The following is a 57,671-nucleotide window of genomic DNA, read 5'->3' as shown; positions in this document are numbered from 1 at the left end:
TATGCTGTCCCCACTGAGCTGCAGCAAGAATAACGCATTGGGTTTCAATCGCTCTGGCCTGTAGCAATACTTGCCAATGGGATTCCCCCGTCACCTTGGTGAAGGCAGAAGGGACTGTAATAATCTCGGCACCCGCAAGACGCATCGCCCTAAACAAGTCGGGAAAGCGTAAATCATAACAGATGGTTAAGCCAATTTTGCCAAAAGGTGTATCGATAACGCTAATGTGATCACCGGGGCAGAAGGTTTCGCTCTCGCGATATTGTTTTGTACCATCGGCAACATCCACATCAAAAAGGTGCAGTTTATCGTAATGCCCTAAAGTATCACCTTTATCATCAAACAGATAACTGCGACTATAGACACGACCATCCTCAGCCAACGCCGGAATAGTCCCCGCGACCATAAACACCCGATACTTGGCGGCCAGTGCACTTAACGCCGATTTGAGCGGACTCTGATGGACATCACCCGCATAAGCAAGTTGCTGACTTTCATGGCCACCAAACAGTAAACTGCATTCGGGTAACACGACTAAATGGGGCGCATCGACATCCCGTTTGAGTTCGTTAAGCTGCGATTCGATAAACTGCAGATTGGCGCTGACGTCGCGACTGCTCTGACATTGCAACAGGCTGATGTGCATTCTGCTCTCCCTGAATTTGCTTAATCGGTTCTACTGCTGGCTGATTCTCTGGTGTGGCAGGCGTGTTCGGCGCTTCAGGCGAAGGCGTCGCTTGAGGTTGCTCCCGCTTTAAATCGAGCACTTTAATTTGATCTGTTGCTGGCTTTAGCTCTTCTGACTTTGATTCTTCAGATCTGGCCTCTTCAGGCTTAACGTCTTGTGGCTCGAGCGCTTCTGGTTGTGTTGCTTGAAGCTGTTGCTCAGATTTAGCGTTGCTTGGTTTGACTTCAGTTGACTGAACTTCAGTTAACTTAGTTTCAGTTGGCTTAGCTTCTGTTAATTGAGCCTCGGTCGATTTAGTCTCTACCGGCTGAGTGATATCGGCGTTATGACTCGCGGCTTCGGTCGGCACCGCTGGGCGCTCAACGCCAACCACAGGTAAAATAGATTCTGGAATTTCAATCTCTTTACTCTTACGCTCTAACTCTTCGACCACAGGCTCTGCCATAGTCCCAGTCACCCGAAAACGAATTTCTGAAATCACTTCAATCACAGGCTCAAGCACTTTTGTCAGGGCAAAGGCCCCCAGACCCAGTGTCCAAGCGCTGGTACTGAGCAATACGACAGTCGGCACACTTGAGGCCAATTGCGGCACAAAGCGGATATCGTAATTCAAACTTTCAGTGGTGAGATCCGTATAGCCACGCACCTTCATGTTACCCGCGATGGCATCCATTTCAGTGTCTGTGGTTTTCACCACGCCATTATCAATCTGCAGATTGCCATTGAAAGAGTTGAAATACATGCCCTGACCGAAGACATCGGTGAAATCCAGCGACAGTTTACGCACCAAAGAATCTAAACTGAACAGGGAGAAAATCCGTGCGCCCTTGTCACTCACCTGAGATAAGTGGCCTTTGCCTAAGTTGAATTTCACCTTGCCATTTAAGGTTTCGAGGGAGAAGGCATAGGGAGCACCTTGCCAAGATAAGTCCGCATTCACCTTCAAGGGGGCTTCATTAACGCCAGGCTCTATACCCAATTGAGCAGATAGATAACTAAACTGAGTGGCATTTAACTCAACACTGAGGTCAGTTTTATTCTGTCCAGCCTGTTGCTGCCAAATGCCACTGCCCTGCAAATTGACATTGGGCGTAGTCAAAGACAATGTTTGAATCTTATATCCTGCCGCTTGTGGGCTCGCCTGCAAAACAAGCTTTCCAAAGGATTTATCGAAAAAACGAAAATCTTCCACATTCACTGCCACGGGCGGTAAGTTAGTGAGCACTTGATCACTGGCAAAATCGGCATCCGTGTTCGACTTTACCTTAGGTGAAAAATAAAATTTATTCGCCACAACTTTGAGACCTTGAGTTTTCCAATTTGGATAGAAATCGATCCAACCGTCAAATTCGTTGGCAACGGTATTAAAACGCCATCCCGTCTCGTTAGGCTTAGCATTAAGCCTAAGCTCCGTCAGTTCTTGCCCTAAAAGATCGAGCCGACCGATATGAGAATCGATACTCGCCACCGCGGGAAATAAACTTTTATGTGGAATATCATCAACTAAAATGCCCGTTTTCGGTATTTTCTCTTGACCAACAAAGGCATTAATCACAGGTAACCATTCGGCTAATTTGGCCTTACCGAGATCGATTTGAATATGACCTTGTTCCGTATTTCTGGCTTCATCCTCATCAAATAAACGCCCCAATAACAAGTCAAAATAACTAAAATTTGCACCTTTATCGGCATCAAAACCACCGATAAACTCGGCATGACTGGCAAGTTTGACATCGAGCGTCGCATTATCTTGATCACCAACAAACTCAGCGACTAAAGGTCGTGGTTCATTTTCGGGTTTAGCAAAGTATCCTGGGAGCAACAGTTGCGTCCCCTGCATATCCGAAGTCACTTTGGCTTGGATTTGATAACCTTGCTCAGTAAATAGCATAGTCATAGCACCGTCCCAACTGATTTTCCCCTGATAAAAATCGCTCAAGGGATTGTGTAATTCATCGGGGAGACGGCTGAGATCCCAACGACTTTTCAGCGAAAGATTAAGGCCAAAATCTTTACCTTTAGGCTGAGTGTCGAAAGTTAAACTGAGCGGTTGTTCGAACAAGCGCGCTTTGATGCCTTTTCCTGTCACAACTTCATTCGCAAAGTCGACTACACCAGTCACGCCATGAAGTTGAAGCCCTGGCTGAGCAATATATACAGGCGTATTATCAAAACGGATTTGACCACGAATATCTTCAGCTTCACCTTCATACAGTGGAATGCTGATGTCTAAAGTGCCAGTGACAGCACCTTGCACTTGCACGACATCTAAGGTTTTACCTACTGAGTTCGCCAAAGGTGAGGCTTGTAACACCTTAGTCGCCGCACTGCCTTGAGTAGCAAGTTCGGCTTCAATCCTTAGCAGCGTCTGTTCACCAATAGCGGGAATAAATACATGGGCACCTGTGGCATCCACATTCATCAGTTTGCCTTGGTTTAACCAAAGATCCATACGGGTATTTTCAAACAAAGCGTTAAGGGACAGATCTGTGACCGCTGGCCAGTCGGGTTGAAACTGAAATTGGGCATCTGTTAAGGTAAATGCTGCCTGAAACACGCCGCTATTATCGTCGAAGGGAAAACCACTTAACGAACCACGCCAAACAACTTGCGCATCTTGGGTCTGACCCGCTTTAAGCCCAGTATCCAAATACTCTGCCAGTGATTCACCCATCGCCTTATTAGGGAAATACTTGTCGGCATTGGCCACATTGTTGATACGAACATTGGCCGCCAGCGCCATGTGTGCAGCACCGCTAAAGTCCAAATTCAATGCTGCATCAACGCCGATATCTTCGTTTTCAAACTGCAACTGAGGCACATTTAAACTCAGATGTTCAGTATCGAATTGACCATTAATTGGCGCCCCATTGAACACTAATGGCGCCGAAAATTCATCACCAAAATCGAGGGTGTACACTTGTTCAGGTAGAGAGAAATACAGCGTCTTATCTTGCCAGCGCAGGCTTGCATCTATTGGATGAGTATTGGGAATACCCTCGACCTTCTGCCAATGCAACTGCTTCACTTCGGTACTGGCGAGCAAAGGCTGGTCGGCTTTTTGATACAGGCGGATTGGTCCAATACTAGCCTCGGGAGCTAACGCATGCCATTGACGTAATACGGCTCTATCGACTCCAGGAAATAGCGGCAGCAGCGGCAATAGACTCTGAGTATTAACTTGATTCACATAGGCAAATAATTCATCGTTTTGACGCTTCGCGGCCAGCGTTAACGCCGGCCAATGCTCACCATTGGTGACAAAATCCAGTCCTGAACTTTGCACTTCCCAACCTGTCGCCTTTGGCTGCCAAACAATATCGCCCGCTTGAATTTCAAATCTCTGCGGCTCTTGCTTTAATGTCCATTGCAGCCAGCTCGGCTCAAAATGAACCATAGCAGAACTGATGCTGCGGTCGGCAAACGTAAGCCAAGCCTTAAGATTGACAACCCCTTCTAAGGGTAACTTTTGAGTAGAATCATAGGGGTTAGGCTGACGTGAAGCCCATTCACCTAAATCCAAAGAGTTAGCCGCCAAATAAATCTGCCCAGTCAAACTGTCGGGATTTGCACCATCGCCCTTGATATCTAACTGTAATCCGAGAGATTCATGCTCAGAGGCATGACTATCAAGATACAACTCTCCCGCACCGCGGTGACGTTCACCATGATTGCGCCAGTTCAAATGACGAATATGGATCGGGCGAAACTCTTGGTGCATGCTCAGCAATTGCACTGTGGCATTGGTTAAGGAGAATCTATCGAGTTGTTTGAGCAACAGGGCATAGAGCCAATCGAGTTGCGGGGCTTTATTGATTGTGGCGGGATCGTTCTCGGTAAGCTTATCCATGTCTAAAGCGACATGGACACCCTCAAAATTGACATCTTCGATTCGCGGGGTGAGTGTGAGCAGCGATTGCCAAAAATCTAACTTAACTTGTACGTTCTTGATCATCAAGGTCACAGGCAGTTGTTCCTGTGGCGGGATCACTAAGTCATCGATGTTAATTGCAGGGCCAAATGCCTGCCAATGGGCGGATAACTCCCCCACTTGCACATCGACTTTATATTCGCTTTTTACGTAATTAACCAGTTGCTGGCGAACTTCATCAACCTGCGGTAATAAGCCACGGATCAAACTGACGGCAAGCGCAAACAAGACCAAAATAAGCGCCAGAAATTGCCAACAAAAACGGCTAAATTTTTTTGCAGTAAAAAGCGTAGCCACTACATCATCACCACATCGTATTTGTGCTGTGAGTACATAGGCTCATTTTGCAAACGGATGCGCTTACCTATGTAAACCTCAAGTTCAGCAATAAGATGATTATCATCGGTATGCAGACTTTGATACACGGCAGGCGAACAGTACAACAGGAACTCATCAGCATCGTAGGCACGGTTTAAACGGATTATTTCGCGAAAGACCTCATAGGAAACCGTCTCGACTGTCTTCATGCTCCCCGTGCCATGGCAGGCCGGACATTCGCCGCAGACGACATGCTCTAAACTTTCGCGGGTACGCTTACGGGTCATTTCGACTAGACCTAACCCCGAAAAACCACTCACATTGGTTTTCACCCTATCCTTAGACAAAGCGCTGGTTAAGCTACTAAGAACACGAGCCTTATGATCCGCCGTCATCATGTCGATAAAATCGATAATAATGATACCGCCGAGATTACGCAGACGTAACTGCCTCGCTATCGCTTGGGTCGCTTCGAGGTTGGTATTAAAAATGGTTTCTTCAAGATTCCTGTGCCCCACAAAGGCGCCGGTATTGATATCCACAGTCGTCATGGCTTCGGTTTGATCTATGATCAAATAGCCACCAGACTTGAGCTCGACTTTACGGCCGAGTGCACGTTGAATTTCGTTCTCCACATCGTAGAGATCAAAAATAGGCGCAGGTCCTGAATAGTGCTCAATCTTATCGGCAATCTCTGGCATAAACTCCTGCGCAAAAGACTGCAACTCGGCAAAAGTGCGGCGAGAATCCACTTGAATACGGTCCAGCTCAGTACCGACAAAATCACGCACAATGCGCACAGGTAAGGCTAAATCTTGATACAGGAGCGACACACCACCGCGTTTACGTCGCTCACTCACCTTTGACCAAACTCGGCGTAAAAATGCCGCATCTTGGGATAACTCATCTTCCCCTACGCCTTCGGCGGCGGTGCGGATAATAAAACCACCGTCATCATCAACATAGGGCAAAGTAATTTGTTTGAGGCGACTGCGTTCTTCTTCTAGTTCAATACGCTGGGAAACACCAACATGGCTAGAACCTGGCATAAAGACCAAATAACGGGAAGGCAGCGTGATATCGGTCGTTAGGCGTGCGCCCTTAGTGCCCAGCGGATCTTTAACCACTTGCACCATAATGTCTTGCCCTTGACGGACTAACTCGGCGATATCACGAACAACGAAATGACCTTTCTCAACATCGGCGACACACTCAGTGTGCGGTACTATGTCGGACGCATGTAAAAAAGCCGCTTTATCTAAGCCAATATCGACAAAGGCGGCTTGCATACCGGGTAACACACGGCTGATTTTACCTTTGTAAATATTACCCACTAAACCCCGTTTCATCCGGCGTTCAATATGGACTTCTTGCAGCACACCATGCTCAACTAAAGCAACGCGCGCCTCAGATGGAGTTACGTTGATCAGTAATTCTGAACCCATCTTGCGCTGTATTTTATTTGGATTTAAGCGACTGGTATTCACGACTCACCCCATTCGGGAAACTAGATTAATTAATCGAAGTTACAAACTCTCTAAGCATGAAAACCGAATAAAGGAACAAGGTCAACGTCATTGGAGTACTCGATTCAGAGCCCTAAACGCCAATAAGGTTCATTCTAACCTCAAGCCAAAATCGCAATATAAGCAACCAGCAGCAGTTAAATAAAGCCAACTTCGGCTAACAACTCACGCGTTTCAACCAGAGGTAAACCTACAACGCCAGAATAACTGCCTTCAATTGCAGCCACAAAGCAACCGCCGAGCCCTTGAATGCCATAACTGCCCGCCTTATCCATGGGCTCTTTTGAAGCCACATAAGCCTCAATGTCAGCTGTCGATAAAGCGCAAAAACGCACTTGTGTTTCAACTAAGCGCACTGAGATTTTTAAGGTTGAGTCAGACTCGCCTGCTTTGTAGGTCAGTGCCACAGCCGTCATCACAGTATGCGTTCGGCCAGACAGTTCACTGAGCGTTTGCTTAGCATCGGCCACATCCAGCGGTTTGCCTAATATTTGATTTTCAAGCACTACGATAGTATCAGAACCTAATACAGCAGGCTGTGACATATCTGCGCATAATGCCAGTCCAGCTTGGGCTTTTTCAGCGGCTAAACGTCGTACATAATCCCTTGGCGCTTCGCCCTGTTGCACAGTTTCATCAATATCAGGTGCCACTTGCGTGAAACTAAACTCAGGACGACCGAATCCAATCTGTGCCAATAATTCTTTGCGACGTGGCGAAGTTGAAGCTAAAACTAAATCCACAGTTAACGAACCTTATAATGACGTCGAACCCGACGTAAAATCCAAAATATCCAAGGCCAGATCACTAATCCTGAAATCGCAGGTAAAAATAGATCCGTTTTGAAAACAGCCTCTTGCATCACAAATTCAACCCAGTAAATCACTAAGTGATAAATACAAATCAGTAGCATGATCACTAACGACTGCTGCCATTGAGGGAAGTTTCGCAAACGCTGGCAATGCAAGATAGCAATATAAATAACCAAAGACATGGCTAAAGAGCGCACACCTAAGGTGGCTCCCAATAAAATATCTAATACTAGGCCTAAAACCCATGCGGTTAAGATGTTGTATCTGTGGGGTAATGCGATAGACCAATAGAGAACAATCATTAATAGCCAGTCTGGACGCCAAGCATCAACAGCACTTGGCAAAGGCATGATCTGGCTGATCACGCCGATAAATAATGTCACCCAAACAATAAAGCGCCCATTGGCGGCCTGAAAACTCATTAATGCACCTCAGCCACAGGAGGAGTGGTTTCCGTTGACGGTTTGGTCGCAGGCGCGGTCACAGGTTTAGAAGCCTCTGCTGGCGTGACACTTCCGCCAGCAGGAACAGCGCTATCTGCTTTTGATACATTATCGCTCGATGAATGATCCGCAGCAGGCACGGTAGGCTGACTCGGTAAAGTCACACCAGAATCGGGGGATGGCCAAATCAACAATAAATAACGAATACGATCTAACGCCGCTAAAGGCTGGGCGGTGACTCGAGCGTAACTTTGACCATCTTCAGTCAACACTTCCATTACCCGCGCGACCGGATAACCTTCTGGGAAACGATTCCCTAAACCTGAGGTGACCAGCAAATCGCCGACACGAATGTCAGTACTCTTGGCCACATGGCGCAGTTCTATTTCATCTAGCTCACCCGTACCATTGGCAACAAGGCGCACATCATTACGGGTGATACGCACAGGTAATCCGTGTGATACATCGGAGAGCAATAGCACCCTACTGGTCATTTCACTGACTTGTACCACTTGGCCAACAACCCCTTGGGCGTCGACCACAGGCTGCCCAACAAATACACCACTGCGTGAACCATGGTTTAGCACCGCATAGTGATGGAAAGGATCGCTAGCAACCTCCAATACTTCAGCCACCATTTTGCGCGAATCAAGGTAGGCTGGTGAGCCCAACAGTGCGCGTAAACGTTCATTTTCTTGGCGTAAGTGTTCGAAACGCTGTAAGCGTTCACTCATCAGCAGTTGCTGCCTGAGCAGCTCTTTATTCTGCAACGCTAACATATTGCGGGTGGCAAAACTTTCAGACGACCAGTCAAGCGCAACACCGGGCACGCTCGCTAAATACTGCAATGGACTAAAAAAAGAGGATAACGATTGCCGTACAGGATCGAGGCGATGATTAGCAACGAGCAAAGCCACCGACAAAATAATTGCCAGTGTCAGACGGAATTGGTTTGAAATACCACGAACAAAAATTGGCTTCATAGGAAAGCTAAGGCGGTGATTAACCGCCCCATACCGAAGTTAAATTAGGTTTCTTCGGAGAACAGATCGCCGCCGTGCATATCAATCATTTCGAGGGCTTTACCACCGCCACGTGCTACGCAGGTCAATGGATCGTCCGCCACCATTACAGGAATTCCGGTTTCTTGCATTAATAAACGGTCTAAATCACGCAATAAAGCGCCGCCGCCAGTTAACACCATACCGCGCTCAGAAATATCTGAAGCTAATTCTGGTGGAGATTGTTCTAACGCCACCATCACAGCACTTACGATGCCAGATAATGGCTCTTGTAAGGCTTCTAAAATTTCATTGCTGTTCAGTGTAAAGCTACGAGGTACACCTTCTGCCAAATTACGGCCGCGGACTTCGATCTCGAGCACTTCATCGCCAGGATAAGCAGTGCCGATAGTGTGCTTGATACGCTCAGCCGTAGCTTCACCAATCAAGCTCCCGTAATTACGGCGGACATAGTTGATGATCGCATCATCAAACTTATCACCGCCGATACGTACAGAAGACGAATACACTACACCATTAAGTGAAATAATCGCGACTTCAGTGGTACCACCACCGATATCCACCACCATAGAGCCGGTCGCTTCAGATACGGGTAAACCCGCACCAATCGCAGCTGCCATTGGCTCTTCAATTAAATACACTTCGCGAGCACCAGCGCCCATGGCTGATTCACGAATAGCACGGCGTTCTACTTGAGTGGCACCAACGGGCACACACACAAGCACGCGTGGACTTGGACGAAAAAAGCTATTGTTGTGCACTTGTTTAATAAAGTGCTGCAACATTTTCTCCGTCACATAAAAATCTGCAATAACACCGTCCTTCATTGGGCGGATAGCTTGGATATTGCCAGGCGTTCTGCCTAGCATTTGTTTAGCTTCTGTGCCGACCGCGGCAACAGATTTCTGACCGGAGCCACTACGCTCACCACGTATAGCAACAACAGAAGGCTCATTGAGGACTATGCCTTCGCCACGAACATAAATTAATGTGTTAGCTGTACCCAAATCGATCGATAGATCATTAGAAAAAATGCCGCGTAGCTTCTTAAACATGTAACTAGCCTGTATTCTGTGGAGTCAGAAGAAAAGAAAAATCAGCTAACTTTATCAATGCCACCCTGATTCCACAAGACCGAGGAGGTTAACAATCGCTAATGAAGTGATTTTTTTTCAAATCGCCACGTAAAAAACAGTATTTAAGCGGAAAATACTGTTTATTGACGAAAATATCAGCAACAAAAAACGAGTAAACATACAATTCAGCAACAAATATCAAACTAAGGCATTGCATTTAGAATCTGTTACAAGCGTTTTCGTCGACTTCCAATAAGTGAAATGGCAGCCCATTTCAATGGAAAGCCTGAGTTCAATTTAATGAGAGAAATAACTCAGATTAGTTTACCTCACGCCAATAGATTATTTTGTCATGCCCTCGATAACGACCAAAATACGCACTTGCCCGCGGTTCAGTGACCGCTGTTGGCGATACGCCATTCCAATTCCAGTACCATTCTAGCCATGTCGGCACATCCAAGGGCGCCGTCACTTGGCCGCGGTATGGCAACCCACTTGTTGTAACGGCTTGCCAGAGTAACTCAAATTGGCCAGCTCGGAATGTTGCAGTCCCGCCAGAACGCACAACACTTTGTCCCGCCACTAAGTCGGGATCAAAATTGTAACCAAGAGTGGAATGATCAACCTGCGAACCCAAAGCATACACTGCCGTTGTGCAGCTATCGGCAGTATTTAAGGCCCAGCTGCTGCCATTCCAATATTCGGCTCGAGTCGGCATACGCAGTATTTCTGTCTCAGGACCATAGGTGTTATCCATCACCACACGGCCATGACGAAGGGTTTGAGTGCTGATTTTCTTAGCATTACAGTTAGTGCAAGTGCCTGTAGATGCCGCATCCATATCTGGTGAGGCCACATAGCTGTAAAGCCCATTCGGCCGAGGATCGTTATCCATCAATTGCACGCCAATATCGAGCAGCTCGAAGGGACCATCCTGATACAGATTCGTCGCCACATTTGGGGTCACCCGACTAAAGTTAGCTTGGTAAGAAGCATCAACCGTCGCCACACCTTGATTCCAACTATCAGCCTTTATAGGTAAGGCACTTAAGCGACTCTGTAAATCAACACCATTATTGTTGTTTTCTCCCACCAGTTTTGCCGTGGCAAGGGAAAATGGCGGGAAATAGTTTTTCGTTATATCCCCCGCGATATTTAAAGCACTGAGCTCCATCGACATAGGGAACAACTGATCCATATAGCTAAAGCCGCCACAGGCAGGTATGACCGATACGTTACTGACTAAAAATCTATCGGGCACAAAACGGCCAATATTAGCTGAATATCCAATTGGAATATTTAAGCTGCTTGCCGTCCCTAAATAATTTGGGCTAGCCTGCGCTGCAATTTGGAATACTCCAACTTCGCTGATGGTCTGATTGCTGATGGTATTGAGATTATTGGCCTGCGCCGAGTGGCTGTAGGATGCCACGCCTAACGCCCCATCAAGTCCGCCGTTGGCAATGCTTGGCGCAACGACTTTACTGGCAAGCTTCATCTGCGCATCACTAAAGTTAGGCGTGGGTAAGTTGCCCGAACAAAAGTCCGGATCGCCATCTTTTTCCCATGCCATCGCTTGTACTGTCATACCAAAGGTTTGACCCGCTTTACGATAAACATTACACGTCATATTCGCGCTTGAGCAGCTAGCATTGGCATCTACAGGCTTAACACACAATCCCGCTGGTACGCTGACAAATTGGTCTGAACCTGCCATGACTAAGCCCTGTTCATCACCAGTACCTGTATATTTTGCATCTAATTGTAATTTACCTGCATCAGGGTAATTGACTGAAATGCTTGCTTGTCCGTTGGTATCAAACAGCAGGTTCACCGCCGTAGGCAAGGCACTCGAGGTGCCAATTGCCGTATTGTTGATGGTGACGGCTTTAGGCGAGATAGGCGCGCTTGGCGTTTGGTAACTGCTCCAGAAATTCAGCGTTTTGGTCTGGCTTTGGAAGCTTGGGACACACTGCTTCGTCACATCGGATTTTTTCACCGCTTTGACTAACACTTGCTCGGGGCGATTCGCACGCTTATCGGGTACATCGAATACAAAACCACTGTCGGCAAAGGTGAGTGAACAATTGTTCTCACTCAAGCCACCATTACCAATACGGCAAAGGGTTTTGCTTAAGGGTTTGGTGGTGGGATTAGAGCCCTTCACCCCTAAAGTCACTACACCGGGAGTATTTCGCCTCAGTTGCAGTTGTGCTGTGCCACCGCTAAAACTCACTTGATTACCGCCAACCCATACGCCATCTGCCGCAGAATCAGGTAATAAGGTTGCGCTAAGAGGTGCAGTAAAGGGTTGACTACAACTCGCATTTGCACAGGCTCTAATCGTTACCGTCTCAGCATTACAGGTCAGACCTTGACCCGTATGATCAAACTCAAAATGATCGATCTGAGCACCAATAGGATTCGATTTTAACGCACAAATTTGCACGTTATCGATTTCGTGGTTGTTATTTGAGCCCCCCGTTGAGCCCGTTAAAGACAATAAAAAATCACTTGGAATGGCAGCCTGACCAATTTGTGCAGCGGCGTTAAATGCGGGAACTAAAGTCACAAAACCAGAACCTGTATTACGCTCAATTTTCACAATAGATTGATTCGCGGCTTGCGAATCAATTGTGATTTTATACCTGTGCGCAGGCGACACATTATTGCCGTCTACCGCAGGCGATAAGCAACTACCGTTCGTATTAGTAGTGCCATTACTACAAGCGCCGCGTAAATAATTATACCCTGACGTGCCGACACCCGAACCGCGAACCGCAACGGACTGGCGTCGCTGGCCGACATTAGAACTACCGCCTTCACCGGAGAAGTTACCGAACTCATCAATACCAAACCCAAGCCAACCACCCGCGAACCCATTAATACCAGGTTTATAACCGTAACCCAATGGACCGCCAAATGCGCCAGGCTGCGGCGTTATAGAAGCATCCGATAACACTACCGCAATGCCGTCAGCACCATTGCCACCATAGGCATAGTGATCAAACTGGATCTCCACTAAGTTAGCTTTTCCAGGAAAGAGTCTTTGATAGGTAGATGCCGTAGATTGGTCAGATTTAGCTTCGGTTAAGCGTAATCGACCGCCTTGGATAGAAGGGGTAAATCCTCCACTACTTTTAGAAACAACCCAGTCATTACTCAAAGTGCTTTGGGAGAAATTATCGTTAAAGCATTGTAAAACAGGTGCAGGATTACAATTTGGAACAACATCAATCTTTGCTGCATTATCGTCAAATTTAATACTACTATTGCCACCTAAACTAATATTTCTAGCAGTAATAGCTCCTTCCAAAGAGGAACTCCCCTCTAGCACCGCATTCCCTTCAGCAACAACATAGGATTTAAGATATGCCCCTCCATTGAGAGTGAAATTTGAGTAGCTATAAATGAGAAATTTTTCTGGTTGCCCAACGGTGTTTAAGTTGTAATGCCTATAGTTATTTTTAATAAAAAATGACACGGTACCAGTTGATGGGAATACCAGAGTTACACCGTCATTAATAGATAAATTCTCAATCCAATATTGTCCAGCTGCAAGCTCAATACGGCCCGAAGTAGCTGTAAGGGACTTCATTTTATATATGCCACCATCACTCACAAAACGAATTGTCTTATCAGAACCGCCCTCCAGTAAAATACGATTATATTCACCTTCAACGATATCAATTTTTGTATTATTCCATGTTGGAGGGCCGACATCTACAGCACTTGAAGATGAACATTGAGAGAAATCAATACGATTAGAAGGTAAAGTTGCAATATAATCTCCAGCACGGCACCAACGATAGGAGTTATTAGATGTTACACACAAATCGTCAAAGCTGTTTCCTCCTTGAAAATAGTTATAAGTTGGCAAGTCACTATACCAACGACCAGCATTATTAGGGGCATTGTATAAATAAGAACTGTTGAAGGTAATTGAACCGTTTCTATCGTAATTGTTTACACCTTCTATAAATGTTTTAGTCCAATCGGCTTTCACTAAATGGGATGTGAATGCCATGATTAGGGGCAAAAGGATTAATGGGAATTTGGCTATTATTTTGTTAAATATCATTTTTGATAGCTTAGTTGCCACGGGCTTCTACCTCAACTTGTCGACTTACACGGGTATCACCACTCTCGCATACCGCTTGGCTCTTAATGTGGTACTGGGAGAAAGACCCCACAAAATACCGCGTACATTGCAAAGTCACGCTACAGGCATGAAAACCTACCACATCGGGTGGCGCCCAAGCGCTATTTGCCGAACAAACGCCCACGGCACCATTTAGCGGAAATAATTGCGCCAGCGCCGCATCGGCGCCGCTGTTTGCCGCAGCTAAGGCACGCGTCCCCCACACCTCTTGGGTGAGCCCGGTATCACCGTCTTCCACAATATTGATCAGTGCCGATGCCAACAGAAACATCACGGTAATCACGAACACGCCAATAATCAATGCACTGCCGCGTTGACGCGCAGGTAAAGCAGTTCGTTGCAACCTTGCTAGTGATGTTCTGGGTAAGATTCGCATTACCGAGTGATGACCTGTCGATTGACGATATAAATTAAGGGACATTGATCACCTGCACTTGATGTCGATATTGGAACGTCTCACCATTTACATTAAACCGCGGTTGTAAATGCACCATGGCATTATTCACTAGACTAGATGGCGTTAAGATCAACGGTAAATCTGCGCTATTACTGAGTACATTAGCGACACTCTGCGCCATTAAAACGCCAGAGCTCATATGCGCCGGTGTTGGCTGGCTGACATTAAACCCATAGACAGTATAACGTTTTAGAGTTAACTCATTGCCTGATGGCGCTTTTTCAAAACAATAACTCACGGGGGCCGAAGCAAAATAAATCCGCTGCCGCGGCGACGCCTCGGCAAAGCGAGTTGACCCCATAAAGGTAAGAGTGACTTGATTAGCCTGATTAGGTGGCTCACCTAGGGGGGTAAAAGTCTTAATCTGTGCCCGTTTTTGTCTGGCGCTGTTATAGACATCGCTATCGGTCAAAGGATAAATCCAAATATATTGGTTTTCCTTAATTTTATCGGTCGCATTGAGAATTACAGTTCCCATTAAGGCAGTTGCATTCGGTGCTATCGGCATAGATAAATAAGTGGTACTCGCCTCGATCGGCACAAACTCAACACATTGATAGGTTAACGAATCGGTATTAAGACGTACACTATTAGGCAAAGCACTACGCAGCTCACGGGTCATTCGCTCAACGGCAAAACGGCTCTGACTCAGCACTTGATCGACTGAACTCGACTCAACAAAAATCCGCGCACCAAAAATAATAAAACTACTCACCCCGACCACAAGAATCCCCAGAATCAAGATCACTGTGACCATCTCGACTAAGGTAAACCCCCGTGTGGATGCTTGCATACGCTGTGCAGTTAAAGAGCCCATTAGTAATTGCTCCTCACCAGATTGTAAGTGATCACTTCGTTGTCCGGCGAAGTCACATTAATGGTCACTAGCTTAGTATTAGGCACTGGCCCATAGGCGACAGTGACGCTTAAGCGATAGTTAGGATAAGCATTTGCATAGGTTTGGGTCGAATTGAGCATAGTGGCGTTTTGACTTAAACCGTGATAATCGTCCACATCGTTAAAATCGTTACGGCCTTCGCCTTCATTAGGCCATTTCCACTCTGATGGCCCTAAACTGGTCACATTTGAGCAAGGTAATCCTAACGGACTACCACAGGCAGGCACACCGCCATTGGCATTGGTGTTTTGATCGTAACGCTTTCCCCAGATCTCATTCATCACCGAATGAGCAAGCTCGGCACTCTTCACTCTATGCAAAGTCTTAGCCGCACGATCCGCCTGTGGAAATAACATACTGGTTAGCATCACTATCGCAATGGCAATCACCAGCATGCCAATCACTAATTCGATAAGGGTAAAACCCTTCTGTGGTTTGGCTTTTTTGGATGTTTTTACTGATGCTTTGCCCAATAGCAACCGAGGATTAATTCGCATAAATATAACCCTCGCTGGAGACATTAATCACCACAGTGTCATTAGCAATCACATTTATGCATGGTCCATTACAGGCCAACGAAGGCCTACCATTGATATCGAAATCGAGGCTGAAGTTACTGCTGTTAGTACTCACTAGCACTAATTGAGCACCTCCTTGAAAAGCCTGGCTATAAAGCGGGTTTGGCGATAACGCGGTACCAGAACAAACCGCCTCATTTCGGGTAGAGAATTGACTCACTTGATAGCCAGTCTCGGAGACAGTCACACGGAAACATCTGTCGGTATTATTGAGCGTTTTCTGCTGCACTTGGCGCAGTTCAGCGATAAATTCATTGCGTAGGCTATAGGCACTGTAGGACGACGGGGTAAACAGGCGTGGCAGTACAACCACAGCAAGAATTGAAATCAAGATGATGGTGATCACTAATTCTACTAAGGTAAATCCGGCCTGTTTTGACATAGAAAAGTTAAGCATCGCTCGGGTTAATTACTGATTTGAAGTACTAGGTTCAGTTTCTGCCAACGGTATGATTAAGGCAAATAAATGTCGGCAAATTTTGGCGGACTCATTTATTTAAAATCATGTCAGAACCGCATTTTACCTAAAAAAAAGGCCTGCTAGGCAGGCCTTTTTATGAAAACTTAAAATTTAGCAAGCACTAGCAGCTGGTAACGAAGTAAAAGATGGTAATGTTGTTAAGTCTTTAGCTTCAAAATAAGTCAACTTACACGCCGCAGGTGCTCCCTTCTGCCAGATTTCAACTGACTTAGCTTGTGTTCCTGACGCTGCCGTTGCCTTAATAACCCATTCTGCGGTGCCAGTTGTTGAAGTTGCCTTACCATCAGCACCTACGTCAAATTTAACATCAACACCTTTTTCAAGTTCATCTTTAGTTGCTTGCAAATAGCCAAAACTTGTAATTACGGTGGAGGTACCAATATTGATTGATGGTGGAGTGCTTGCGTCAAATGCCAACTTCTCAACACCTGAAAGTGCAGCTTTTGAATATACTAAGCTGTTAGCGCCTTGAATTGCCCCTTTCAATCCTTGTAAAGCTGACACTCTTGCATCGGATTGCAAATTAATAAACTTAGGTGCCGCTGTGACAGCAAGAATACCTAAGATGATGATCACTACTACTAATTCAATTAAGGTAAAACCTTGTTGTCTTTTCATTTAATACTACCTTTCTATGACTTGATGGTTAATTAAGTGAGGCAATTTATGACATAAATTACCTCACTATAAAATATGACCTACTCGCAAATGATCTCGCGGTTAAGGGGTAAATGGAGTCTGAGTAAAACTTAATACTTTGCCTGTTCCAGGGTTATACACTATCCCCTTGGCACCTGCGGTTGATAAATCGGGAGCGGGAGCGGGCACTCCTGTGGTTGGGTTTAATACCAAGGACACCACTTGGTGATAAACACATAAATCTAAACCCGCGACGACTGCGCCGGTAATGGCATTCGCGCTGCCACCGGCGGCATTAATCACCCGCGCTGTATATCTTTGATTGCGTGCATCTTGGTTAAACAACACATTGCGCGGCGCACTCTGCAACACAGTGTTAAACACTTCTTGGCAACTGGCATTTGTCATAGCTGTCGCACTGGTTACTGAAGTTCCCGTTGGATAGCCAAAACGTGTATCGACATTTACTGTGTTACCATCGAGGATAGCACTGCTATTTTGACGACCATCGACTTCCCACTGTGAGCGCACAAAACTCACCGCCGTCGATAAGCCCCCTGCCACAGCATCAACACTGGCATCTTCGGCATCTTCGGTAATATTTAAGAATCGAGGGATCGCCGTTGCGGCGAGTAAACCCAAAATCACAATCACAATCACAAGTTCGATTAATGAGAACCCTGTTTGCTTAGTTTTCATATATATGTCCCCAGACCTCAGAAATTTTATTCTAACAGTTAAATCAATTTTAAAAAGCCATTGAGTTAACAATATTTTACGGAGCAGTCAAAAAAATGACCCTGCCAGAGTTCAGTTGATAGCCTAAACTATCGCCATTTTTAGACCGATAGTGGCAGCTATTATCCTTAGCCAAATAATCCGCCTCTAGACCTAAATTATCAGTTTCGGCGCCCATTAACTGTTGCCACAAATCTTGGCAGCCTTGATCATTTAAGTGCTTAGGTTGTGGCCATCCTAAATCATTGATATCGACAACACTCGACTCAGTTTCTGGGGAGAGATTATCAAATACCTCCCAGTTCAACTGCAATTGCGCCGGCTTACCCAAAGACAACCACTGGGAACGCACCATCACCAGCACATTTAAAAAACGGGCGTGTTCCACTTCCAATCCACGAGCCGCTATTTGCGGTAGCGTAAAAAAATACTTAGCTCCGATCACCGCCATGATAGCCAATACAATTCCAATGGCGATCATACGTCCATAGATACGTAATAGATCGCTTTCAGCCTTTTGCTGAGTCTGCATTTAACCTCAGTCCCACGTATAAGATAGGAAATAAATATTATCCATATCGCTTACTTACCGCCTTTGACCACATTGAGCATATCCCACATTGGCAGGTATATCCCCAAGGCTAACACTAAGACAATCACGGCCACAAAACCGATCAAAATTGGCTCCAATTTCGCGGTGAGGTTCTTTAAATCATAGTCTACTTCGCCCTCATAGAAATCTGCCGCATCATTGAGTAATTGATCGATTTGCCCCGTTTCTTCGCCCACAGCCACCATTTGCAGCACTAGTGGCGTAAATAACTTGCTCTGATTCGATACCCTCAGCATAGAGTCGCCAGACTCTATGCCACGGCGCATACCGACTATCTTGTCGTGCATGTAGGCATTGTCCACCGCATCGGCGACCAGACTCAGGGCTTGTGTCATAGGCAAGCCTGCGCTCAACATCATGGAAAAACTACGGCAATAACGCGCTAGGGTCGAACGCTCGATAATCGACCCTACGGCGGGAATGTGTAACTTCCACTTATCCCACTGCTTCTCACCTTTTTCGGTATGATGCCAGTAACGTATGCCGATAATAGTGCCAATCAGCAGCAGCAGCATCAGCCCCCAGTAATTCACAAACAGGTTAGAAGTGCCAATCAGCACTTTGGTCGCCCAAGGTAAGTCGGCACCAAAGCGAGAAAACATCTCGGCAAACTTAGGGATCACCATGATATTGAGGATCACCATAGCCAAGGCAATGGCGATCAACACAAACATGGGATAACGCATGGCCGATTTAATTCGTCGCCGCGTCTCTTGCTCACGCTCTATGTAACCCGAAAGTTGAATAAAAGCATCCTCCAACTTACCCGTGTTCTCCCCCACGTGCACCATAGAAACAAATAATGAATCAAATACATCGGGATGCTGGTTCATGGCCGATGACAGAGGTCGGCCCGAGGTCAGCTGCTCGGAAATATCATTGAGAGCGGCTTTCATTCGCTGGGAATGGGCGGTTTCAGACAAGCCCGCTATCGCCCGTAGAATAGGGATGCCAGAACGGGTCAGGGAATACATTTGCCGGGTAAAAATCTGCAATTCCTCTAGGGCGACTTTACTGCCAAATAGCTGGCCGATGGAAAACGACTTCACCACCTTAGCGACTTTAACGTCGAGGGGAATGATACCCCGTGCCAATAGCATGTCAGCAGCGGCACTTTCCGACGCGGCATCCAATTGTCCCGTAACGGATTGACCTTGACCACTGCGTCCACGGTATTGATAAATTGGCATAATTACGCCTCAACGCCTTGTTGGCTGATAATATCCTTCGACAAAGGTATCTGAGATTCACTCACGTCTTCCACCAACTTAGCCACCTCTTCAATGGTCGTCATGCCTTCGCTCAAATATTGCAACGCTGACTCGGCGAGCGGGGTAAAGTTAGGGCTCTGCAACGCGGCTCTGGCAAAATCCTGCGGATTACCAGTACGCATAGCATCGATCATCTTTTCATCTAGCTCGAGAATTTCAAAAATACCAATACGGCCACGATAACCACTGCCATTACAACTCTGGCAACCCGTGCCAATTCTAAAATTCGCATGGCTAAAATCTTTACGACTCACACTACTCAGCCAGGCTTTTTCCTGCGGTGTCGGTTGATACTCTACCCCACAGTTATGGCAGACACGGCGCACTAAACGCTGGGCAATAATCACCCTTAAGGCACTAGCAACTAAATAACTCGCAGCGCCCATATCGAGTAAACGCAGCGCACTGGTGACCGCATCGTTGGTGTGCAAGGTCGATAGCACAAAGTGACCCGTCAATGCGCCCCTAAGACCAATCTCCACGGTTTCTTGGTCACGCATTTCCCCCACCATGATGATATCGGGGTCTTGACGTAAGGTGGTGCGTAATACATTTGAAAAGTTTAAGCCAATCTTATGGTTAACTTGTACTTGGTTGATCCGCGGCAATTGATATTCAACTGGATCTTCGACCGTGATGATCTTACGGTCGGCGGTATTGAGCTCGCTCAAAATACCGTACAAGGTGGTCGTTTTGCCACTACCCGTTGGGCCTGTGACCAGTAGCATGCCGTGGGGACGTTTAATCTGTTTACGAATACGCGCCAAAATAGCAGGCGGCATACCGGTTTCGTTTAAGGTCAATAAACCCGCCGATTGATCGAGCAAACGCATCACCACAGATTCGCCGTGGTAAATCGGCATAGTCGACATACGCACATCGATATGATGACCTTTGATTTCCATATGGAAACGACCATCCTGCGGCAAACGTTTCTCGGAAATATCGAGACCCGCCATCAACTTAAGTCGTAATACTAAAGCCGCGGCAATATTAACTTCATTCAGAATCGTTTCATGTAGCTGACCATCGATACGCTGGCGAATACGTAAGGCTTTATCACCGGGTTCGATATGAATATCCGAGGCGCGCATTTGCACCGCATCTTCAAAAATCGACTGCAGCAACTTAACCACTGTGGTTTCATTGTCACTGTCACCCGACGTGAGGCTGGCTAAATCGAACATCTCATCGGCGGCGTATTCTTCTTCGAGCTTACCGGCGATCTGTGCAATTTGGTCTGTACGGCGATATAAGTTATCAAACGCTTGCAGCAGTTGCTGCTCGGGCGCTACCGCTAACTTCAAACGCTTAGGTGCGATAAGCATTTCGAGGTGATCGAGCGCCTGCAAATCCGCGGGGTCGCTCATTGCAACTAATACGCTATCGCCCCGGTCTTCAACCGCTAAAGCGCGGAAACGTCGTGCTTGCACCTCAGGAATAAGATGCACCACTTCCGCAGGGATTGGCATTTTACTGATATCCAGCAAAGGCACATTCAATTGTTGCGACAAGAACTGCAGTAACTGATGTTCGGTAATCGATTGCAAATCAATCAGAGTACGACCCAGTTTTTTGCCCGTATTGCGCTGCTCGGCCAACGCCTGTTGCAACTGCGCTTCAGTAATAATGGCTTCTTGAACTAACAGATCGCCCAAACGCATTTTTAATCTGGGTTTCATTGGCTATCTCCTAGCTGAGTCAAACGTTGTTCAATAAAGGCACTCGCCTGCGCCGATAAGCCTCTATGGCCTAAAGCAGTCCGATAGGCTTGGCGTGCTTGGGGAAATTGCTGCTGCGAATCGAGCGCATAGGCCAGCCCCATCCACCATTTAGCCTGTTGAGGTTCTTGTTGCAATAATTGTCTATAGGCTTGTTCTGACAACGAAAACTGTCCTAACTTTTGCGCTAAATCCGATTGTGCCATCCACTTTTGTCTCGCCAGTGGATGCGTGTCAGGTATGTTGGCTAACGTCACTAATGCGAGATCAGCCTGACCAGAGGCTTGCTGAACCCGAGCAAGCAATAAGGCAAAGTCTAACTGCTGTGGGAATAACAGCATGCCTTGCAGTAACACTTCACTGGCTTTGGCTAATTGACCTTGCCCATAATGCAGCGCAGCTAACTGCTTGCGCGCTTCATGCATACTGGGATCAAAGCCTAATGTTTGCTCATAATAACTAATAGCATCTTTGAGTTTGCCATCCCTTTCAGCCTCACTCGCCAATGTGAACCGCTTCTGCGCCAGCTGCTTTGGGGTCAACTTCACCTCAGTAATCGCCATTTGCCCTTGCTGTTGGGGCGTGAGTCGATTAGTGCCTGCATCAGCTTTAACTTCTTGTACTTTAAGCTCATTGCTCGCGTTAAGTTCATTATCGGCGGCAACACTGGCACGTTCTGACATCATTAATGCCGATGGTGCGGCAGCAGTGACCTCGGCGCTTCGCACACTCGATGTCACACGATTTGACTGTGAATGGCTTGGCTCGCTTGACGTATCGACGAGGTCATCTGCGAGTGCTGAGCTGTCATCTTGTTGCCGTTGTGACTCTTGTTCAACCTCGTTTTCTGATTCAAATTCTTGCGGCTGATTAAGTACAACGTCGTCGACACTGGGTTCAAGCTCTTCACTCTTAGTCGTAAACTCCTGCGTAGCCGCAACGTTAAGCGGTTCTTCGACGACGTCGACGCTTGCTGAAGGCTGCCTCGAGGTAATATTGTCTATCTGAACAGGCTCAATTTGAGTCTGAGTAGATTCATTTTGCCCATTTGTTTGAGCCGAAATAGTCGCTTCAGCAGGCTTTACCATGAAAAGTTGCCAGCCATAAACCAGAGCGCCACCGAATAGCAGTGATAAACCACAGAGCAGCAGCCCGTTAAACGGAGCCCGCTTGCGAGCTAAATATTGCACCTGTGGCTGAGCCACGTTGCTGAGCTCATGCCCCTGCTGACGCTTGTCGAGATCCTGCAGCATCTTGTTGATCACGCTCATACAACACTCCTCAAAACGTGTTGTAATCCCAAACCGAAAGCCACTGTCATCAAAGTGAAAAAAGGCAACCATTTCCACGATAATAATCGGCGAACACTTGCATCTTCGGTGTCTTGAATTGCGGCTTTAACGTGGGAGGTTTGCACACGAGTAGCGCCTTCGCCGAAACTCAATAACAAGGCTTTATGGGCAAGAATATTGATCAATCTGGGGATCCCTCGGGACGCATAGGCTATCTGACGTGTTTCCCGTGATGTAAAGAGTGGTTCGCCCGCACGCCCTGCTATGGCTAATCGGTGGCGAAGATAAGCGTCGGTTTCATCCCATGTCAGTGGGCGAAGGTTGTAGCTAAAAGTAATACGCTGTCTTAATTGCCTAAATTCTTGGCGTTTAAGCCTGTCATCGAGCTCGGGTTGCCCAAATAACACTACCTGTAATAATTTGCGTGTCTCGGTTTCCAGATTAGTGAATAACCGCAGCGCCTCAAGACTGTCGTCAGGCAATGCCTGCGCTTCATCGAGCACGAGTACGATGGTATGACCGTGGGCGCTCAAGGCTAAAAGCTGCTGTTGAATAAGTCCAGTGAGTTGCTGCTGGTCGATATTGCTGGTGTATTTAAGGCCCAGCTCACTCGCTACCGCCCAGCGTAATTCAGTAGGAGTGAGATAAGGATTAGGCAAATATGCGCAATGAAACTGACTCGGCAATTCGTTGATAAGCTTGCGGCAAATCAACGTTTTGCCAGTCCCCACTTCCCCTGTCACCTTGATAAAGCCTTCGCCCGTTTGTAGCGCAGTTTGCAACACTTGCAAGGCTTCCACGTGTGGCGACAGGCCGAAAAAAAATCCGGTATTGGGTGTCAGTGAAAATGGAGGTTGGCTTAGGCCAAAATGCTTCTGATACATAGAAGCTTACTTTGTCTCCGGATACCAACGATCTAATAAGGTCTTAGAACGTTGCAGCTCAGTTTTCCAGGTATCAACACCAACTACCGTAGGTTTTAACAGAATAATAAGCTCGGTTTTCTTCTTCTGCTTACTACGGTTTTTAAACAATTCACCGAGGAAAGGAATATCACCCAACAAAGGCACTTGCGATACCACTTCAATGTTTTCACTCTTCATCAAGCCACCGATGATGACTACGTCACCGGAGGCGGCGCGGATGACAGTATCAGACTCACGAATTTCACTCTGCGCTAAAGGTAGCTCCAACGAAGCGTCACTCACTTTGATGTCTTTAGTCTGCTCTTTCACATCGATAACGGATGGATGCACGTGCAATAACACATTGCCGTCACTATCAATTTGCGGCGTAACGTCTAAGGCAATGCCCGAGAAAAACGGCGTGAGCTCGACTTGTGGAGTGGTCACAGGCGTTGTGCCCGCTACTGTGGTCGATGAAACGTCGGTGACAAAGTACTCATCAGTACCGACTTTGATCACCGCTTTTTGGTTATTCGATGCAGTCACCCTTGGGCTAGACAATACATCCACATCACCTTGGGTATCTAATAGGTTGATCATGGTCGTAAAGTCAGAACCTTTAATACTCAGCGAGGTCACACCACCAATCGCCGAGGTGATTTTATCGTTTAAACTAGGGCCCGCTGATGTTCCAAAATTCACATTAGTATTGCCAACATGTCCCAGAACATTATCCCATTGGATACCTTGCTGATAACCATCGGATAAGGTGACTTCGAGGATCTTCGCTTCTAAAATCACTTGGCGTTGCAAATGACTTTCTGCGGAATTTAAGAAAGTACGCACTTGGCGTAATTCACTAGGAAAAGCACGAATAGTGACTAAACCCGCCTGCGGTGTAACAACAACCTGACGACCGCCACCCGTTTCGCCGATTATCGAGGATAATGTCTCTTTCAACTCTCCCCAAAAATCTGTCTTAGTACGCGAACGGATAAAAGTACCGTTGCTACTATCGCTACCGCCATTACTGCTCGAGTTATTGCCATTACTGCTGTTCGAGTTATTGTTATTATTCGAGCCGCTATTGTTTGAATTGTTATTGTTCGAATTACTATTGGAATTATTGCTATCCGAAATCCGTCCTGAACTCACTGACGTCACAGATAAGCCATCGCGTTCCATATAGAGATAATTCAACGGAAACGTCTCGGTACGCATCCCAGCAGGAAACACTCTTAGGATGCGCCCTTCACGACTGACTTCGTAGCCGTAGATATCTTCAACCACTTGAATTGCTTCAGTTAACGTCACACCTTTAAGGGATAATGAGATCGTACCTTGCACGTCAGGATGTACGGCGACACTCAGTGGTGTACCTTGGACTAAGCTTGGAAAAAATACTTTAGCATCAACATCGTGGGCTGATACATCGAAACGACGCTCAGTTTCCAATGTGGGGGTCAAACCTGATAGCAATGCGCCTGAATTCAATTCCCGCTGAACCGCGTCCGGCATAGTCGCAGGCGGTGGCGTCGTTGATGCCGTTGCCGTCGCCATTGAGGCCGCTAATTCCGCCTTACTCGCCTCCGGCTGTGGCCTATTTGTGGTCTGACACGCCACAAGGCAAAGTGAGAGCAGAGGTGTAAAGTATTTAATCGCTTTCATCTGAGGTGTATTCCCTATCTCTCTGTTATTGCTTGAAACAATGTCAATTTCCGTCCATCGGACAGCGATACATAAGTGGGGGTAATTTTAACGATACTCAGCCCCTGAACGCTGTCGCCAACAGACAATATCTTGTTATTTATCACAGCATAAGCCGTGTTTCCTGAGCTTACTATGCTGTTAAGTACAAGCGCCTGATCCTGCGTTTGACTCGCATGACCCTGCACAGCAAAGCCTTTACCGGGCAAAGTCGGGTCGCGCAGCGATTCAGCAGATACCATAGGGCTACTAACCAATAACAACACACTGATAATATAAGACTTATTTAGAAACACTGATAAAGTCCTTATTAATACTCAAGGTATAAAGTTCAATCTCAACGGTCGCTTTTGGATATTCTGCGACTTTATAGTCGAGACGCTTCCAATAAAGTTTATCTGGCATGGCCTCAACGGCTTCAACAAAGCGCAACACAGAAAAATAATCGCCCTCTAGACTCAAGCGAATACCATGGCTATATAGATTGAGTTTTTTCTCTTTACCCACGGGTAACAAAGGGATGGGCGCTATCGACATAAACTTAATTAATTTAATCCCTTGCACTTGTCCTAGTAAATTACCCAGCAACTGCGGCATATAGTCTGCCGGTACCATATCCACCATCTGCTCATCGAGCTGGGCATCTAGGGCTTGATTTTGTTGCTGCAACAACACTAAACGCTGTTGGTAATCTTGATTGGGATCTAACGCTAAACGTTGCTGATACAAGTCAACCTGCTGAGCCGAAATCGCGTTTTCCTGCTCTAAGGCTTTTAGCTGTTGTGAAACAGCCACATGGGTTTTCCACAGGGACTCTAAAGGTAAATAACTCAGCATGCCGACCACGGCCAGAATGGCGACTGAGATCAACACTCGCTCACGGCGACTTAGCGCATCAAACTGTTGTCCTAATTGGGCTAACTTTTGCTTCATTGCGCGGCTTCCTCCTTGTTATCGCTTTTCAAGGTAAAGGCCAAAGGTTTATCTTCACCGCGATCCATGCTCATCGACGAGAAAGCTTGCCCCTTTAAAGTCTGCGTAGTTTTAAGTTTGCCAATCCACTGCGGAATGCTTTGAGGATGGTCGGCAAAACCTTCGAACATAAAATCTTGCTCATTAATGACGATATAACTAAGCCAAACACTCGCATCCGACACGACGGCTAAATCTTTAAGAACTGGCGCAAAACCACGGCTAGTTAAAGAAGTCCTAAGACTCAATTCTCCCATGAGTAATTGCTTCAGCTCTAACTGTTGTGCCGCTAAATCGACTCGCGCAACAAGATCGGCATCGGGTTTACGCGCAGCAATTTTTGCTTCTAATGCCTGTTTTTGGGTATCGAATTGCTGCTTTTGTTGGGCAGCCAACTGCTGGGCCTGTTGTAACTCACTGACTTGCCAATAGCTATAACCACCTAAAACAGCAAATAAGATCGCAAAAACCAAGGCGTAAGCACTTAAACGCGCAAAGGTTAATCTTTGCTTCGGGGGCAATAATGAAGGAGTGTAAAGATTGACTCGGTATTTAATCACTCTGTACCTCGATAAAATTCAGCAAAGGCTAATCCCGCCATTCGCGCGCCAACACAGCTTTTATCAATGACATTCACAGCTTGATTGAAGTTTGCCGAGACTAACTTAGCTAAAGTATCCACGGCACCATCGACGAGGAGTTCGATAGAAGATACCGGAGCCTGTCTCAATTGACTTTCAAAATAATCCATAGAGCGCTGAATTTCTAAGCTTAAATTGTCTGCCATGCCATAACTTAACTCATCCGCTTGAGTCTTATCCAATTGAGTAAATCCGCGCACGCGACGCTGCATATACAGCTGACCTTGCTTAACCACAGTCAGTAGCAATTCTTGACCGGGATTATGGCTTACCACCAGACGCGCTTGGTTGTCATCATTAAATAGGTTAGTCACGGCTAACTCTTCGATACTAATACCGAAAAGTTGTAAATCTTGTTCATGAATGGCCTGCACCATGCTCACTAACTTAGCTTTATCCACCACCACAACGTTGATTTTATTACTCGGAATGGGTGACTCAAAGTAATCCAAATGGATTTGCGGTACAGGTAGCGTGACCATGTCTTTAATTGACCACAGCAAAGCTTGGGATAACTCGACAGTATCGACATTCGGTTTATCGGTCAGCAGTAATTGATAAAGGCCTGAAGCCAAAATCAGCTGTAACTGTGCATTAGGAAAGGATTTAGCCACAGCAGCAAACGCCAATGACCAGTGCTCATCTTTCAGCTCAAAGGGTAACCACTGCTCAGCATTTTCTTTTTGGGCAGGTGCGTAAACCCATAATTTATCGGCGCAGACATAGACACCAAGGCTAGTCGGTTCTGTTCTCTTCTGCCAAAAGGCTAATCGACCTATAAGACTTTTTTCCATAAAGATGCCTATAACCAACTGAATTTAAAGCTTGAGTAGTCTCTTTCGCACAAACTTCCTGTCACTCCACTCTCCAGTGCTCCTTGACCTATGACCTGCTCGATACAGAATAAAAACCGCAAACGTCATATTTTTGGCACTGGCTAGTTTAGCCGCAAATGCTCGTATTTTATAGATAAATACGTGAATAATAGGATCTATTTGTCTCTAAGACGACATTAATCACCCAAACACTGAACTTCCCTTACTTAGCCTCTATGGGTTCACTGAAATACATTCCCTGCGCTGCGCCAACACCGAGGATTTGCAGTGTCTGCCACTCTTCAAAGACTTCTACCCCTTCGGCGCAGACTTGTACTTCCGTTCGATATAAACCGCCAATCAAACTGCGGATAAATAATTGGTTTTCTGGCCGTAAATGAATATGACGCACGATGGATCTGTGTAACTTAATTAAATCAAAATGGCATTCGCGAATGTAATAAGTACCGACAACCTGCTGACCCACATGATCGACACATAATCTCGCGCCCATTTTACGGATCATATCTAATTTAGGCTGCAACTTTTCTTGATGTTGAATAACGATATCTTCAGACACTTCGAAAATCAGTCGCGTGGTTAGATGGCGATATTCTAATAGCGTCGTTTTTAGCCATTGAGTGAAGGCTCGGCTCATTAGCGAATCCAAACTCAGATTAATACTGTATATCTGCGGCGCTGATTTCTTAACTGTTTGAGCATTCGATACGCCGTCTGCTAATTCATTCGACAATAAAAACAATACCCGCTCAATAATTTGCCGTTCAACCTGTGGCATTAAGCCACATTTATTCGCCATTGGAATAAACAGTGTGGCACGGATTAACGCCCCCTGATTATCCCGAGCCCGCGTAAATATCTCTTTATGGTGCTCATTACCATCGGAGTCGATTATGGGTTGGCTAAAGGGAAAAAAGCGCCGCTGCACTAACGCGTTTTCTAAAAAGCTTCGCCAACGCACTGAGCCTTTGGCAAATTCTTCATCAATCGCGCCTTTGTCGTACATAAACCAATTACTATTACCCTGTAATTGTGCCGCCCTCAAAGCCATATCGGCTTCTTCAATTAACTGAGCCGCATTATCGCCTGCGGTAAAATAAGCGCATCCGAGGTGGAAAAAGTTATCGCGATTCTCAACATCAGGCAAAGGCTGGCTTAGACATATCTTGAGTAACTTGCTGGCAAATTGATCCGCTTCAATTAAGGAAATTTGCGGCACGACTATGGCAAATTGATTATGGGAGCGACGGGCAAAAATACTATTAGCTTGAGTTTGCAGCAATTGACTTATCGCATTAACTGTCGAGTTTAATAGCTCTTTCGTCACAGCTTCACCTTGGGATTGCTGCAATAAATCCAGATCATCCATTTCTAATAAATAGATTACCCCGTGGGCAAGCATAGCCTGATTATGACTAAGGGCGTCGAGACGATTATTCAAAAAGAGTCGGTTACCAATGCGAGTTTCCGCATCGAGAAAGGTATTAGAACGGATGAATTTGTCGAAACGCCCCCGCTCCTTTTGGGCGTCTTGTAACTCTTCTAACAACTTAGTCAAAGCACGGTTAATCAGCCTTGGTTTACCATTTCCGGGGGTAGCGAGTGCTTGCTCATGCTTACCTTGCAGAATCAATCGACTGCGTAAGGCTAATTCTTCAATGCCATCGAGCTGCTGTGAAAACCATAAATAACCAAAACGCACTAAGGCAGCCACGGCTAAGATACCGACCAACAAAATCAGAATTTCATACCAACTGAAAGTGTAATGTTCAAAGGGCTGAGTCAAGGTTAACTGCATACGCAAGCCAGATGTCGGCTCTAGCACATGGTCATACACCATGGCATTTTGCGTAGTCAGATTGCCTTCATAGGCAAATAATACTTCATCTTTCAAGGTCAACCGAAAATTAACGGCATTGTAAGCAAGCAGCATGGGCGGTAGCCAGGCCTCTAGCTCCCAATCAGGTTGGTGTTGGAACTGATCCACTAACATAGTTTCGAGTTCAGCGACTTTTTGCTGCTGAAATTTATAGGTCAGCTGCACGAAACTCATCATAGCGCTCAGCAAAAATACGAAGGCGATAGCGGCTAATGACATTAACCAAAAGCTGGTTAATTTTGTAGTTAACATTCGGGTGAATTTCATCTATCCGCTATCCTGCAGGATTATTATAATTATTTGTGCGATTTTAACAGAAGTTCAACAAAAGTTGTCCGTTGATTATTCAGTAGCATAACCTAAAAGGCAACTAAGACGCTGTGACTTTAATGTCCACTTAAAAACAAAAAAGAGGCTAATTAGCCTCTTTTCGATGTTTTTACCACTTTTAGCCTAGTCGGCGTATTTAGGTAAAGTGGTGATCGCAGCCACACCAGAGTCGATAGCCGCTTGTGCAACAGCACGGGCAACATTTGGCAATAAACGTGGGTCCATAGGTTTTGGCAGCACGTATTCTGGGCCAAAACTCAGCGACGTCACATTAGGGTAAGCCTTCAATACACTCGCAGGTACTGACTCTTTTGCCAGTGATGCTATTGCATGAACTGCCGCAATTTTCATCTCATCATTAATGCAAGACGCACGCACATCCAATGCACCACGGAAAATAAATGGGAAACACAATACGTTATTCACTTGGTTTGGATAGTCGCTACGACCCGTACCCATGATCAAATCACTACGCGTTGCATGAGCAAGTGCAGGTTTGATTTCAGGATCTGGGTTAGAACACGCAAAAATCACTGGCTTATCGGCCATCAGCGCGACTTCTTCTGCACCAATGACGTCAGGACCTGATAGACCTAAAAATACGTCTGCGCCTTTAATAACATCAAGAAGCGTGCGTTTCTCGGTATCATTCGCAAATAGTGCTTTATATTCATTAAGATCTGTACGGCCAGAATGAATAACACCTTTAGTGTCTAGCATGTAAATGTTGGCGCGATTCGCACCGCATTTTACCAGCATAGTCATACAAGCGATGGCAGCAGCCCCCGCGCCCATACACACAAAAGTCGCGTCGCTGATCAACTTGCCTTGAATTTCCAGCGCATTGATCATACCCGCCGCGGTCACGATTGCCGTGCCGTGTTGATCGTCATGAAATACTGGCACTTTACAACGAGCAATCAATTCACGTTCGATAACAAAGCATTCGGGCGCTTTAATATCTTCAAGATTGATACCACCAAAAGTGTCAGCAATAGCAGCAACAGTATTGATAAATTCCTCAGGCGTATTATGCGTAATCTCAATATCTGTCGAATCGATATTCGCAAAATGCTTGAACAATAATGCTTTACCTTCCATTACAGGTTTAGAAGCCAAAGGGCCCAAATTCCCTAAACCTAAGATAGCCGTACCATTGGTAATCACGGCAACCGTATTACCTTTATTGGTATAACGATACGCATTGTCAGGATCTGCAGCGATTTCGCGTACTGGCTCAGCCACACCTGGGCTATAAGCTAGGGCGAGATCGTGACTCGTTTCGGCGGGTTTGGTAAGGCAAACTGCGGTTTTGCCTGGTATGGGAAATTCATGATAATCGAGTGCTTGTTGACGAATATCTGACATTTTAAAATCCTGAAATGCGACATTTATAATTTATGAGAGTAAGACCTACCAACACACATCTAGTCTCACCAAAGGGTGATGTCAATAGTCTGGCTGGTCGGGGTAAGATACGCCAATAAGGGGAATTTATAAATAAGAGATTCATAAATTTCACTTTAGCCGCCAAATAGACCCTCTAAGCTTAGTTTTATAAACTTATCTCCTATAATAAAGCTGCATTTCTTAATATGTTTTGTAGGAAACAAACATATATTTTGTAGTTACTGCGCTAGTTGTAGCGACTTAATCTCAAAAATGTTGGTTAAATTACAATATATGGCGACTAGCATATTTATCTTATAGTTAATTGCTATAAATAAGTCGAATTATACACTTGAACTCTCAATACAGAATAAGTTGACGATTTATTGAGTGAAGTCGTACCAGCTAGATATGTAGAATAAGCGGAATAAAGAAAATCGACGAATAACAAAAAGCAAAAAGGCGCCATAGGCGCCTTTTCTAGAAACATTGCAATCGCAATTATTTCTTTGCAAGCACTGCGAAGCGCTTGTTGAATTTGTCGATACGACCGCCGGTATCAACAACTTTTTGTGTACCAGTGTAGAATGGGTGACAAGCACCACATACGTCTAAATGCAGATCTTTACCAGCAGTAGAGTTTACTTTGATAACGTTACCACAAGTACAGTTTGCAGTGATGATAGCGTATGTTGGGTGGATACCTGGTTTCATTGGGGTTACCTCAAAAGTGTAAGGCCATGTCGCTCTTCCAACCCGTAGTCGGACACCACATGCATGTTAATAACAATATGTTTAGGGCGCAGAATGGTACAGCATACCTACAAGGGATACAAGTAGATTATCTGAGCGTTTGCTGGTTAATCTGTGTCTATTTTGACTTTAGTTAAGCGGCTTATTTTCCCGCTTCTTTAGCCTCAAATACCGCCCGCGCCTCTTTAGCATCAGAATGCTGATCCAAAATCATTTTCGAAGGACAAGATAGCACCGCATTGCTCTTGAGTGCATTGATTCTATTCTTCGAGAAAGCCACAGGATTTGCCTCGTAAATCGCCAACATAGCGCCATATACACTCACACCCCAATCCTTGGCATATCGATTGGCGATACGCCACAACGTCTCGCCAGCAAGATACGTTAACTGGCAATGTTCGGGCGTCTGTGAGGCCGTTTCAGCAATATTCTGTTTTTGCTCATTATTTGCCGTTTTCACTATTTCTGGAACCACAGTTTCAGTTGCAGCGTTTTCAACAGCCCCTTTTTCAACAGCAATCGTCTCAGAGGTTTTAGCGAAGGCGTTTATCTCAGTAGCCGACGTATTTTGTTTATTCGCGGCTTCAGGAAATCTAAAGCCAGTCACCACTTCTACCGTTGGTACTTTGGATTGGGTATTTGCAGCAGTAGCAACAGTCGCTGCGGGCGTTACCTCTGCAACTGGCTTTGGTTCTGCCACCACTTTTACAGGCTTAATGCCCACTTTATCCGCACTTTTTGGGGCGCCCGCTATGGTGGTATTTTTAGTGTCCGAAACCGCTTTTGTCGTTAACGCGGCAGAGGCAGATTTAGCTGTGCCGAATAAATTGATACTTTTGACGTCATACCATCGGTCAAGACGATACTCTCTCACTAAGAGTTTAGCGCTACTATCCTTCACATCTTCAACGCCAGTGAGTAAAACTAAAAAGCGATTAATCTCCTCAACCATTAACCTTTCTTCGCCGCTTGCTTGCTGCACAACAAACTCTAAGCGCGACATATCTTGATTGTCTGCGATCACATTCACCCTGAGTTTAGGGTAAGCGCCTAATTCAAACATCCGGCTATTAATGCTCACATGGGAGACTTGTGCCATGCTAGGTGCACTGCACACCAAAGCAAGTAGACCTAATGATTTCACTATATTAGCCATTTATTTACTCTCAACTATCCTTGGTAAACCATCATTAGGGCTAGCCCTAGCCAGCCGCGCTGAGTACACTAAACCACATTCTTGTCTAAGACTTGCCTGCATATGTCATTGTTTGTCGAAGTTGCGTTACCTGTGCCTATGCGGCAAACCTTTAGCTACCGCGTACCCGAATCCTATCCTAGTACACCGCAAATAGGTGTGCGCGTTAAAGTTCCCTTCGGTCGTCAACAATTGATCGGGTTAGTCACTGATATCACTGAGTCTTGCAGCTTAGCCCCAAAGCAAATTAAGTCTGTGCTCGAGTTTATCGACGATAAACCTTTACTGCCTGAATCACTTTATAAATTAACTCTTTGGGCTGCGAGATACTATTTTTGCAGCCAAGGGCAGATGCTAACCCAAGCCTTACCTGTGGCCCTGCGTAAAGGGCTCGATGCCGCGCCACAAAAAATCCAATTCTGGCAATTAACTGAAATAGGCCAAAATATTGCGCCCGAAGCGGTTAAACGCGCACCCGCACAGAAAAAACTACTCGAGTTACTCAAAACCGCCAGCTTAACCCAAGAAGAGGTTATCAGCTTAGACATCAGTAAAGCGGCGCTTAAAGCCCTAGAAGATAAAGGTTGGGTGGCACGCCATGAAAAAATTGCAGAGCTTAACCTCGACTGGCGCACCACACTCGAAATGGACGAAACGCCACATAAACTCAATAAAGAACAAGCCGTCGCCGTTGCCACTTTAAATCTGCAACAAGGATATCACTGTACTTTATTAGAAGGCATTACCGGTTCGGGTAAAACGGAAGTCTATCTTGCTGTACTCGAAGAAATCCTCAAGCAAGGCAAACAAGCGTTAATTTTAGTGCCTGAAATCGGCTTAACCCCCCAGACAATCAATCGCTTTAAGCGCCGTTTCAAAGTCAATGTTGCCATTTTGCATTCAGGGTTAACTGACAATCAGAGGCTCGAAGCATGGCGCCAGGCCCGCTGTGGTCAGGCTGCAATCATTATCGGCACCCGCTCAGCATTGTTCACACCTATGGCGTATCCCGGCATCATCATACTCGATGAAGAACACGACAGTAGTTTCAAACAACAGGAAGGCGTTGGTTATCATGCCCGCGACTTGGCAGTCATGCGTGGCCATTTAGAAGCGATTCCGGTGATTTTGGGCACAGCGACGCCCTCACTCGAAAGTCTACAAAATGCCTTAAGCGGCCGTTACCATCATTTACAATTGGGTGAACGCGCAGGTGCGGCTAAAAAAGTGCGCCAAGGCATTATCGACATTAAAAATATGCCGCTGAAAGCCGGTATGTCAGTGCCGCTACTGAACGAAATCCGCCTGCATTTAGACGCTGGCAACCAAGTCTTGTTGTTTCTCAATCGCCGCGGCTTCGCACCAGCCCTGCTTTGCCACGAGTGTGGGCACTTACACGAATGCGACCGCTGCGACGCGTTTTTCACAGTACATCAATCCCTTGGCGAAATTTGCTGTCACCATTGTGGCAATCAATACGCTATCCCCAAGCAGTGTCACAAATGTGGCAGCACTATGTTGATGGGCCAAGGCATAGGCACAGAACAGCTCGCCGAAGCGCTGCAACAAGAGTTTCCTAAACATCCAGTAGTGCGCATCGACCGTGATACGACCCGCCTTAAAGGTTCATTAGAAACCCACTTAAATGCGATTCATAAGGGGGAATATAAAATCCTCGTCGGCACGCAAATGCTAGCTAAGGGCCACCACTTCCCTGATGTGACGCTTGTTGGGTTACTCGATGTCGATGGCGCTTTATTTAGCGCCGACTTCCGCGCGCCCGAACGTTTTGGACAACTCTATACCCAAGTTGCAGGTCGCGCAGGGCGCGCCAGTAAACCCGGCACGGTATTATTGCAAACTCACCAGAGCGACAATCCCATTTTGCGGGATTTGCTGCACCGCGGTTATGGCGAGTTTGCTCGCAGCCAGCTCAAAGAACGTCAACAAGCACTGCTGCCGCCAGCATGGCACATGGTGTTGGTGCGCGCCGAAGCACATTTAGCCAGTGATGCCGATAACTTTCTCAACGCCTTTGCCGCGCTTTTGCCGCAAGATAAAGAATTTGAGGTGATTGGTCCTATGCCAGCGCCCTTAGATAAAAAAGCCGGCAAGTTCCGCCGCCAACTCTTATTCCAAGCTAAAAACCGCAATCGCTTGCAACAAGAGTTTGAACGTATTCATCCGCTTGTAGAACAACTTATCGAAGCTAAACGCTGCCGATGGAGCTTAGACAGAGATCCACAGGATCTCCTCTGAGTCGAGTATTTGATAAGTATTTAAGCGCCATTTGATAAAAAATCATCGGGAAGATAGCAATTGTTAACCACAAACGGCTAAAATATGCGGTTATTCCCTGTATTCACTCTTAAAGTTAGTGCCGATTAGAACCCATGAAATCACATATCCAATCATTACTTGAACAAACTCTAGAATCCTTTAAACAACAAGGTATTGTGCCTGCTGACTTTGAAGCACGCATTCAGGTAGATCGAACCAAGGATAAGAGTCATGGCGACTTGGCAACCAACTTAGCCATGATGCTAACCAAGGTCGCAGGCAAGAATCCACGCGAATTAGCCCAACTGATCATAGATACCTTACCGGCTTCGGCTTTTGTAGCTAAGGTTGAAATTGCAGGACCAGGCTTTATCAACTTTTTCATCAACGACAGCGCCTTAGCAGATCAACTGCAAAATGCCGTCAACGATGAGCATTTAGGCATTAAGTTACCGACACCACAAACCGTTGTTGTCGATTACTCTTCACCCAACCTCGCCAAAGAAATGCATGTAGGCCATCTACGTTCAACCATCATTGGTGACAGTGTTGTGCGTGCGTTAGAATTTTTAGGCCACAAGGTTATTCGTCAAAACCATGTGGGCGACTGGGGCACACAATTTGGTATGTTGCTGGCCTATATGGAAGAGCTGCGCGCCAAAAATGGTGAAGAAGCTCAACTTGAACTGTCTGATTTAGAAAACTTTTATCGTGCCGCTAAACTGCGTTTCGACGAATCAGCAGAATTCGCAACCCGCGCTCGTCAGTTAGTGGTCGAACTGCAATCTGGCGACGAGTATTGCAACAAACTGTGGCGCGAATTTAACGATATTTCGTTAAGCCACTGCCATGAAGTCTACGCCCGTTTAGGTGTGAGCCTGACCCGCGCCGATGTACACGGCGAAAGTGCTTATAACGCCGATCTCGAGCAAGTGGTTAAAGATTTAGATGCCCAAGGTTTATTAACCGAAAGTAACGGCGCTAAAGTCGTATTCCAAGAAGCCTTCCGCAACAAAGAAGGTGAGCCACTGCCTGTTATCATCCAAAAGGCCGATGGCGGCTATTTGTATGCCACCTCAGATCTTGCGGCAATGCGCTATCGCTCGAACGTGTTAAAGGCCGATCGCGTCTTGTATTTTGTTGACCTACGTCAGGCACTGCATTTCCAACAAGTCTTTAGCCTAGCGAAACTGGCTAAGTTTGTCCGTGAAGATATGTCATTAGAACACTTAGGTTTTGGTACTATGAATGGCGAAGATGGCCGTCCATTCAAAACCCGTAGCGGCGGTGTCGTTAAGTTAGTTGACCTGTTAGAAGAAGCCAATGTGCGCGCGCTAGAACTCGTTCGTAGCAAAAATCCTGATATGGATGAGGCCACGCTGACTGAAATCGCCCGTGTCGTTGGGATCAGCGCCGTTAAATATGCTGACTTGTCAAAAAACCGCACCAGCGATTACATTTTCAGCTTTGAACAAATGCTCAGCTTCGAAGGCAATACCGCACCTTACCTGCTGTACGCTTACACCCGTGTTGCGGGCATATTCAAGCGAGTAACCGATCTGGATCTCAGCCAAGCGAAAATCGTGCTTGAGCATGAAAAAGAGAAAGATCTCGGTAATAAGTTGGCGCAGTTCGGTGAGATCCTCAATCGTGTTGTCGATAAAGGTCAGCCGCACGTACTGTGTGCTTATTTATATGAATTAGCGGGTGCTTTCTCTAGCTTCTACGAAGCTTGTCCAGTGCTTGCCGCCGATAATGACGCGCAAAAGAACAGCCGTTTATTACTCGCGCAACTGACGGCTCGTACGTTACAAAAAGGCCTAAATCTACTCGGTATTGAAACCTTAGAGCGGATGTAAGCCATGAGTAATCGCGATTATGCCAATAGAAGGCCGCAGTCGGGCGCTAAACCGCGCCCAATCCGCGCGACTCGCCCAACTCGAGCAAAGCCTTCACAATCTAAATCGGCGCCGCGTAAGAAGCTGCCGCTGACCTTGATAGGCTTTGTCATACTCGCTGTGGGTTGTTTCGTCTATTTCCTGTCAAGCATTAAAGATAATGCTAAGCAAGAAGTGAAGCCGATACCCGCTCCAGCCAAGAAAACGGAAGTACAAGTTAAGCCTCAAGAGACAGCAGTGCTTACTCCTAAGGTCAAAGAACCTGAACGCCAAGCGGTCGTTATCCCAGTAGAGACAACTGAAACTGCTGAGCTTATTGTTCCGCCAAAGAAGGATCCTAATGCTCTGCCACCACAACCAAAGGAAGAATGGACCTATCTCAACGAGCTTGAAAATAAGCATGTTGAGGTCGATATTCCCGATATTGTTGCGAGCAGAACACCGATGCAATATCAGTTGCAGTGTGCTTCTTTCCGCCAAGAATCACAGGCGAACGAGATGAAAGCCGTCATCGCTTTCCAAGGTTTAGAGGCGCAAGTGAGACAAGTCGAAGGTACAACCGGCGTATGGTACAAGGTTGCTTTAGGCCCCTTCGAGCGTAAACGTGATGCAGAGCGTAAACGTCATACACTGCAAAAAGCGGGAATTAATGGTTGCCAGATTCTGGCGATTCCTAAATAAGGCTTTAGCCTACTCCTGATAGACTATTAAGAATAAATAGCGGCCAGCGTTTTATCGCTCGTCGCTATTTTTTTGTCCGTATAACATGGCTCACTCATTGACTCTGCCCGCCCATAAAAAGTCAGTTTTAAACAACAACTCATTTCAAATTTGCTGATCTACTAAATTTATAACCCATTATTTGTAAACAACAAAATTCTTTATTAAGAAAGATTAATATGCAGTTTAATTGACCTAGATCAAACTTAGGCGTATCTCTTAATTAACAGCAAAACCGCTGTATCTGTGTCAAATCCAACCTCAGGGTGAAGTATTATGAATGCATTAATCGAGATAGAAGCCACCGAATTCAGCCAATTGTTCAAGAGTGGCGACATGCTGGGAATTAGGATGTTTATGGAACATGTGCGCATGCCACTGGATGTTCAAGACAAGATTTATGACGAAATTTCTGCGCTTCAGCAATTAGAACAAAACCAAATTGCCAAGCTCATTGAAACCCACGCCCATTCCCAAATTCATGAACGCCTAGCTTATTAGCCTTCCATTCAATGAAAAATTTAACTATGCCCAACTGCAGCTTCTGGCGGTTCATTCAACAGAAGCAGTCTAACCCACCCACTCTCCATCACACAGAATCAAATTTCAGCCAAAAAATAAGGCCAAACACCTGAGTATTTGACCTTAATGAACTAGCTAGTTTCAGATTTTAACCACAGCCTTAGCTCGGTTTTTCTTCCGTTAAGCCTATGCTATTCATCCAGTAATCGAAATCCACCATATTACCCGGCAATACGACTCGACTATTCTTCTGGCTTAAGCCATCGAGCTGTTTAAAGTATTGCTCACCGAGTTGCATCCGCAGGGCATTGTGACCACCCGGTGCGGCAATAACAGAGGCGAGACGTTCAATCGATTCTGCCGTCGCACGGGAAATGGTTAAAATTTCCTCAGCCTTACCTTCGGCTTCGTTAATCCGGCGCTGCATCTCACCTTCAGAACGGTTTACCGTTTCAGCTTTAACCCCTTCAGAACGGTTAATTTTACTCTGTTTGTCACCTTCACTCTTAGCCAATAATGCACGGCGCTCACGCTCGGCATTTACTTGCATTTCCATGGCATTTTTAACGGTTTCAGGTGGTGTAATATTTTTAATTTCATAACGATGCACGCGTATTCCCCACATGGCACCCGCTTGATCTAAGACTTGCACTACCTTGGCTGAAATCACATCACGCTCTTCAAACGTACGATCAAGATCAAGTGTCCCGATGACAGAGCGCGTCGTCGTTTGCGCCAACTGAATTGCTGCATAACGATAATCAGTAATACCATAGCTGGCCTTCACTGGGTCAGTCACAGAGATATAAATCACCCCATCCACTTCAACGTTTACTTCGTCGCTCGAGAAACATTCCTGCGGTGGTACGTCAATGGTTTCTTCTTTCAAATCATGAATAAAAGCCACTTTATCCACAAAGGGGATCAAGGTATGGAACCCTGCATCTAACGTACTGTGATACTTACCTAAACGCTCAACAATAAAAGCCGATTTAGTGGGTACTAGGCGGATCGATTGAAATAGTTTAATCACAAAAATGGCAAATATCAGGCCCCAAATCGCCATCACAATCAAATCTGTATCTACTGGAATATTCATTATCGCGCTCCTTTGCCAAGATTATTCTGGCCACTCATAGTCTGAGTGACTTGCTCCATGCCTTCGAAGAAACCTTCAAGTTTTGCCATTTCAGCGGGAACAACAGAGACTTGTGCATCATTGAGGATCTTGCCAACTTGAGCAATAAACTGTTCTTTTAATAGCATATTCATCGCATCTGTACCGCCATTGACGGCTAATGCTTGCGAGATCATTGCCATACCTTCGGATTTTGCTTTGGCTATGATAGCGATCTCCTGACCTGTACCTTTAGCTTCATTAATCCGTTTCTGTTTTTGACCTTCTGACAGGTTAATGGCCTCTTGGCGCTCACCTTCAGACATATTGATCATCGCGGCTTTTTCGGCATTCGCTAAGGTAATTTCGGCACGTTTACGACGCTCAGCTTCCATCTGCTTCTCAAGAGTGTGGATCACATGGCGTGAAGGCGTGATATTACGAATTTCATAGCGCAATACCTTGATTCCCCATGGCTCGGAAGCCTTATCTATTTCCCGCACGATTGATTCATTTAAGCTATCACGCTCAGAGAAAGTCTCACTCAAACTCAGCTTACCGATTTCAGATCGCATAGTGGTCTGGGCTAAATTCACCGCTGCTTTACGGTAGTTTTCAATACCATAACTCGCCAATTTGCCATCCATCACTTTTAGGTAGACCAAGCCGTCCACTTCAAGTTGAGTGTTATCTTTGGAGATACAACTCTGTGGCGGCACATCTAATACTTGCTCACGGGTATCGTGACGGTAGGAGACGCGATCGAAAAAAGGGATCAAAAAATGAAATCCAGGGCTTAATACTGCGCGGAATTTGCCAAGACGCTCAATGACATGCACTTCACGCATCGGCACAATTAACATCAACTTATAAAGAATAAAAAAGATAAATAAAATGACTAAGGTAAATACAAACATAGATTCCATCCTTTAGTTTTTGGAAGCTTCTATTGAAATAGGCTCAACGACTAGAGCGATATTTTCACGACAAATAATTCTGACTTCGGTACCCGCCTCGATAATGCTGCCATTGCCAAGCGCTGGCCATTCACTACCTTGAAACTCCACCCGCCCAGGTGTTTGCCCAGGACCTATGGTCTGCTTTACGCGAACAATTTGATTGTATAGTTCGATTGCTTCATCCGTGTTATCAACATGGGAATCACCACCAACGAGCCTCTGAGTGACTTGTCTGAAAGCCAATAACAACACAATGGCAGAGATAAACCACAGGGTCATGCTCTGCACGACACCTTCGACCAGTCCTATGCCTAACGCACCTGCCACGACTAAACAAGCCGCACCCAGCAACACTATTATGCCACCTGGCACCACTATTTCGGCGAGCATTAACACTAAACCAATCACTGCCCACACTAAAATCGGATTTGAAAACTCCATATTTCCCCCTGAAATGAGAGTGTCCTTTACTGCACTATAACAGCAGAGTTTCGGATAATCGACATAATATGTCAAAATTTACCCTATCAAAACGCACACTCAATCACCTATGACTTAATCCTCATTCTCCCATATCCGCCCACGAAAGCCGTTAGGTTGTTTTAAAATTAAGTATAATCAATTCAAAAAGATAGCCCCCCCCAATCCACAAGCGGCGCAATAACAATAAAAAACATTAAAAATCAATTATCTAAAAATAAAATTCCTCACTAATGATTATGTGATTTTGACAACAACATTCGATAAAAACTTTGAATAAATGTAAATTTTTGCATATATTGCCCCCACTTTTGAGCAAGTCCTTTGACGTACACTCGCGCTAGGTTTGAACTTACCCATCAAACCATGCCATAGGTCAGAGAACGGATTGAGTAAGACACGAATAAACTTCGACCTATACAACAGGAAATAACAATGAAAAAAACATGCCTATGCCTAGCACTAATGCTTTCTCCTCAAGCATTTGCGGGTGACTTAGTACAGTGGTGGGATTTCAGTGCAACAGCCCTCTATGGCGAAGACTACGATTTAGCGCCATCGGACAAACAAGCCACTATCACCTTGGAAACGGCTGGCGGCTGGAAATACGGTGATTGGTTTGCCTTCCAAGATTTTATCTATTTCAAAGGTAACGACACGGGCATGGAAAGCACTACCTATGGTGAAATTTCGCCACGTTTTAGTGCCAGTAAAATTCTTGGCGAAAAAATCGCCTTTGGCCCAATAACAGACTTGTCTTTAGCGTTAACCTATGAAGAAGGTGAAGGCCCAGTCCACAGCTTACTTTACGGTTTAGGGGTTGACGTAGCAGTACCATACTTCACTTATCTTAACTTTAATACCTATCGCCGCGATGGTATGAGCACTGGTAACAATAGTGACGGCTGGCAGTTCACTCCTGTATTTCGTATCGATATCCCTGTTGGATCTGCCAACATAGTACTCGATGGCTTTATCGACTGGGTATTTGCCACCGACGATAACGGCTACGAGGAAAACTTCCATTTCAACCCACAGCTAAAATACGATCTCGGTAAGAGCCTGTTCGGTGATCATCAAGCCAATAAATTATTGGTGGGTATCGAATACGATCTGTGGACCAATAAATACGGGGTGAAAGGCGTCGATCAAGACACTTACTCTGTGATTGCTCAATACCATTTCTAATCGGTATCGGCATAGTTTTAAAACAACAAAAAAGGTGCCATTGGCACCTTTTCTATTCTGAGCACTCACTTTGCAGGGGAGTGTTGCTTAGCTTACTAAAAATTAAGCTAACAATTTTTTCGCTGCTGCAACCACGATAGAAACCGCACTCACTTCAGTTTTCTTCATTGTGGCTTCATTAGGAATTTCTTGTTGGGTGCGGTTTACAATCACACCAGCAACGCAGGCTGCACGCCAACCTTGAGTGGCACACATAGTGAACAAAGTGGAAGACTCCATCTCATAGTTCAGTACGCCCATATCTTGCCATTCTTTCATTGAACCCGCGAAACGACGCGTTACACGGCCTGTGACAGTGTCATAACGCTCTTGGCCTGGGTAGAAAGTATCAGAAGAAGCTGTTACGCCAATGTGTGGCTCAACGCCAGCATCGCGACACGCTGCAACCATAGCAGTGGTACATTCAAAGTTTGCAACCGCTGGATATTCCATAGGTGCAAAATGTAAGCTCGCGCCATCTAAACGCACTGAAGCTTGAGTCACAATCACATCACCCACATTTACATGAGGTTGGATTGCGCCTGTAGTCCCTACACGTAGGAAGGTATTCACACCTAACTGTGCAAGTTCTTCTACTGCGATAGAAGTCGATGGACCACCGATACCGGTTGAACACACTACTACTGGCTTGCCATCGGCATACGCTAAATAGCTTGTATACTCGCGGTGGCTAGCAAGAAACGTCGCATTGTCCATTAGTTCGGCAATACGTTTTACACGCTCTGGATCACCAGGAACGATTGCTAAGGTTGCACCATCGAGCATCGCTTTGGTCAAACCTAAATGAAATACATCAGCCATTGTGAAAACCCCTTTCATTTTTGATAATTAAATTCTTATAAAATCGACTTTAACCTAGTATCGAAGCGGTGAAGGTTAACTTGATCACAGAATTATCGGCAAGAAGTAATTGTTTAGTCGTAATGAAATTACCAACTACACCAGCATCTGCTCACAAGATAGCAAATTTGCCCATATTTCGAATGTCAGTCTGATTTATACCAAACAAAGTGTGAACCAGATCCTGAACTCATGCCAGAGGCTGTGGCAACAAATACCTAAGATACTGATTTAAAATATATTAAAATAAATCATCCATTAGTATTAATCTAAGTGACCGCTAAAAGTGATCTAAGTCACGTTTAACGACTTGGTATAAGGTTAGGGTTAAGGCGTAACCTGAAGTGTAGTAAATGACGACAAGGAGAATGCCGATGTTTCCAGAGTACAGAGAATTAATTTCCACCCTGAAAACCCAAGATGCTCATTTTCAACGTAAGTTTAATGAGCATAATCAGTTAGACGAGGAAATCAAACAACTGGAAAAACGTGTCGCCAGTGATTTCAATCCCACTGTGAAAGAACTCAAAAGTAGAAAGTTACATTTAAAAGAGGAAATTTATCAGATCCTCAAATCCCACGAGTAATCCTACTATTACTCTAAAGACAAATAAGGGCGCCTAAGCGCCCTTATTGATGACATCACAATCGCTTACAGATAGTAATCCTTCAGCGGCGGGAAACCGTTAAAGCATACTGCTGAATACGTCGTCGTATAAGCCCCTGCGGTTAACCAATACATACGATCGCCAATGGCTAAGTCATTTGGTAAGCCATAGCTATAGTGCTCATACATGATATCTGCACTGTCACAGGTTGGGCCGGCAATCACGCATTTATCCAGCTCGCCTTGACGCTCAGTATAAATCGGGAACTTAATCGCCTCGTCCATCGTTTCAATCAAACCAGAGAATTTACCCACATCGGTAAACACCCAACGCTCTAAAGCCGTGTAAGATTTTTTGCTGATCAGCACCACTTCAGACACTAAAATCCCCGCGTTAGAGATCAACGAACGACCTGGTTCCAAAATAATTTGTGGTAAATCATCACCAAAATCTTCCTTCAGGAAGTGAGTGATTTGCTCGGCATACACACCCAATTGATTGGTTTTATCAATATAGTTAGCAGGGAAACCGCCACCCATGTTGATCATCTTCAGGGTGATATTGTGCTCATCACGCAGACGGTCAAAAATGCTTTTCACTTTACCAATAGCAGAATCCCAAGCACCTATGTCACGTTGCTGAGAACCCACATGGAAAGAAATACCAAAAGGCTCTAAGCCTAATTCCTGTGCCAATACTAATAGCTCATAGGCCATTTCGTTTTGGCAACCGAATTTCCGAGATAACGGCCAATCAGCAGTATCTGTACCTTCGGTCAGAATGCGCACATAAATACGTGAACCCGGCGCTTCTTCAGCGATCATTCGCAAATCGGCTTCTGAGTCAGATGCATACATACGCACGCCACGCTCATAAAATGCACGCACATCTTGACGCTTTTTAATGGTATTACCATAGCTGACTCGATCGGTTGTCACACCGACATTCATGACCATATCTAGCTCATAAATCGAGGCTATATCAAAGTTTGATCCTTTATCTTTTAGTAAAGATAAGATCTCGGCCGCGGGGTTTGCCTTAACTGCATAATAAACGTTGGCGTAAGGAAAACTATTAACCATGTCATCGTATTGTTTCGCTATGATACTGGTATCGATCACGACGAACGGGGTTGCTTTGTCTTTGGCAAACGCTTCAATACGCTTGAATGTGTCCATATCATAATAGTCAGCAACATCAATAGATTGAAATTGGCTCATTGGGCCAGAGTCTCCTTTGGGTCAGATAGATAACAGTAAGTGTGATGTATTAAAAACGTGCGCAGTAAACGATATTTTTTCGCTTTACGCAACGAATTTTTATGCTGAATTAATAACTTTTTATTCCCTAATTCTTTAAGGAACTGAACCATCAGAAAAAGGCGCTATAAAACAAATAATTATGCACACAAACCCTAAGGTAAATTTGTGTTCATTATCAGAATAAAAAGTGAATTTTTTACGACGTTATCGGAAGGGAGATGGATAGACTGGCTGGAGCCAAAATATCCATCTAAAAACAGTTATCTTGAAGTAACAGTCACACAGCAAAAAGAAGACTAATGGATGCCTTAAAATACGTCCGTTAAATCGAGTCGTTACTGCGGCTGATTGAGTTTTGCGAGGGCTTGGTTCAAGGCTTCACTGGAATCAAAATAGGCAATGTCCAAAATGTTACGCTGCTTGAGCAATATCATAGTGGCCATATCTTTGTTATCAGGTAATAAACGACTGATCTCACCATCCCTATCTAACCCAATCGCAAAAGGTAAATCTTGCATCTGTGGCACAGCCACAAATTTAGCGATCAAAGAAGGCATACCACTGATATCGGCAACATAAACTAAACCCGCTGGCATTTGAGTCGCGCTCAAGGGGGTAAGTGCATCCTTAATCACATCACCGCCTTTCATGCTGCGACTAAAGAGCAGCACTTGAGTCTCATCAGTCACATTAATGGTTTTATCATTTTGGTCGAGAAGTGAAATGGGATTAATCGCATCTCCGGCAACATAACTCGCAGCATACGCCCAGATTGGGGTTAACAGACAAGACAAACATAACAACAGCGTTTTCATAAACACTCGACTCCATTATTGGATAGGCGAACAGCATACCTGACTCCCCCTATCGACTCATTAAATCAACCACGATTACATGATACGCTTCACACATGAAGGGCGAAAAGTATTTGGTGAAATTTCTACGCTATAATCGCACAGTTAATTTTATTACAAGGATATCATAATGATAACACCTGGACTCGATCAAGAATTGCAGCAACTACAAGGCGTTTATCAACTCATCACCGAGTTTTTAGTCACCTACAGCTTTCAACTCGTAGGTGCTTTGCTGATCTTTTTGTTAGGTTTATGGGTAGCCAGTAAAGTATCACGCTTAGTCGCTAAGCAATTCGACAAACACAATATCGATATCACCCTAAGCAATTTTGTCAGCAATCTTATCCGCATTCTGATCATCGTCATGGTTGGGATTATCGCCCTCGGCAAAATCGGCATCAGTATTACCCCTATGGTTGCGGCAATTGGTGCCGCCTCCCTCGGTGCAGGTTTAGCCTTACAAGGTATGCTAGCGAACTATGCCGCAGGCGTGACTATTATCGTCACCCGCCCTTTTGTGGTAGGCAATACTATTGAAATTAAAGGGGAAAGCGGCGTTGTTAAACGTATCCACTTAGGCATGACCATACTGACCAATGAGGAAGGTGAGCAAATCAGCATTCCTAATAAACATATCGTCGGCGAAATCCTGCACAACTCCTTCAGCAATAAGCTAGTCGAAACCCAGTTCAATCTCAGTTACAACACAGATCCCGAACGAGCCATTAGTGTGATTACTGAGTTATTGAGCAATAATCCCTATGTTTATCAAGAGACCACACCTAATATTGGCATCAATGGTTTTAATGCTAATGGAATTGAAATGGGGGTTCGTTACTGGGTGCCCACACAAAGCTATTTTCAACATAAATATAAGGTGAACCTCGCTCTTTATAACGCCCTTAAGCAGGCAGGAATCGAGATTGCCTGCCCCATTAGGGAGATCCATCTGCAAGATAAATAACGCTAATGCCCATGGGATTGGTAGGCTTAGTCGATCAGCCTAGCCCAAATTGTAAACTTGCATTCTTGTAAAAATTTACGTTTACTATACTCCCAAATATCGATAGTGATGGACTACTATGTTGTTGATACTCATAATTATTGCTTTTATTGTACTGTTTATTTTTTTCGCTAAATATCAAAAAAAACAAGTGCAAGCTAAAGCACTTGCCGCAGGTGATCCTACTGCGCTACTCAATCATGGCTTAACACTGATTAACCAAGGCGAAGTCAACTCTGGCCTAGATTATATTCAGCAGGCAGTCGATAAAGGCTTAGCCGTTGCCGCCATTGCTATGGCAGAACTTTATTCCGGTCGATTCCCACAAGTTCCCGCCGATCCCAAGGCATCTAACGATTGGTATAAAAAAGCCGCCGAAATAGAGCCTCAATATTTACCCATGCTCACACTACCTAATTTGCTCTCTTCTGAGTCGCAAACACTCGATGAGTTAATCGCACAGGCAGAACAGCTCAAACCTAATGCCGAAGCGGGGCAAGCCGAGTTTCAATATGAGCTTGCTTACTTGTATCTAAGCCAGCCCTTTCTCGATCCCGATGCTAGCCAAGCAATTTACTGGTTCGAAAAAGCCGCCGCACAAGAAAACCAAAGAGCCTATTACCATTTAGCCACACTCTACTGGCATGATGAGCGCGTCACTTCGGACTATATCAAAGCACGGGAATACTTTGAGAAATCCGCCGCCGCTGGTGATGAATTAGCAAAAGATGATCTAGGACATATGCTTGCTGCTGGCCAAGGTGGACCTAAAGATTTAGCGCGTGCAGAGGCATTACTTAGCGAGCGCGCCGCAGACGATGATTTCCGCCAGTATTATCTTGGTAAACGTTTCCTCTACGGTGAAGATTTGGCTGTCGACTATGACAAGGCGCGCCATTGGTTAAGCCAATCTGTCGCTAGAGGTAATGACTTCGCTAAGATTGAATTTGCTCATATTTTACTGAAAGCGCCACAAAATGAGAGTGATTACCAACAGGCTAAAATTGACTTTGAAGAATTCGCACTTAAGTGGAATGAAGACGCACTGCTAGGCTTAGGCAAGATTTATGAGCAAGGTTTAGGCGTGAGTCGCCAACCGATTAAAGCGTTAATGTATTACCAGCTCGCGGCCATGAGCAATAGAGCCGATCATCTAAAAGAATTAGCCAGATTCAGTCAGCAACTAGGTACCTTAGAGATAAGAGAGGCTGAGCGTCTACGTGACAGTTTCTTGCATCAGCATCCAATCCCCGCTGAGCAACAACAATATTTTTATTTCTATAAGGCTGAATCATTTTTAAGTGATGAAAAAACCACTCAAGAGGCTCTACAAGCGGCAGAAGCTTGGTACGTCAAATCGGCAGAGCTAGGTCATGAAATTGCTATGCGGGAACTGGTCAATATTTACGGCGCAGAACAATTAAATAAACCTATACAAATGTTTATTTGGTCTAGTTTATTGCTACGTCATTTTGGTAAATACGGGATGAATAGCGCTCAACGACTCCATCAAAACACCGCAAAATCATGTTTAACAGAATCCGAACTTGCCTACGCCGAAACTCAAATTGAGGCCATTGAAACCCAATTAACGCCCTATCTTGAGTCGGATAGGTAAGTTTCCTAGCAGCGAATGAGTCCCAGAAAAGGTTTGGTCAGATTTAACAGGCCAAACCGTTTGGTTACAAAATAGAGTGAATTTTTAATTACTTAAAAAGCACAGTGGATGTATAAGCACTACAATCAATTATTGACCAAACCTGCGCAGCTAAACGACTCAAAAATAAAACCTAGTCGAATTAACTGTCCAGCCCGATAATTAAAACTGAGCATTTTAATAGGCAAGATGAATGAGGCTGATACTGATCATTGTCATTTCATGCTTATTTCTGTCCCAAGCAAGGGCAGAAACCTCTGCTGTTGTCTGGCAAGCACACTGCCGCGATAGGCATCCTGTTATTTATGTCGAAAATGGTGAGTGCAAAGGCCCAGGTGCAGCTGTCATCAATGAAGTCATCGCCCGCCTAGGTCACAAGATAAATTGGAGTAATGTGCCTTGGGCACGCACAATTAAAGTGGCAGAAATGGGACAAGTCGACCTAATCCCTGTCCATTCGATGACGCCAGAGCGCAACGATTTTCTAGACCCTATGCTACTGGGATACGACAAGCGCTACGTCTATTACTTTGCCCTTGCGAATAGACAACTTGAAGTCAAACATTTCGATGAACTAAAACCTCATATCATTGGCGCACTTAGAGGCGCTTTTTACTGTCCGCAGTTCAATGACAATCAAAACCAACTAAAAGTGTCTTTTGTTAATGATAACGGTCAGTTAATCAATATGTTGAAGGCTGGACGTATCGATTTAGCCATCACCTCCGAACAGCATGAGATGCAATTTTTTGCCAAAGATCCCCAACTCAAACAGATGGCGTACGTAGATATCAGCAAAAATGGCCGCTATTTCAGTATTCCGCTCATGTCGCCGCAGCATCAATATGCCAAGCAAGTTCACCAGATAGTCGACGACATGCGTACCTCAGGTGAAATTACTCAACTATTTAAATCCTACGGCGTCGAGCCTCCACTTAATCTCACTGAATCGCCCTTAGCGACTCACTAATCTGAATGCTGATAACCCAAAACTAACTTGGAATTAATTCGGTCGAGCGGCTAAATGCCGTAACAAGGTCGCCAATGTTGGCGCAACTGCCTGATGGGAGGGATAACACAAACCAATACGACGGAACATTCTCGGACCATCAAATTTCACTTGCTTGAGCCTAGGCTCATCTTCAATCAAACCATCGGGTAAAAAACTCACGCCAAATCCGGCTAACACTAGCGACATCACTAGAGATTTTGACTCAGCCTTAGCGACCAAATTAAGCGACATATTGCTGCACGCCAATAAACCTATCGTTTGCTGATGGGCTTCACAGGGTGGGCACTCAATAAAGTCAAAGCCATTGAGCTGCTCGGGGCGTAGGCTATCTACTTGGGCGAGGGTATGATCCTTGGGGACGCAGAGCACATAATCCTCCTCCCACAGCGGAAAAAATACTTCATCTTCATGGCGCAAGCTGTCGATGCTTAAACGGCAATCTGCAGGGCTTTGATAGTCCACCAGTTCAAGATCTAACTTATCAATGGCTTGATTCACCTGTTGTAAAAATCCTGCCAAACGCCGCTGGCTTAAGTCTGGCATCACAGCCAAACGTAGCTTTTGCCGGCTTGCCTTCGCCATAAACAAGCCTGGTAACTTACTCGCCTCCTCGACTAATTTAACCGCCAAAGGGTATAGATAGTGCGCGCTGTCCAAAGGTTTAACGCCTTTTTTGCTGCGCTCAAATAACTGACCACCAAGCTCTTCTTCGAGTTGCTTTAACCCAGCAGACAGTGAAGGCTGGCTCACAAAGCAACGGTTAGCTGCCGAGGTAATATTGTTCTCTTCAAAAATTGCGATAAAGAAACGCAGCAAACGCAAATCGACCATTTAATCTTCTCCGACAACCGACGAGTTCAGCACAAATTTCAACAATAGTGCCATAGTCTGAGCCTATCATATCCAGCTGGAATAAGTATTTTTCGACTGAAAATCCCCAGCCTATACTGGTTAACAGGTTCAAGACGCCGAACAACAGTTTGTTTACGGCTTACATTGGCTCCAATTAATAGGAAATACTAATGAATCAAGTTACTAAATCACTGGTTGTCATCACGGGCGCTTCATCGGGTATTGGCGCCGCTATGGCCAAAAGCTTTAGCGCTGCAGGCCACCCGCTGCTATTACTGGCACGCCGAGTTGAAGCAATGCAAGCGCTTGAATTACCAAACAGCCTTTCTATCAGCGTCGATGTCACCGACGGCGCAGCTATTAAAACCGCCATAACCCAAGCAGAAGCACAATTTGGCCCGGTCGGCTGTCTTATCAATAACGCGGGAATCATGCTACTAGGCCAAATCGATGTGCAAGATCCCAAGGAATGGAGCCGCATGCTCAATATCAATGTGATGGGCGTGCTTAATGGTATTCATGCGGTATTAGCCGGCATGAAAGCTCGCAAAACTGGCACTATCATTAATGTCAGCTCAGTGGCGGGGCGTAAAACCTTTCCAAACCACGCCGCTTACTGCGCTACTAAATTTGCCGTGCACGCCTTAACAGAAAACATTCGTGAAGAAGTCGCCATGGATGACGTACGCCTTATCACTATCGCCCCTGGCGCAGTAGAAACCGAGTTGTTGAGCCATACCACCAGCGATGACATTAAAGCGGGTTACCATGACTGGAAAGAAGAAATGGGCGGCGTTATCTCCCCTGAAAACGTCGCCGCTGCTGCGCTGTTTGCATGGCAACAACCGCAAAATGTGTGCGTACGCGAAATCGTTCTAGCACCAACGCGCCAGCAACCTTAACACGCAACATTACACAATAAAGAATATCAACCACGGCACTGACCGCCAGTGTTGTGGTTGAATCATGACTCACAAATGAGCTTGAGTTAACAATTAACCCAATGCAGCCGCAATAGATATAGGTGCAGACAATTAGACTCAGCCATTCTTCGACCTTGCCCCAGTTTGTCTCATTGAGTGACTCAATACGGTAGTTTGACTCTGTTTACCCCCAAAATCATCTGATTTTTATGGCATTTATTTTGCGTAGTCATAGCGTGTTCAATTACGGCAATCAGTATGACCTCGGGCAAAATTTCCCAAACAGTATCCAATCCTTCATTCAACCGTTTACTCGGTGAAACCAGTGGCGCTTTTGCCGACTTAGGCACTTTTTTACCTTTAGTACTAGGGTTAATTGCCCTCAATCAATTTTCGCCCCAAGGGATATTTTTGGGGTTTGGTCTATTCGCTATTCTCAGCGCGCTGTTTTACCGTCGCCCGATTCCGGTACAACCGATGAAAGTCATCGCTGCACTGGTGATCGCTCAGGGCTTAACCCCAGGCATGTTGCAGGCAAGCGCCATGTTAATGGGCATTATCCTGTTAATTCTCGCCTTTAGCGGCGCCATCACTTGGTTAGCCAAACAGTTATCACAAGCTGTGAGTGTTGGCATTCAACTCGCCATAGGTCTGCAACTGATGTGGATGGGCACTAAGATGATGAGTGAATTTTGGCTGGTTGGCGTGGGGGCATTTGTACTGTTATTTATCAGTAAATTTTTGCCGCTGCGCTACCTTGCCATGCCCTTAGTCATAGCAGCGGGGATGATTTGGCAAGCAAGTACACAAACTAATTTAGCCACTAACTTTGATATTCAAGCAATGACAGCGCCATTTCAATTAGCGTGGCCGACATCAGTTGAATGGACCTCTGCCGCCGTTTTGTTGGTTTTGCCACAACTGGCATTAACCTTAACCAATGCGGTCATTGCCACGTCTGTAATGGCACAGGAGAAATTCCCTGAAGATGCCGCCAAACTCACGCCCAAAAACTTCGCCATTAGCTCAGGTCTTGCCAACTTATTGCTCGCGCCCTTTGGTGCCTCGGCCATGTGCCACGGTGCGGGCGGACTTGCGGTGCAATACCATTTTGGCGCCCGCACTTATCTGGCGCCGTTAATTTTTGGCAGTACGTGCTTAATGATAGCCCTGTGCTGGGGTACTAATATCGCTTGGCTATTAAGCCTTATTCCTATGGCAATCCTCGGCAGTTTACTGACCACTGCGGGGCTACAACTGGCGTGGTCGAAACGCTTAATCGATGGTAAGCCCTTCTGTATCTTTGTGATTTTATCAACCGCGGTGACTTGCCTCGCCATCAACGCCGCTGCGGGACTTGCCGTGGGGATAATTCTGGAGCAAGGTCGCCGCACTTGGGCCATGTTGGCCATGCGTTAATCACTTTCGACTCGCAGTAATAAGGGTTCCCAAAAACAAAAAGCGCGTTAAACAACGCGCTTTTTGTTAACCATTCAAACCTCTTCCAACACAGCTACAGCAGGCTAAAATGCTCTTGCAGGATTGGTCGGTGTGTCCTTTTGCGCCAGCGCCCATTTAGCAATGGCATCTTTACGCATAAAGCCTACGTTAGTGTGACCTTTAGCGTACTGAATAAACTTATCTAAAGCGGTCACAAGTCCAGGAGCGCCACCAATACGGTCGTGCACACTGATCGACATCATCCGTCGCTGTGTCGAACCTTCTTGATAGAGCATATCGAACTCATCCTTTAGTTCCTGCAAAAAGGCCGCGGCCGTCATGGCAGTGTTGCCACCAAAACGTCCGATATCATTGTTACGTAAAGTGTAAGGCACAACCGCAAAAGGCTTATTTCCTACTGGGATAATTGAAGGTTCGTCCCGCGATAGGTCATCGATGTGATAAATAAAACCTAAGTCCTGCAAAATATTGAGGGTTTGAGTACTATGGCGCATCCAAAAGGCATTAAAACCTAAGGGGCGCTGACCAGTGATCCTTTGCAGCGTCTCAATACTCGCCACATAGGAGGCGCGTTCCTCTGCTGGCGACATGCTGTACTGTGGCGTCCACGTTTGTCCGTGGCCCGAAATCTCATGCCCCTCATCTGCAACTTGTTTGGCAAGTTGAGGATGTAGCTCAGCGGCGCGCCCAACCATGTGAGAAGTCACCTTGATATTGTGCTTACGCCACAAGCGCAGCAGCCTTGGAATGCCTTCGTTCATACCGTAGTCGTACCAAGTCGGGGTGATGGTATCTGGATAGCCCTTTTCCATCGGCGGAAACGGCCCTTCGGCATTTTTATCTTGAGCACCTGCTTCAAACTGCATTGAGATTGAAATCACTAACTGCTCACCACTTGGCCAAAATATTTTGTTCATCCCACTGCCACCTGAACTTTTGGAGTCATTTTCTAAGGTATCTAATGATGGTAAACCAATAGCAAGCGCCGTTTGGCTTAGGCCGAACCCAGCAGCGATGGCGCCACCTGCCATTAAAAATCGTCGACGTTGATTCATGATTGAGTCCCTGCAGCTAATTGAGAAAATAGCGTTTGATAATCTTCGAGGTGCCAGTTATCTGTGATGAAACCATCCCGTACTCGATACATGTCAACAGCACGAAAATCGATTTTCTGCCCTTGGCCTTTTTGCTCACCAAAGACACCAGTAAAGCGGCCATTAAAACGCAGACGTACCACTGCACGATCGCCAACGACTAGCAAATGCTCAACTGAAACAGAGAGATCGGGGACCGCTGCCCTAAATGCCTTTGAGGCTTCGAGTGGACCCGTGATTCCCTGTGCGCGGCCAGCGGGCAGAGTACGGTCGATAAAACCAGTCGCCAATGCGCCGTGGGCAAAACTTGCATCGCCCGTGTGCCAAAAACTGGCATATAACAAAGCGGCGCGGGCGATAGCTTGTGCCTGCGGTGATTGATCAGAAATCGTTTCCATTGCCGCCACTTTTGGCACTAATGCCGCTCGCACTTTAGCACTATCCTGTGTTGTTGCCCCTTGAGCGGCTAACGCATCCATGCTCAGACTTGCTAAGCTAAAACCCACAATAGCGATACCTATAAAGCCTGAAAACCATAGACTTAAACTAAGCCAAGCGGGTAAGCGCTGAACATACAAAGTGTTAACCCGATCCATTATGCCACCTCATCGTCAGCGGATCGGATGACGGCTCTCAATGCTTCGTTGTGTGTAGGATAATCGGTATAACCCGCTGCACTACCGCCAAACAAGGGCCCTTTGTCGAATGCAGATAAAGGCAATTGATGCATTAAACGGTAAGGCAAATCAGGATTTGCAATAAAAGGTCGACCGAAGGCAACTAAGTCCGCATAACCGTTATCAATCACTTCATTGGCACGCGCCACATCATAGCGACCCGCAACAATAATGCTGCCCTTAAAGACTTTACGCAGCTCGACTCTAAAGGACTCTGGCACCTGCGGCGCATCATCCCAATCAGCCTCTGAAAGATGTAAATATGCCACGCCCAATGCCGATAAATGCTTAGCCGCTAACAGAATAGTGTCTACAATTTCAGGACACGCCATATCTTTAAACGTCACGTAAGGGGCGAGGCGAACCCCGACTTTATTGGCACCAATTTTCGCACTCACGGCTTGGACAATTTCGAGTAAAAAACGAATGCGATTTTCCTGAGAACCGCCGTAGGCATCAGTTCTGTGGTTTGAATTGGTGCGTAAAAACTGGTCAATCAGATAACCATTGCCGCCGTGAATTTCGATGCCATCAAAACCCGCCGCAACCGCATTCACACCCGCCTGTGCAAAATCGGCCACAACACGGTCGATATCCGCTTGCACCATAGCCCTAGGTTCTGGGCAATCCACCATTTGCCCTTCAGGATGCGCTTCATCCACAATCCATACTTTAGTGCCAACGGGCGCAATGGCCGATGGCGCAATCGGGGCATTACCCTGCTGAAAAATCGGGTGCGATACACGGCCAACATGCCAAATTTGATTGAAGATTTTACCACCAGCCTGATGCACTGCCGCTGTGACTTTTTTCCAGCCCTCAATTTGCTCAGCGGTATACACGCCCGGCGTAAATGAATAACCTTGGCTGTCATCGGAGATTTGTGTCGCTTCTGTGATGATTAACCCCGCCGAGGCGCGCTGGGCATAATATTGCGCCATCAGATCATTCGGAATATTGCCTGGCTGCGTAGTACGCGCCCGAGTCATAGGGGCCATCACAATGCGATTGTTTAATGCCAGTGACGCTAATTTGTAAGACATGAATAGACTCATACACACTCCGAACCAGAAATTAAGATGAAACATCAGTGGTGCAATTGTGCATTAGTTAATCTATATTGATAATCAGGCTATTATTAAAATCATTTTCAAAAATAATTTGATATGTATCATTTAAACGATCTGCAATTAGCGCTGCGTATCGCAGCCTTAGAGAGTCTCTCGGCAGCCAGTAAAGAAATAGGCATGACGCCGGCAGCGGCAAGTGCCGCGCTGCAAAGATTAGAGAAAAAGCTAGGATGTCAGCTATTTGCTCGCTCGACGCGGCGCTTACAGCTCACAGAAGAAGGGCGGATTTTTCTCGATTCTGCGAAACCCGCACTGGCGATTCTCGAAACCGCTAGCGCCAATTTAGCCGAACACAGGGGTGAGCTTAAGGGCGAAGTACGCCTCGCCTTACCTTCGGATATTGGTCGCAGCCAGATCCGTGCTTGGCTCGATGAATTGATGGACAGCGCCCCAGAACTGACAGTGCAGCTGTATTTTGGCGATCATATGACAGACTTAATCGACCAAAATATCCATTTGGCTTTGCGCTATGGCCAGCTTGACGACTCAAACCTTAAAAGGCGTCAGCTCGCCATGACCCCAAGGGTACTGGTCGCCTCACCCGCTTATCTGGCACAACACGGCACACCAAGCACGCTAAATGAACTTAGCCAACACGCAGTACTGATCTTAAATCGCGGCGGTGAGCCGTGGCAGAAATGGAAGTTAAGTCATAACGGCGCGCCCGTTGAAATCGAAGTCAGGGGCCAACGTTTTTGTAACGATGGCGCAGTGATCCGCGACTGGGCACTCTCAGGTCGTGGAATTGCCTATAAGAGTTGGCTCGATGTGGCGCAAGATGTGACCGAAGGCAGACTTCACTTAGTGCTAGCCGATAAAATAGCCCCACCGATCCCACTGCAATTGGTATACCTACAAACCGATTATCCCAGCCATAAGGTCCGTCGCACCATAGAGTTTTTAGTAGAAAAGCTTGGTCAGTTCGCCCAAAACTATCCACTGCCCTAAATTGCAAACGTCCAAAGTATCCTAATAGAAAACCACGATAAACAAGTGGTCATGTGAAGAAAATAACCACCATCAAGTCGTTGCTAGATGATAGAAAACTAAAAGTAAATATGCCTTATAGGTTTAATGTCGTTGAGATGATGTAGTACCTGTGTCAACCAAAATGTAAGGCCCGAATACTCGAAATCAACGTCACTAATAATGCAAACGTAATGATAAAGCTAAAACGATATCAAGCAATTACCACCAAAGTTGTATAAAAACCACTACCCTGTCAAAACAAATTCCTATAGCATCATTCACACCAATTAACATCGTCGTAGTAGCCAAGTCGAACAAGTGATTTATGTCTCGCAAACAACGCTACACATTAATACTCAGACGTTAAGTGAAAGCATTAATTCGAATATGGATAAGAAAGCGAAGAAAATATTATTCTCCACCTACTGGAAAAATGGATGGATAGACTCAAAAGATAGACTCTTATCTGATGGAGATTTTGAGTACGCAAAGTCACAAGGATTGATGTTTGATCCGATTTCGATTTCTCATGATGACTGCATAGATACCATTGCAAAAGTAGTAAAAACAATATCCGGAGGTAAGCGTCCATTTTAGGACGTATTGACGCCTTATAGATTTCGGCCAAGCATCCTGGCTAGATGTCTTTCATGATCTGCACCAGTCCTGGTGGGATTTTCCACTGGCGGTTATCATCGCTGACCACCATCACTGATTTCTTGTTGATTTTGATAACCACCCCGAACACTTGGCCTTCTTTGGCCTTGAAGTGGACTTTTTGGCCTAAACGTAGCTGGCTTAGAACATTGATGTCGTTTTGCAAACGTAA

The 57,671-nt window shown here is 45.7% G+C and carries 52 protein-coding genes (1 of these 52 running past the window's edge); 13 read left to right on the top strand and 39 right to left on the bottom strand.

Annotation, left to right across the window (positions count from 1 at the left end; genetic code table 11):
- The 28 genes from L5M11_RS18735 to L5M11_RS18600 form a co-directional block, all read right to left on the bottom strand.
- Positions 1–646, bottom strand: partial view of a carbon-nitrogen hydrolase family protein gene (locus L5M11_RS18735; RefSeq protein WP_263192964.1) — the 5' portion only. 185 nt of this gene lie to the left of the window's left edge; the window shows 646 of its 831 coding nt (coding positions 1–646); the start codon lies at positions 644–646; the stop codon falls past the left edge of the window.
- Complete coding sequence (locus L5M11_RS18730) at positions 570–4,916, bottom strand: YhdP family protein (protein WP_263192962.1); 4,347 nt, start codon at positions 4,914–4,916, stop codon at positions 570–572. The genes L5M11_RS18735 and L5M11_RS18730 overlap by 77 nt, the downstream gene beginning before the upstream one ends.
- The gene (rng, locus tag L5M11_RS18725; RefSeq protein WP_263178720.1) at positions 4,916–6,382 is read right to left on the bottom strand and encodes a ribonuclease G; all 1,467 of its coding nucleotides are present in this window, start codon (positions 6,380–6,382) and stop codon (positions 4,916–4,918) included. The genes L5M11_RS18730 and rng overlap by 1 nt, the downstream gene beginning before the upstream one ends.
- 218 nt (positions 6,383–6,600) lie before the next feature.
- On the bottom strand, positions 6,601–7,206 hold the full coding sequence (locus L5M11_RS18720; RefSeq protein ID WP_263192960.1) for a Maf family protein: 606 nt from the start codon (positions 7,204–7,206) through the stop codon (positions 6,601–6,603).
- 2 nt (positions 7,207–7,208) lie between these two features.
- A complete protein-coding gene (gene mreD, locus L5M11_RS18715) occupies positions 7,209–7,697 on the bottom strand; it encodes a rod shape-determining protein MreD (protein WP_105251286.1) in 489 nt (162 codons plus the stop codon).
- The gene (gene mreC / locus L5M11_RS18710; protein WP_263148058.1) at positions 7,697–8,701 is read right to left on the bottom strand and encodes a rod shape-determining protein MreC; all 1,005 of its coding nucleotides are present in this window, start codon (positions 8,699–8,701) and stop codon (positions 7,697–7,699) included. Before mreC ends, mreD begins: the two co-directional genes overlap by 1 nt.
- A gap of 44 nt (positions 8,702–8,745) precedes the next feature.
- On the bottom strand, positions 8,746–9,795 hold the full coding sequence (locus tag L5M11_RS18705; protein WP_105251284.1) for a rod shape-determining protein: 1,050 nt from the start codon (positions 9,793–9,795) through the stop codon (positions 8,746–8,748).
- A gap of 340 nt (positions 9,796–10,135) precedes the next feature.
- Entirely contained in the window at positions 10,136–13,843 is a 3,708-nt protein-coding gene (locus tag L5M11_RS18700) for a DUF6701 domain-containing protein (RefSeq protein WP_263192958.1), read from the bottom strand.
- A gap of 64 nt (positions 13,844–13,907) precedes the next feature.
- Positions 13,908–14,399, bottom strand: coding sequence for an MSHA biogenesis protein MshP (locus tag L5M11_RS18695; protein WP_263183585.1), 492 nt, complete (start codon positions 14,397–14,399; stop codon positions 13,908–13,910).
- Positions 14,389–15,252, bottom strand: coding sequence for a PilW family protein (locus tag L5M11_RS18690; protein ID WP_263183587.1), 864 nt, complete (start codon positions 15,250–15,252; stop codon positions 14,389–14,391). Before L5M11_RS18690 ends, L5M11_RS18695 begins: the two co-directional genes overlap by 11 nt.
- Positions 15,252–15,830: a prepilin-type N-terminal cleavage/methylation domain-containing protein gene (locus tag L5M11_RS18685; RefSeq protein ID WP_263183589.1), complete on the bottom strand. Its 579-nt coding sequence runs from the start codon at positions 15,828–15,830 to the stop codon at positions 15,252–15,254. Before L5M11_RS18685 ends, L5M11_RS18690 begins: the two co-directional genes overlap by 1 nt.
- The gene (locus tag L5M11_RS18680) at positions 15,820–16,308 is read right to left on the bottom strand and encodes a type II secretion system protein (RefSeq protein ID WP_263183593.1); all 489 of its coding nucleotides are present in this window, start codon (positions 16,306–16,308) and stop codon (positions 15,820–15,822) included. Before L5M11_RS18680 ends, L5M11_RS18685 begins: the two co-directional genes overlap by 11 nt.
- A gap of 174 nt (positions 16,309–16,482) precedes the next feature.
- Positions 16,483–17,010: a type II secretion system protein gene (locus tag L5M11_RS18675; RefSeq protein ID WP_263183596.1), complete on the bottom strand. Its 528-nt coding sequence runs from the start codon at positions 17,008–17,010 to the stop codon at positions 16,483–16,485.
- Positions 17,011–17,112: 102 nt separating this feature from the next.
- Positions 17,113–17,730, bottom strand: a complete 618-nt coding sequence (locus L5M11_RS18670) for a prepilin-type N-terminal cleavage/methylation domain-containing protein (protein WP_263192956.1) — start codon at positions 17,728–17,730, stop codon at positions 17,113–17,115.
- A gap of 76 nt (positions 17,731–17,806) precedes the next feature.
- Positions 17,807–18,301, bottom strand: a complete 495-nt coding sequence (locus L5M11_RS18665; protein ID WP_263183600.1) for an MSHA biogenesis protein MshF — start codon at positions 18,299–18,301, stop codon at positions 17,807–17,809.
- A gap of 50 nt (positions 18,302–18,351) precedes the next feature.
- On the bottom strand, positions 18,352–19,572 hold the full coding sequence (locus L5M11_RS18660) for a type II secretion system F family protein (RefSeq protein ID WP_263192954.1): 1,221 nt from the start codon (positions 19,570–19,572) through the stop codon (positions 18,352–18,354).
- A gap of 2 nt (positions 19,573–19,574) precedes the next feature.
- Positions 19,575–21,335 carry a GspE/PulE family protein gene (locus L5M11_RS18655; protein WP_105251275.1) on the bottom strand — a complete coding sequence of 587 codons (1,761 nt, stop codon included), beginning with the start codon at positions 21,333–21,335 and terminating at the stop codon, positions 19,575–19,577.
- The gene (locus L5M11_RS18650) at positions 21,332–22,645 is read right to left on the bottom strand and encodes a tetratricopeptide repeat protein (protein WP_263192952.1); all 1,314 of its coding nucleotides are present in this window, start codon (positions 22,643–22,645) and stop codon (positions 21,332–21,334) included. Before L5M11_RS18650 ends, L5M11_RS18655 begins: the two co-directional genes overlap by 4 nt.
- Positions 22,642–23,550 carry an ExeA family protein gene (locus L5M11_RS18645; RefSeq protein ID WP_263192950.1) on the bottom strand — a complete coding sequence of 303 codons (909 nt, stop codon included), beginning with the start codon at positions 23,548–23,550 and terminating at the stop codon, positions 22,642–22,644. Before L5M11_RS18645 ends, L5M11_RS18650 begins: the two co-directional genes overlap by 4 nt.
- 6 nt (positions 23,551–23,556) lie before the next feature.
- Positions 23,557–25,239, bottom strand: a complete 1,683-nt coding sequence (gene mshL / locus L5M11_RS18640; protein ID WP_263192948.1) for a pilus (MSHA type) biogenesis protein MshL — start codon at positions 25,237–25,239, stop codon at positions 23,557–23,559.
- A gap of 14 nt (positions 25,240–25,253) precedes the next feature.
- Positions 25,254–25,574 (bottom strand): MSHA biogenesis protein MshK, encoded by a 321-nt coding sequence (locus L5M11_RS18635; RefSeq protein ID WP_105251271.1) that lies wholly within the window; start codon positions 25,572–25,574, stop codon positions 25,254–25,256.
- Positions 25,561–26,211: an MSHA biogenesis protein MshJ gene (locus L5M11_RS18630; RefSeq protein ID WP_263167671.1), complete on the bottom strand. Its 651-nt coding sequence runs from the start codon at positions 26,209–26,211 to the stop codon at positions 25,561–25,563. The genes L5M11_RS18635 and L5M11_RS18630 overlap by 14 nt, the downstream gene beginning before the upstream one ends.
- Positions 26,208–26,810, bottom strand: a complete 603-nt coding sequence (locus L5M11_RS18625; protein ID WP_263192946.1) for a fimbrial assembly protein — start codon at positions 26,808–26,810, stop codon at positions 26,208–26,210. Before L5M11_RS18625 ends, L5M11_RS18630 begins: the two co-directional genes overlap by 4 nt.
- Complete coding sequence (locus tag L5M11_RS18620; RefSeq protein WP_263192945.1) at positions 26,807–27,685, bottom strand: MSHA biogenesis protein MshI; 879 nt, start codon at positions 27,683–27,685, stop codon at positions 26,807–26,809. The genes L5M11_RS18625 and L5M11_RS18620 overlap by 4 nt, the downstream gene beginning before the upstream one ends.
- Positions 27,686–27,929: 244 nt before the next feature.
- Positions 27,930–29,873, bottom strand: a complete 1,944-nt coding sequence (gene csrD, locus L5M11_RS18615) for an RNase E specificity factor CsrD (RefSeq protein WP_263192944.1) — start codon at positions 29,871–29,873, stop codon at positions 27,930–27,932.
- 186 nt (positions 29,874–30,059) lie between these two features.
- Complete coding sequence (locus L5M11_RS18610) at positions 30,060–31,304, bottom strand: malic enzyme-like NAD(P)-binding protein (protein ID WP_113940091.1); 1,245 nt, start codon at positions 31,302–31,304, stop codon at positions 30,060–30,062.
- 522 nt (positions 31,305–31,826) lie between these two features.
- Positions 31,827–32,039: a 50S ribosomal protein L31 gene (gene rpmE / locus L5M11_RS18605; RefSeq protein WP_063883331.1), complete on the bottom strand. Its 213-nt coding sequence runs from the start codon at positions 32,037–32,039 to the stop codon at positions 31,827–31,829.
- A 181-nt stretch (positions 32,040–32,220) separates the two neighbouring features.
- Positions 32,221–33,234, bottom strand: a complete 1,014-nt coding sequence (locus L5M11_RS18600; RefSeq protein WP_263192942.1) for a FimV/HubP family polar landmark protein — start codon at positions 33,232–33,234, stop codon at positions 32,221–32,223.
- 102 nt (positions 33,235–33,336) lie between these two features.
- On the opposite strand from L5M11_RS18600, the gene priA reads away from it, so the two are divergent.
- The 4 genes from priA (at position 33,337) to L5M11_RS18580 (ending at position 38,672) form a co-directional block, all read left to right on the top strand.
- Positions 33,337–35,532, top strand: a complete 2,196-nt coding sequence (gene priA / locus L5M11_RS18595; RefSeq protein ID WP_263178685.1) for a primosomal protein N' — start codon at positions 33,337–33,339, stop codon at positions 35,530–35,532.
- A gap of 134 nt (positions 35,533–35,666) precedes the next feature.
- Entirely contained in the window at positions 35,667–37,412 is a 1,746-nt protein-coding gene (gene argS / locus L5M11_RS18590) for an arginine--tRNA ligase (RefSeq protein ID WP_105251263.1), read from the top strand.
- A gap of 3 nt (positions 37,413–37,415) precedes the next feature.
- The gene (locus tag L5M11_RS18585; RefSeq protein ID WP_168825699.1) at positions 37,416–38,132 is read left to right on the top strand and encodes an SPOR domain-containing protein; all 717 of its coding nucleotides are present in this window, start codon (positions 37,416–37,418) and stop codon (positions 38,130–38,132) included.
- 315 nt (positions 38,133–38,447) lie between these two features.
- A complete protein-coding gene (locus tag L5M11_RS18580) occupies positions 38,448–38,672 on the top strand; it encodes a hypothetical protein (RefSeq protein ID WP_006083282.1) in 225 nt (74 codons plus the stop codon).
- A gap of 181 nt (positions 38,673–38,853) precedes the next feature.
- Here L5M11_RS18580 and L5M11_RS18575 read toward each other — a convergent pair whose 3' ends face one another.
- From L5M11_RS18575 to L5M11_RS18565, 3 genes are read right to left on the bottom strand one after another with little or no spacing between them, the layout of a single operon-like run.
- Positions 38,854–39,792 carry an SPFH domain-containing protein gene (locus tag L5M11_RS18575; protein WP_181800857.1) on the bottom strand — a complete coding sequence of 313 codons (939 nt, stop codon included), beginning with the start codon at positions 39,790–39,792 and terminating at the stop codon, positions 38,854–38,856.
- Complete coding sequence (locus L5M11_RS18570) at positions 39,792–40,727, bottom strand: SPFH domain-containing protein (RefSeq protein ID WP_105251260.1); 936 nt, start codon at positions 40,725–40,727, stop codon at positions 39,792–39,794. The genes L5M11_RS18575 and L5M11_RS18570 overlap by 1 nt, the downstream gene beginning before the upstream one ends.
- Before the next feature lie 12 nt (positions 40,728–40,739).
- Positions 40,740–41,210 carry an NfeD family protein gene (locus tag L5M11_RS18565; RefSeq protein ID WP_263192939.1) on the bottom strand — a complete coding sequence of 157 codons (471 nt, stop codon included), beginning with the start codon at positions 41,208–41,210 and terminating at the stop codon, positions 40,740–40,742.
- 474 nt (positions 41,211–41,684) lie between these two features.
- Here L5M11_RS18565 and L5M11_RS18560 point away from each other — a divergent pair, with 474 nt between their 5' ends.
- Entirely contained in the window at positions 41,685–42,437 is a 753-nt protein-coding gene (locus L5M11_RS18560; protein ID WP_028759442.1) for an outer membrane protein OmpK, read from the top strand.
- A 102-nt stretch (positions 42,438–42,539) separates the two neighbouring features.
- Here L5M11_RS18560 and udp read toward each other — a convergent pair whose 3' ends face one another.
- Positions 42,540–43,298 carry a uridine phosphorylase gene (gene udp / locus L5M11_RS18555; protein ID WP_105251257.1) on the bottom strand — a complete coding sequence of 253 codons (759 nt, stop codon included), beginning with the start codon at positions 43,296–43,298 and terminating at the stop codon, positions 42,540–42,542.
- A 413-nt stretch (positions 43,299–43,711) separates the two neighbouring features.
- On the opposite strand from udp, the gene L5M11_RS18550 reads away from it, so the two are divergent.
- Complete coding sequence (locus L5M11_RS18550) at positions 43,712–43,924, top strand: YdcH family protein (protein WP_006083288.1); 213 nt, start codon at positions 43,712–43,714, stop codon at positions 43,922–43,924.
- Positions 43,925–43,989: 65 nt separating this feature from the next.
- Here L5M11_RS18550 and L5M11_RS18545 read toward each other — a convergent pair whose 3' ends face one another.
- On the bottom strand, positions 43,990–45,165 hold the full coding sequence (locus tag L5M11_RS18545) for a type III PLP-dependent enzyme (protein WP_105251256.1): 1,176 nt from the start codon (positions 45,163–45,165) through the stop codon (positions 43,990–43,992).
- Positions 45,166–45,542: 377 nt separating this feature from the next.
- Entirely contained in the window at positions 45,543–46,022 is a 480-nt protein-coding gene (locus L5M11_RS18540; protein WP_219250687.1) for a hypothetical protein, read from the bottom strand.
- Between the two features lie 169 nt (positions 46,023–46,191).
- On the opposite strand from L5M11_RS18540, the gene L5M11_RS18535 reads away from it, so the two are divergent.
- The 3 genes from L5M11_RS18535 (at position 46,192) to L5M11_RS18525 (ending at position 49,694) form a co-directional block, all read left to right on the top strand.
- Entirely contained in the window at positions 46,192–47,028 is an 837-nt protein-coding gene (locus L5M11_RS18535) for a mechanosensitive ion channel family protein (protein WP_131523458.1), read from the top strand.
- A gap of 118 nt (positions 47,029–47,146) precedes the next feature.
- Positions 47,147–48,685, top strand: coding sequence for a tetratricopeptide repeat protein (locus L5M11_RS18530; protein ID WP_263192937.1), 1,539 nt, complete (start codon positions 47,147–47,149; stop codon positions 48,683–48,685).
- 232 nt (positions 48,686–48,917) lie between these two features.
- The gene (locus L5M11_RS18525; protein ID WP_263192935.1) at positions 48,918–49,694 is read left to right on the top strand and encodes a substrate-binding periplasmic protein; all 777 of its coding nucleotides are present in this window, start codon (positions 48,918–48,920) and stop codon (positions 49,692–49,694) included.
- 33 nt (positions 49,695–49,727) lie between these two features.
- On the opposite strand, the gene L5M11_RS18520 is transcribed toward L5M11_RS18525, so the two are convergent.
- Positions 49,728–50,567: a LysR family transcriptional regulator gene (locus L5M11_RS18520; protein ID WP_173496440.1), complete on the bottom strand. Its 840-nt coding sequence runs from the start codon at positions 50,565–50,567 to the stop codon at positions 49,728–49,730.
- 191 nt (positions 50,568–50,758) lie between these two features.
- On the opposite strand from L5M11_RS18520, the gene L5M11_RS18515 reads away from it, so the two are divergent.
- Positions 50,759–51,490, top strand: coding sequence for an SDR family oxidoreductase (locus L5M11_RS18515; RefSeq protein WP_263192933.1), 732 nt, complete (start codon positions 50,759–50,761; stop codon positions 51,488–51,490).
- Between the two features lie 279 nt (positions 51,491–51,769).
- Positions 51,770–52,930 (top strand): putative sulfate/molybdate transporter, encoded by a 1,161-nt coding sequence (locus L5M11_RS18510; protein ID WP_263167648.1) that lies wholly within the window; start codon positions 51,770–51,772, stop codon positions 52,928–52,930.
- 104 nt (positions 52,931–53,034) lie between these two features.
- Here the strand turns inward: L5M11_RS18510 and L5M11_RS18505 are convergent, their stop codons facing one another.
- From L5M11_RS18505 to L5M11_RS18495, 3 genes are read right to left on the bottom strand one after another with little or no spacing between them, the layout of a single operon-like run.
- The gene (locus tag L5M11_RS18505; protein ID WP_263192931.1) at positions 53,035–54,027 is read right to left on the bottom strand and encodes a polysaccharide deacetylase family protein; all 993 of its coding nucleotides are present in this window, start codon (positions 54,025–54,027) and stop codon (positions 53,035–53,037) included.
- Positions 54,024–54,662, bottom strand: coding sequence for an ester cyclase (locus L5M11_RS18500; RefSeq protein ID WP_198573044.1), 639 nt, complete (start codon positions 54,660–54,662; stop codon positions 54,024–54,026). Before L5M11_RS18500 ends, L5M11_RS18505 begins: the two co-directional genes overlap by 4 nt.
- Entirely contained in the window at positions 54,662–55,798 is a 1,137-nt protein-coding gene (locus L5M11_RS18495; protein ID WP_263172956.1) for an alkene reductase, read from the bottom strand. The genes L5M11_RS18500 and L5M11_RS18495 overlap by 1 nt, the downstream gene beginning before the upstream one ends.
- Before the next feature lie 111 nt (positions 55,799–55,909).
- Here L5M11_RS18495 and L5M11_RS18490 point away from each other — a divergent pair, with 111 nt between their 5' ends.
- Together L5M11_RS18490 and L5M11_RS18485 are read left to right on the top strand one after the other, a co-directional pair.
- Positions 55,910–56,821: a LysR family transcriptional regulator gene (locus tag L5M11_RS18490; protein WP_263192930.1), complete on the top strand. Its 912-nt coding sequence runs from the start codon at positions 55,910–55,912 to the stop codon at positions 56,819–56,821.
- Positions 56,822–57,229: 408 nt separating this feature from the next.
- On the top strand, positions 57,230–57,439 hold the full coding sequence (locus tag L5M11_RS18485; protein WP_263192928.1) for a hypothetical protein: 210 nt from the start codon (positions 57,230–57,232) through the stop codon (positions 57,437–57,439).
- A 40-nt stretch (positions 57,440–57,479) separates the two neighbouring features.
- On the opposite strand, the gene L5M11_RS18480 is transcribed toward L5M11_RS18485, so the two are convergent.
- A partial coding sequence (locus L5M11_RS18480; protein WP_263192926.1) for a transposase occupies positions 57,480–57,671 on the bottom strand: 192 nt, incomplete at its 5' end.

Origin of the sequence: Shewanella sp. SM87 (assembly GCF_025653705.1) — a bacterium.
GTDB classification, from domain to species: Bacteria; Pseudomonadota; Gammaproteobacteria; order Enterobacterales; family Shewanellaceae; genus Shewanella; species Shewanella oncorhynchi.
The sequence above is the reverse complement of the archived record's forward strand: the minus strand, read 5'-3'. Positions and strand labels throughout refer to the sequence as shown.

Coding starts and splice junctions, on each gene's coding strand:
- rng (WP_263178720.1), bottom strand. CDS start 6,382: ATGGGTTCAGAATTACTGATCAACGTAACTCCATCTGAGGCGCGCGTT.
- mreD (WP_105251286.1), bottom strand. CDS start 7,697: ATGAGTTTTCAGGCCGCCAATGGGCGCTTTATTGTTTGGGTGACATTA.
- mreC (WP_263148058.1), bottom strand. CDS start 8,701: ATGAAGCCAATTTTTGTTCGTGGTATTTCAAACCAATTCCGTCTGACA.
- L5M11_RS18705 (WP_105251284.1), bottom strand. CDS start 9,795: ATGTTTAAGAAGCTACGCGGCATTTTTTCTAATGATCTATCGATCGAT.
- L5M11_RS18700 (WP_263192958.1), bottom strand. CDS start 13,843: ATGGCATTCACATCCCATTTAGTGAAAGCCGATTGGACTAAAACATTT.
- L5M11_RS18695 (WP_263183585.1), bottom strand. CDS start 14,399: ATGTCCCTTAATTTATATCGTCAATCGACAGGTCATCACTCGGTAATG.
- L5M11_RS18690 (WP_263183587.1), bottom strand. CDS start 15,252: ATGGGCTCTTTAACTGCACAGCGTATGCAAGCATCCACACGGGGGTTT.
- L5M11_RS18685 (WP_263183589.1), bottom strand. CDS start 15,830: ATGCGAATTAATCCTCGGTTGCTATTGGGCAAAGCATCAGTAAAAACA.
- L5M11_RS18680 (WP_263183593.1), bottom strand. CDS start 16,308: ATGCTTAACTTTTCTATGTCAAAACAGGCCGGATTTACCTTAGTAGAA.
- L5M11_RS18675 (WP_263183596.1), bottom strand. CDS start 17,010: ATGAAAAGACAACAAGGTTTTACCTTAATTGAATTAGTAGTAGTGATC.
- L5M11_RS18670 (WP_263192956.1), bottom strand. CDS start 17,730: ATGAAAACTAAGCAAACAGGGTTCTCATTAATCGAACTTGTGATTGTG.
- L5M11_RS18665 (WP_263183600.1), bottom strand. CDS start 18,301: ATGCAGACTCAGCAAAAGGCTGAAAGCGATCTATTACGTATCTATGGA.
- L5M11_RS18660 (WP_263192954.1), bottom strand. CDS start 19,572: ATGCCAATTTATCAATACCGTGGACGCAGTGGTCAAGGTCAATCCGTT.
- L5M11_RS18655 (WP_105251275.1), bottom strand. CDS start 21,335: ATGAAACCCAGATTAAAAATGCGTTTGGGCGATCTGTTAGTTCAAGAA.
- L5M11_RS18650 (WP_263192952.1), bottom strand. CDS start 22,645: ATGAGCGTGATCAACAAGATGCTGCAGGATCTCGACAAGCGTCAGCAG.
- L5M11_RS18645 (WP_263192950.1), bottom strand. CDS start 23,550: ATGTATCAGAAGCATTTTGGCCTAAGCCAACCTCCATTTTCACTGACA.
- mshL (WP_263192948.1), bottom strand. CDS start 25,239: ATGAAAGCGATTAAATACTTTACACCTCTGCTCTCACTTTGCCTTGTG.
- L5M11_RS18630 (WP_263167671.1), bottom strand. CDS start 26,211: ATGAAGCAAAAGTTAGCCCAATTAGGACAACAGTTTGATGCGCTAAGT.
- L5M11_RS18620 (WP_263192945.1), bottom strand. CDS start 27,685: ATGGAAAAAAGTCTTATAGGTCGATTAGCCTTTTGGCAGAAGAGAACA.
- csrD (WP_263192944.1), bottom strand. CDS start 29,873: ATGAAATTCACCCGAATGTTAACTACAAAATTAACCAGCTTTTGGTTA.
- L5M11_RS18610 (WP_113940091.1), bottom strand. CDS start 31,304: ATGTCAGATATTCGTCAACAAGCACTCGATTATCATGAATTTCCCATA.
- rpmE (WP_063883331.1), bottom strand. CDS start 32,039: ATGAAACCAGGTATCCACCCAACATACGCTATCATCACTGCAAACTGT.
- L5M11_RS18600 (WP_263192942.1), bottom strand. CDS start 33,234: ATGGCTAATATAGTGAAATCATTAGGTCTACTTGCTTTGGTGTGCAGT.
- priA (WP_263178685.1), top strand. CDS start 33,337: ATGTCATTGTTTGTCGAAGTTGCGTTACCTGTGCCTATGCGGCAAACC.
- argS (WP_105251263.1), top strand. CDS start 35,667: ATGAAATCACATATCCAATCATTACTTGAACAAACTCTAGAATCCTTT.
- L5M11_RS18585 (WP_168825699.1), top strand. CDS start 37,416: ATGAGTAATCGCGATTATGCCAATAGAAGGCCGCAGTCGGGCGCTAAA.
- L5M11_RS18580 (WP_006083282.1), top strand. CDS start 38,448: ATGAATGCATTAATCGAGATAGAAGCCACCGAATTCAGCCAATTGTTC.
- L5M11_RS18575 (WP_181800857.1), bottom strand. CDS start 39,792: ATGAATATTCCAGTAGATACAGATTTGATTGTGATGGCGATTTGGGGC.
- L5M11_RS18570 (WP_105251260.1), bottom strand. CDS start 40,727: ATGTTTGTATTTACCTTAGTCATTTTATTTATCTTTTTTATTCTTTAT.
- L5M11_RS18565 (WP_263192939.1), bottom strand. CDS start 41,210: ATGGAGTTTTCAAATCCGATTTTAGTGTGGGCAGTGATTGGTTTAGTG.
- L5M11_RS18560 (WP_028759442.1), top strand. CDS start 41,685: ATGAAAAAAACATGCCTATGCCTAGCACTAATGCTTTCTCCTCAAGCA.
- udp (WP_105251257.1), bottom strand. CDS start 43,298: ATGGCTGATGTATTTCATTTAGGTTTGACCAAAGCGATGCTCGATGGT.
- L5M11_RS18550 (WP_006083288.1), top strand. CDS start 43,712: ATGTTTCCAGAGTACAGAGAATTAATTTCCACCCTGAAAACCCAAGAT.
- L5M11_RS18545 (WP_105251256.1), bottom strand. CDS start 45,165: ATGAGCCAATTTCAATCTATTGATGTTGCTGACTATTATGATATGGAC.
- L5M11_RS18540 (WP_219250687.1), bottom strand. CDS start 46,022: ATGAAAACGCTGTTGTTATGTTTGTCTTGTCTGTTAACCCCAATCTGG.
- L5M11_RS18535 (WP_131523458.1), top strand. CDS start 46,192: ATGATAACACCTGGACTCGATCAAGAATTGCAGCAACTACAAGGCGTT.
- L5M11_RS18530 (WP_263192937.1), top strand. CDS start 47,147: ATGTTGTTGATACTCATAATTATTGCTTTTATTGTACTGTTTATTTTT.
- L5M11_RS18525 (WP_263192935.1), top strand. CDS start 48,918: ATGAGGCTGATACTGATCATTGTCATTTCATGCTTATTTCTGTCCCAA.
- L5M11_RS18520 (WP_173496440.1), bottom strand. CDS start 50,567: ATGGTCGATTTGCGTTTGCTGCGTTTCTTTATCGCAATTTTTGAAGAG.
- L5M11_RS18515 (WP_263192933.1), top strand. CDS start 50,759: ATGAATCAAGTTACTAAATCACTGGTTGTCATCACGGGCGCTTCATCG.
- L5M11_RS18510 (WP_263167648.1), top strand. CDS start 51,770: ATGACCTCGGGCAAAATTTCCCAAACAGTATCCAATCCTTCATTCAAC.
- L5M11_RS18505 (WP_263192931.1), bottom strand. CDS start 54,027: ATGAATCAACGTCGACGATTTTTAATGGCAGGTGGCGCCATCGCTGCT.
- L5M11_RS18500 (WP_198573044.1), bottom strand. CDS start 54,662: ATGGATCGGGTTAACACTTTGTATGTTCAGCGCTTACCCGCTTGGCTT.
- L5M11_RS18495 (WP_263172956.1), bottom strand. CDS start 55,798: ATGAGTCTATTCATGTCTTACAAATTAGCGTCACTGGCATTAAACAAT.
- L5M11_RS18490 (WP_263192930.1), top strand. CDS start 55,910: ATGTATCATTTAAACGATCTGCAATTAGCGCTGCGTATCGCAGCCTTA.
- L5M11_RS18485 (WP_263192928.1), top strand. CDS start 57,230: ATGGATAAGAAAGCGAAGAAAATATTATTCTCCACCTACTGGAAAAAT.